The 57,671-nt window shown below is 70.4% G+C and carries 44 protein-coding genes and 1 pseudogene (2 of these 45 only partly in view); 18 read left to right on the top strand and 27 right to left on the bottom strand.

Annotated elements, in window-relative coordinates; genetic code table 11:
- The 8 genes from ASF23_RS14590 to ASF23_RS14555 form a co-directional block, all read right to left on the bottom strand.
- Window positions 1-534 carry the 5' portion of a GMC family oxidoreductase gene (locus ASF23_RS14590; protein WP_055955188.1) on the bottom strand. 1,551 nt of this gene lie to the left of the window's left edge, so the window shows 534 of its 2,085 coding nt (coding positions 1-534); its start codon is at window positions 532-534; its stop codon lies beyond the left edge, outside the window.
- Window positions 531-1,703, bottom strand: coding sequence for a hypothetical protein (locus ASF23_RS14585; protein ID WP_055955185.1), 1,173 nt, complete (start codon window positions 1,701-1,703; stop codon window positions 531-533). Before ASF23_RS14585 ends, ASF23_RS14590 begins: the two co-directional genes overlap by 4 nt.
- 42 nt (window positions 1,704-1,745) lie before the next feature.
- Complete coding sequence (locus ASF23_RS14580; RefSeq protein WP_082474196.1) at window positions 1,746-3,911, bottom strand: ATP-dependent Clp protease ATP-binding subunit; 2,166 nt, start codon at window positions 3,909-3,911, stop codon at window positions 1,746-1,748.
- Window positions 3,912-4,047: 136 nt separating this feature from the next.
- On the bottom strand, window positions 4,048-4,518 hold the full coding sequence (locus ASF23_RS14575; RefSeq protein WP_055955182.1) for a heme-binding protein: 471 nt from the start codon (window positions 4,516-4,518) through the stop codon (window positions 4,048-4,050).
- A 45-nt stretch (window positions 4,519-4,563) separates the two neighbouring features.
- Complete coding sequence (locus ASF23_RS14570) at window positions 4,564-6,018, bottom strand: MFS transporter (RefSeq protein ID WP_055955179.1); 1,455 nt, start codon at window positions 6,016-6,018, stop codon at window positions 4,564-4,566.
- A gap of 421 nt (window positions 6,019-6,439) precedes the next feature.
- The gene (gene tatA, locus ASF23_RS19020) at window positions 6,440-6,718 is read right to left on the bottom strand and encodes a twin-arginine translocase TatA/TatE family subunit (protein WP_055955541.1); all 279 of its coding nucleotides are present in this window, start codon (window positions 6,716-6,718) and stop codon (window positions 6,440-6,442) included.
- 171 nt (window positions 6,719-6,889) lie between these two features.
- Window positions 6,890-8,254, bottom strand: coding sequence for a sugar transferase (locus tag ASF23_RS14560; RefSeq protein WP_055955176.1), 1,365 nt, complete (start codon window positions 8,252-8,254; stop codon window positions 6,890-6,892).
- Between the two features lie 299 nt (window positions 8,255-8,553).
- Window positions 8,554-11,364: a glycoside hydrolase family 2 protein gene (locus ASF23_RS14555; protein WP_055955173.1), complete on the bottom strand. Its 2,811-nt coding sequence runs from the start codon at window positions 11,362-11,364 to the stop codon at window positions 8,554-8,556.
- 169 nt (window positions 11,365-11,533) lie between these two features.
- On the opposite strand from ASF23_RS14555, the gene ASF23_RS14550 reads away from it, so the two are divergent.
- The 3 genes from ASF23_RS14550 (at window position 11,534) to ASF23_RS14540 (ending at window position 13,940) form a co-directional block, all read left to right on the top strand.
- A complete protein-coding gene (locus ASF23_RS14550) occupies window positions 11,534-12,025 on the top strand; it encodes a pilus assembly protein CpaE (protein WP_326999003.1) in 492 nt (163 codons plus the stop codon).
- 167 nt (window positions 12,026-12,192) lie between these two features.
- Window positions 12,193-13,035, top strand: a complete 843-nt coding sequence (locus tag ASF23_RS14545) for an aldo/keto reductase (RefSeq protein ID WP_055955167.1) — start codon at window positions 12,193-12,195, stop codon at window positions 13,033-13,035.
- A gap of 164 nt (window positions 13,036-13,199) precedes the next feature.
- Complete coding sequence (locus ASF23_RS14540; RefSeq protein ID WP_156364543.1) at window positions 13,200-13,940, top strand: hypothetical protein; 741 nt, start codon at window positions 13,200-13,202, stop codon at window positions 13,938-13,940.
- Here the strand turns inward: ASF23_RS14540 and ASF23_RS14535 are convergent.
- Complete coding sequence (locus tag ASF23_RS14535) at window positions 13,918-15,066, bottom strand: class I SAM-dependent methyltransferase (protein ID WP_055955161.1); 1,149 nt, start codon at window positions 15,064-15,066, stop codon at window positions 13,918-13,920. The genes ASF23_RS14540 and ASF23_RS14535 overlap by 23 nt on opposite strands.
- A 123-nt stretch (window positions 15,067-15,189) precedes the next feature.
- Here ASF23_RS14535 and ASF23_RS14530 point away from each other — a divergent pair, with 123 nt between their 5' ends.
- Together ASF23_RS14530 and ASF23_RS14525 are read left to right on the top strand one after the other, a co-directional pair.
- Complete coding sequence (locus ASF23_RS14530; protein WP_055955158.1) at window positions 15,190-15,972, top strand: hypothetical protein; 783 nt, start codon at window positions 15,190-15,192, stop codon at window positions 15,970-15,972.
- Window positions 15,973-16,007: 35 nt separating this feature from the next.
- Window positions 16,008-16,814, top strand: a complete 807-nt coding sequence (locus tag ASF23_RS14525; protein ID WP_055955156.1) for a hypothetical protein — start codon at window positions 16,008-16,010, stop codon at window positions 16,812-16,814.
- Between the two features lie 120 nt (window positions 16,815-16,934).
- Here ASF23_RS14525 and ASF23_RS18430 read toward each other — a convergent pair whose 3' ends face one another.
- Window positions 16,935-18,044 (bottom strand): heparan-alpha-glucosaminide N-acetyltransferase domain-containing protein, encoded by a 1,110-nt coding sequence (locus ASF23_RS18430; RefSeq protein ID WP_055955154.1) that lies wholly within the window; start codon window positions 18,042-18,044, stop codon window positions 16,935-16,937.
- A 138-nt stretch (window positions 18,045-18,182) separates the two neighbouring features.
- On the opposite strand from ASF23_RS18430, the gene ASF23_RS18425 reads away from it, so the two are divergent.
- From ASF23_RS18425 to ASF23_RS14505, 3 genes and pseudogenes are all read left to right on the top strand, one after another.
- On the top strand, window positions 18,183-19,382 hold the full coding sequence (locus tag ASF23_RS18425; RefSeq protein ID WP_055955151.1) for a sensor histidine kinase: 1,200 nt from the start codon (window positions 18,183-18,185) through the stop codon (window positions 19,380-19,382).
- A complete protein-coding gene (locus ASF23_RS14510) occupies window positions 19,379-20,032 on the top strand; it encodes a response regulator transcription factor (RefSeq protein ID WP_055955148.1) in 654 nt (217 codons plus the stop codon). The genes ASF23_RS18425 and ASF23_RS14510 overlap by 4 nt, the downstream gene beginning before the upstream one ends.
- Window positions 20,033-20,151: 119 nt before the next feature.
- Window positions 20,152-21,714, top strand: a pseudogene (locus ASF23_RS14505) (hypothetical protein); the annotation flags it as partial.
- Window positions 21,715-22,497: 783 nt separating this feature from the next.
- Here the strand turns inward: ASF23_RS14505 and ASF23_RS14500 are convergent.
- From ASF23_RS14500 to dnaK, 4 genes are all read right to left on the bottom strand, one after another.
- Window positions 22,498-22,911, bottom strand: a complete 414-nt coding sequence (locus tag ASF23_RS14500) for a heat shock protein transcriptional repressor HspR (protein ID WP_055955142.1) — start codon at window positions 22,909-22,911, stop codon at window positions 22,498-22,500.
- A gap of 150 nt (window positions 22,912-23,061) precedes the next feature.
- Entirely contained in the window at window positions 23,062-24,084 is a 1,023-nt protein-coding gene (locus ASF23_RS14495) for a DnaJ C-terminal domain-containing protein (protein WP_055955139.1), read from the bottom strand.
- Between the two features lie 32 nt (window positions 24,085-24,116).
- Complete coding sequence (locus ASF23_RS14490; RefSeq protein ID WP_082474193.1) at window positions 24,117-24,782, bottom strand: nucleotide exchange factor GrpE; 666 nt, start codon at window positions 24,780-24,782, stop codon at window positions 24,117-24,119.
- A 3-nt stretch (window positions 24,783-24,785) separates the two neighbouring features.
- A complete protein-coding gene (gene dnaK, locus ASF23_RS14485; RefSeq protein ID WP_055955136.1) occupies window positions 24,786-26,660 on the bottom strand; it encodes a molecular chaperone DnaK in 1,875 nt (624 codons plus the stop codon).
- Window positions 26,661-26,889: 229 nt separating this feature from the next.
- Here dnaK and ASF23_RS14480 point away from each other — a divergent pair, with 229 nt between their 5' ends.
- The 4 genes from ASF23_RS14480 to ASF23_RS14465 all read left to right on the top strand — a co-directional run bounded on the left by ASF23_RS14480 (window position 26,890) and on the right by ASF23_RS14465 (window position 31,949).
- A complete protein-coding gene (locus ASF23_RS14480) occupies window positions 26,890-27,465 on the top strand; it encodes a hypothetical protein (protein WP_156364541.1) in 576 nt (191 codons plus the stop codon).
- A 275-nt stretch (window positions 27,466-27,740) separates the two neighbouring features.
- Window positions 27,741-31,091 (top strand): Ig-like domain-containing protein, encoded by a 3,351-nt coding sequence (locus ASF23_RS14475; protein ID WP_055955131.1) that lies wholly within the window; start codon window positions 27,741-27,743, stop codon window positions 31,089-31,091.
- A gap of 43 nt (window positions 31,092-31,134) precedes the next feature.
- On the top strand, window positions 31,135-31,365 hold the full coding sequence (locus tag ASF23_RS18590) for a hypothetical protein (RefSeq protein WP_162236774.1): 231 nt from the start codon (window positions 31,135-31,137) through the stop codon (window positions 31,363-31,365).
- A gap of 161 nt (window positions 31,366-31,526) precedes the next feature.
- Entirely contained in the window at window positions 31,527-31,949 is a 423-nt protein-coding gene (locus ASF23_RS14465) for a DUF3060 domain-containing protein (protein ID WP_055955127.1), read from the top strand.
- 1,387 nt (window positions 31,950-33,336) lie between these two features.
- Here ASF23_RS14465 and ASF23_RS14460 read toward each other — a convergent pair.
- The 3 genes from ASF23_RS14460 to ASF23_RS14450 all read right to left on the bottom strand — a co-directional run bounded on the left by ASF23_RS14460 (window position 33,337) and on the right by ASF23_RS14450 (window position 36,493).
- Window positions 33,337-34,626, bottom strand: coding sequence for an O-antigen ligase family protein (locus ASF23_RS14460; protein ID WP_055955123.1), 1,290 nt, complete (start codon window positions 34,624-34,626; stop codon window positions 33,337-33,339).
- Entirely contained in the window at window positions 34,623-35,657 is a 1,035-nt protein-coding gene (locus ASF23_RS14455; protein WP_162236773.1) for a glycosyltransferase family 4 protein, read from the bottom strand. The genes ASF23_RS14460 and ASF23_RS14455 overlap by 4 nt, the downstream gene beginning before the upstream one ends.
- A gap of 65 nt (window positions 35,658-35,722) precedes the next feature.
- On the bottom strand, window positions 35,723-36,493 hold the full coding sequence (locus tag ASF23_RS14450) for a WecB/TagA/CpsF family glycosyltransferase (RefSeq protein WP_055955118.1): 771 nt from the start codon (window positions 36,491-36,493) through the stop codon (window positions 35,723-35,725).
- Between the two features lie 101 nt (window positions 36,494-36,594).
- Between ASF23_RS14450 and ASF23_RS14445 the strand changes: the two genes are divergently transcribed.
- A complete protein-coding gene (locus tag ASF23_RS14445; RefSeq protein ID WP_055955115.1) occupies window positions 36,595-37,833 on the top strand; it encodes a hypothetical protein in 1,239 nt (412 codons plus the stop codon).
- A gap of 121 nt (window positions 37,834-37,954) precedes the next feature.
- On the opposite strand, the gene galE is transcribed toward ASF23_RS14445, so the two are convergent.
- From galE to ASF23_RS14415, 6 genes are all read right to left on the bottom strand, one after another.
- Window positions 37,955-38,926 carry a UDP-glucose 4-epimerase GalE gene (galE, locus tag ASF23_RS14440; RefSeq protein WP_055955112.1) on the bottom strand — a complete coding sequence of 324 codons (972 nt, stop codon included), beginning with the start codon at window positions 38,924-38,926 and terminating at the stop codon, window positions 37,955-37,957.
- A 23-nt stretch (window positions 38,927-38,949) separates the two neighbouring features.
- Window positions 38,950-39,549, bottom strand: coding sequence for an arsenate reductase/protein-tyrosine-phosphatase family protein (locus ASF23_RS14435; protein ID WP_055955109.1), 600 nt, complete (start codon window positions 39,547-39,549; stop codon window positions 38,950-38,952).
- The gene (locus tag ASF23_RS14430; RefSeq protein WP_055955107.1) at window positions 39,546-40,967 is read right to left on the bottom strand and encodes a polysaccharide biosynthesis tyrosine autokinase; all 1,422 of its coding nucleotides are present in this window, start codon (window positions 40,965-40,967) and stop codon (window positions 39,546-39,548) included. Before ASF23_RS14430 ends, ASF23_RS14435 begins: the two co-directional genes overlap by 4 nt.
- Before the next feature lie 80 nt (window positions 40,968-41,047).
- On the bottom strand, window positions 41,048-41,956 hold the full coding sequence (locus ASF23_RS14425; RefSeq protein WP_055955103.1) for an LCP family protein: 909 nt from the start codon (window positions 41,954-41,956) through the stop codon (window positions 41,048-41,050).
- 203 nt (window positions 41,957-42,159) lie between these two features.
- Window positions 42,160-43,368 carry an ABC transporter permease gene (locus ASF23_RS14420; protein ID WP_055955100.1) on the bottom strand — a complete coding sequence of 403 codons (1,209 nt, stop codon included), beginning with the start codon at window positions 43,366-43,368 and terminating at the stop codon, window positions 42,160-42,162.
- A 56-nt stretch (window positions 43,369-43,424) separates the two neighbouring features.
- Window positions 43,425-44,522 (bottom strand): ABC transporter ATP-binding protein, encoded by a 1,098-nt coding sequence (locus ASF23_RS14415; protein ID WP_326999002.1) that lies wholly within the window; start codon window positions 44,520-44,522, stop codon window positions 43,425-43,427.
- Between the two features lie 107 nt (window positions 44,523-44,629).
- Here ASF23_RS14415 and ASF23_RS14410 point away from each other — a divergent pair, with 107 nt between their 5' ends.
- A complete protein-coding gene (locus tag ASF23_RS14410; RefSeq protein ID WP_055955096.1) occupies window positions 44,630-45,622 on the top strand; it encodes a hypothetical protein in 993 nt (330 codons plus the stop codon).
- Between the two features lie 100 nt (window positions 45,623-45,722).
- The gene (locus ASF23_RS14405) at window positions 45,723-46,523 is read left to right on the top strand and encodes a hypothetical protein (RefSeq protein WP_055955092.1); all 801 of its coding nucleotides are present in this window, start codon (window positions 45,723-45,725) and stop codon (window positions 46,521-46,523) included.
- A gap of 120 nt (window positions 46,524-46,643) precedes the next feature.
- Here ASF23_RS14405 and ASF23_RS14400 read toward each other — a convergent pair whose 3' ends face one another.
- A complete protein-coding gene (locus tag ASF23_RS14400; protein ID WP_055955089.1) occupies window positions 46,644-47,348 on the bottom strand; it encodes a GntR family transcriptional regulator in 705 nt (234 codons plus the stop codon).
- A gap of 212 nt (window positions 47,349-47,560) precedes the next feature.
- Here ASF23_RS14400 and ASF23_RS14395 point away from each other — a divergent pair, with 212 nt between their 5' ends.
- Together ASF23_RS14395 and ASF23_RS14390 are read left to right on the top strand one after the other, a co-directional pair.
- Window positions 47,561-48,703 (top strand): MFS transporter, encoded by a 1,143-nt coding sequence (locus ASF23_RS14395; RefSeq protein WP_055955087.1) that lies wholly within the window; start codon window positions 47,561-47,563, stop codon window positions 48,701-48,703.
- Between the two features lie 81 nt (window positions 48,704-48,784).
- Entirely contained in the window at window positions 48,785-52,063 is a 3,279-nt protein-coding gene (locus ASF23_RS14390; RefSeq protein ID WP_055955083.1) for a glycoside hydrolase family 2 TIM barrel-domain containing protein, read from the top strand.
- A gap of 5 nt (window positions 52,064-52,068) precedes the next feature.
- On the opposite strand, the gene ASF23_RS14385 is transcribed toward ASF23_RS14390, so the two are convergent.
- Window positions 52,069-52,479: a DUF3151 domain-containing protein gene (locus tag ASF23_RS14385; RefSeq protein ID WP_055955080.1), complete on the bottom strand. Its 411-nt coding sequence runs from the start codon at window positions 52,477-52,479 to the stop codon at window positions 52,069-52,071.
- A gap of 322 nt (window positions 52,480-52,801) precedes the next feature.
- Between ASF23_RS14385 and ASF23_RS14380 the strand changes: the two genes are divergently transcribed.
- Window positions 52,802-54,379: an ABC-F family ATP-binding cassette domain-containing protein gene (locus tag ASF23_RS14380; protein WP_055955077.1), complete on the top strand. Its 1,578-nt coding sequence runs from the start codon at window positions 52,802-52,804 to the stop codon at window positions 54,377-54,379.
- A 228-nt stretch (window positions 54,380-54,607) separates the two neighbouring features.
- Here the strand turns inward: ASF23_RS14380 and ASF23_RS14375 are convergent, their stop codons facing one another.
- On the bottom strand, window positions 54,608-57,316 hold the full coding sequence (locus ASF23_RS14375; RefSeq protein WP_055955074.1) for an MMPL family transporter: 2,709 nt from the start codon (window positions 57,314-57,316) through the stop codon (window positions 54,608-54,610).
- 124 nt (window positions 57,317-57,440) lie between these two features.
- Window positions 57,441-57,671, bottom strand: the end of a protein-coding gene (locus ASF23_RS14370; RefSeq protein WP_055955071.1) for a TetR/AcrR family transcriptional regulator. Its footprint extends 423 nt past the window's final position; the window shows 231 of its 654 coding nt (coding positions 424-654); its start codon lies beyond the right edge, outside the window — the gene reads right to left on this strand; it ends in the stop codon at window positions 57,441-57,443.

Raw genomic sequence — 57,671 nt, 5'->3', positions numbered from 1 at the left:
CGCGTTCCAGCTCGGGTCGCCCGTGATCCGCCCCAGGCGGTCCCAGTCGTCGTTCTCCGGAGCGAGCATGAGCAGTGCGTGGTGGGCCGTGCAGCCCCCGAGCGTCGATGCGCGGGGGTAGAGGACCCCGTCGCGCTTCCGGACGAAGGCGCTGCCGTGCAGACGGTCGTCGGTGTAGTGCCGGACCCAGAAGTCCCAGCTCATCTCGGGGTCGCTCGACGCGAACAGGTGGAACGCGGGGACCTCGTAGACGTCGGGATCCGTCGTCGCGGGGCCGGCGTCGAGCACGAGCACGCTGTGCCCGGCCTCGGCGAGGCGCACCGCCATCGGCACTCCGCCGGCCCCGGCACCGACGACGACGTAGTCGTACTCGGTCGCGGTGTCGAGCGCGTCGGTGTCGATCACGGGGCGGCGGGGGCCGGCGTCGCCGTAGGTGCCGGGCACCGGTCGGGACACCGCGAACGCCGCTGCCGCCGCCATCGCCGCGGTCAGTGCGGCACTCCCGGTGATGAAGCTCCGCCTGCTGATGCTCATGACGCGCTCCGTCCGGTGGCGTTCGCCGCGACGACGACGACGCCCACCGCGAGCAGCACGATCGCTGCGACCAGGAGCGGCGCCCCGGTGACGAGGACACCGAAGGCGGCGAGGGCGATGACGCCGATCCACGCGCCGGCACGCGCGAGCGTGGACCTGGACCGGAGGAGCACCGGGACGAGGAACCCCGCGAGCACCGCGCACGACACGATCGACGCCGTGCGCTGCCCGGCGAGCACGTCCACCAGGATGACGAGCACGAGTCCACCGCAGGCCAGGAGCACGGAGAGTGCACCTGATCGAGTGGGACGTGCCCCGCGGACGGCCACGGCGGCGAGCACGGTCGCGATGCCGGCGAACACCCCCGGCCACGGATGGTCCGGCGTCAGGAGATCGCCGACGGCCGGAACGGCGCCCGCCGCGATCTGTGCGACCGTCACGACGAGCGCGGTCCGCCGGACGATCGGCCAGAGCTCCGCGGGTGCGGTGTTCCGCGTGACGACGCCCGGGATCAGGACGGCGAGCGCGGTCAGCCCGGCGACGAGCGTGATGTCGGCGCCGTCGATGGCGGCTCCGACGTGGGTCAGCGGGTGCAGCAGGAGCGCGATGGACAGCGGGATCGTGAGCGTGGTCACGACCGCGACCGAGCGGGTGACGCGGACGGCACCGAGCCACCAGAGCCCGGCGAGGGCGAGCACCACCGACGCCCACGGTGGGATGCCGTACACGTGGGCGAGCACGCCCCACCCGAACCCGAGGGCCTGGACGACCGCGAAGTGGACCCCGGACCGGAACCACAGCGCGATGGCGGCGTTCGCGGCGAGGACGACGAGGAGCGTCGCGGTGAGTGCGCCCCCGAACCCGAGCAGGTTGCCGCCGCCGAACACCGCGAACGCGACGGTCAGCCCGGCCCATCCGGCCCACGCCCTGGCCGCGAACGACGCCCCCCGGACGGCGGCGCGACGGCCGAGCACCAGGAACGCCACGGTGAGGACCAGGAGCACCGTCGGCAGCCCCCACGCCGGGATGACGGGCAGCGCGGAGCTGATCACGAGGACCACGCCGACCGCGATCCCGAGCGTCCCGATCGTCAGGACGGCGAGACGATGCCGATCCGGCGTGTCGAGTTCGGGGCTCGGCGCAGCGACCTCACGTGAGACATCGTTCATATCCCTAATCTAGAATATGAATATCGAAACGCCCTGGGAGTGCTACTCCGTGAACACGTCCGCATCCGCCCGGACGACGGTCAGCTCGTCGCCGTCGGTCGCGACGTCGACGAGCACCGTGTCGCCGTCGCGGACGTCACCGCCGAGCAGTGCCCGCGCGAGCTTGTCGTCGATCTGCCGCTGCATGAGCCGACGGAGCGGCCTGGCTCCGTACGCCGGGTCGTAGCCGCGCTCGGCGAGCCACGCCCGCGCCGACGGGGTCACCGCGAGCTCGAGCCGACGATCCGAGAGCCGACGGGCGAGCCGGTCGACGTAGAGCGAGACGATCTGGCCGAGGTCGTCCTCGGACAGGGCGTCGAACACCACGATGTCGTCGAGGCGGTTCACGAACTCGGGCTTGAACGCCTGCCGGACAAGGTCCAGCACGGCACCCTGACGCGCCTCGGCGGACAGCGACCGGTCGGTCAGGAACTGGGAGCCGAGGTTCGACGTCAGCACGAGGATGGTGTTCCGGAAGTCCACCGTCCGGCCCTGCCCGTCGGTGAGCCGACCGTCGTCGAGGACCTGCAGGAGGATGTCGAAGACCTCGGGGTGGGCCTTCTCGACCTCGTCCATGAGCACGACCGAGTACGGGCGACGGCGGACGGCCTCGGTCAGCTGACCGCCCTGCTCGTAGCCGATGTACCCGGGAGGAGCACCGACGAGCCGCGCGACGGAGTGCTTCTCGCCGTACTCGCTCATGTCGATGCGGACGAGCGCCCTGTCGTCGTCGAAGAGGAACTCGGCGAGCGCCTTGGCCAGCTCGGTCTTGCCGACGCCGGTCGGCCCGAGGAACAGGAACGACCCGGTCGGCTGCTCCGGCTCGGAGATCCCGGCACGCGAACGCCGGACGGCCTCGGACACCGCGCCGACCGCCGCGTGCTGGCCGATGATCCGACGGCCGAGCTCGGACTCCAGGTGCAGGAGCTTCTCCGTCTCGCCCTGGAGCAGCCGGCCCATCGGGATACCGGTCCAGGCGGCGATCACCGCGGCGATGTCCTCGTCCGTCACGCTGTCGTTGACCATGCGGTCGCCGGACTCCGCACGCTCCGCCGCGGCCAGTTCGGCCTCGATCTGCGGCTTCTGTCCGTACTCGATCCGCGAGACCGTCTCGAAGTCCCCCTCGCGCGCGGCCCGGTCCGACCGCATCTTCAGCTCGTCGAGCCGCGCTTTGAGGTCCCCGATCCGGTTCAGTGCGGTCCGCTCGGCCTGCCACCGCTCGTTCAGGGCGTCCAGCCGCTCCTGCCGACCGACGAGCTCGGACCGCAGGGTCTCCAGCCGGGCCTTCGAGGCGTCGTCCTTCTCCTTCTTGAGCGCGAGCTCCTCGATGCGGAGCCGGTCGACGGTGCGCTTCAGCTCGTCGATCTCGACGGGACTCGAGTCGATCTCCATCCGGAGGCGCGACGCAGCCTCGTCGATGAGGTCGATCGCCTTGTCGGGGAGCTGCCGCCCGGAGATGTACCGACTCGACATCGACGCGGCGGCGACCAGTGCGGAGTCGGCGATGGTCACCTTGTGGTGCGCCTCGTACCGCTCCTTGAGCCCGCGGAGGATCGCGATGGAGTCCTCGACGCTCGGCTCACCGACGTACACCTGCTGGAACCGGCGTTCCAGTGCGGCGTCCTTCTCGATGTGCTCCCGGTACTCGTCGAGCGTCGTCGCCCCGATGAGGCGGAGTTCGCCGCGCGCGAGCATCGGCTTCAGCATGTTCGCGGCCGCGACGGAGCCCTCGCCACCGCCGGCACCCATGAGCGTGTGCAGCTCGTCGATGAAGGTGATGACCTGGCCGTCGGAGTCGTCGATCTCCTTGAGCACGGCCTTCAACCGCTCCTCGAACTCGCCGCGGTACTTCGCCCCGGCGATGAGCGAGGAGATGTCGAGCGACACGAGGCGCTTGTCCTTGAGCGAATCGGCGACGTCGCCCGCGACGATGCGCTGAGCGAGGCCCTCGACCACCGCGGTCTTGCCGACCCCCGGCTCACCGATGAGCACCGGGTTGTTCTTGGTCCGGCGCGTCAGCACCTGCGAGATGCGCCGGATCTCGGAGTCGCGGCCGATGACCGGGTCGAGCTTGCCGCTCCTGGCGATCGCGGTGAGGTCGACGCCGTACTGCTCGAGGGCGCTCTTCTGGTCCTCCTGCGACCCGGGAGCGCCCTGCATGTTCGCCATTCCGTCCTGCCCTTCGTGAGTTGAGTCGGAAGGCCTCAAGTTTATCGGGTGGTCGGTTCGCACACAACAGCCTGGAGGGGCGGTGCGGGCCCGCACCGCGCCTCCCGTCCGTCGGTGGTCGCGACGCGACCCGCGGTCAGGCCAGGTGCGCCAGGATCGCCTCGACGACCAGGGCGTGGTCGTCGGAGTCCGGGAGCCCCGACACCGTCGCGGTCCCGACGAGCAGACCGTCTGCGAGCCGGATCGGCACCGACCCGCCGGAGATGGCGAACTCCACGGGATCGAGCCATGCGAACCCGCCGCCACCGCCCAGGTCGTCCTCGAAGCGGAGCGCCAGGCTCGCGCGGTCGTGCCGTCGGACCGCCGCAGCCTTCCGTCTGGCCCAGTCGTCGTTCTCGGCGCTCGAGCCCGCGAGTCCGGCGTGGAACACCACCTGGTCGCCCCGCCGGACCACGATCGCGACCGGGTGCTCGCGCTCCTCGGCGAGGTCGGTGATGCGCTGTCCGAGACGTCGACCGTCGGCGTGGGTGAAGGACGGGAACACGAGGGAGCGTTCCTCGGCGATGGTGGCGGCGAGCAGTTCGGGCGTGGCGACGGCGGCGGACATGGTTCCTCCCCGGCGACGCCAGCGTGACGCGCCTGGTGGCCGAGCCTAGCTGTCGCTCCCCTGGCGCTCGGGTGCGGTGCGCTCGGGTGCGGTGCGCTCGGGCGCGGTGCGCTCGGGGTTCCGGATGCCGATCGCCGACACGACACCGCCGACGACCAGGAGCACCGCCATCGTGATCACCGCCCGATGGAACCCGTCGACGCTCATCTCCCCGCCGAGGACGACCCCGGCGAGGGCCACGACGACGAGGCTCGCGATCCGGGCGATCGCGTTGTTGACCGCTGATCCGACGCCGGCCTGCTCCTCGGACACCGACCCGAGGATCGTGCTCGTCAGGGGCGTCACCATCAGCGTCAACCCGAACCCCAGGAGCAGCATCCCCGGCAGGATCCCCCACCAGTAGTCGGGACGCTCCCCCGCGACGAGCATGAGCAGCGCGCCGAGACCACCGAGCACCGGCCCGACCGACATGAAGATCCGCGGACCGAGCCGGCCGGACCACGTGCCGACGCTCGTCGACAGCGCGAGCAGCAGCAGTGTCGGCGGCAGGGTCGCGAAGCCCGCGAGCCATGCCGGGAACGCCCAGACCTCCTGCACGAAGAGCGTCACGGCGAATCCCATCATGCCGAGCGCGCCGTAGATCGAGAGTGTGGCGACGTTCCCGACGGCGAAGTTCCGGACCCGGAAGAGCGCCAGCGGGACGAGCGGCGCCGGCGCGCGGCGCTCCCACGGGACGAAGGCGACGAGGGACGCGGCACCGACCACGATCGCGGCGATCACGAGGGGGGACGACCACCCGACGCGGCCCTGCTCGATGAGCCCGAGCACGAGCGCACCGACCCCGACGACGGCGAGGGCGGCACCGACCACGTCGACCCTGGCGTGCGGTCCAGTCCGGACGTCAGCGCTGATGCGTCGGACCAGCACGATCGTCACGGCGATGGGCACGGCGGTCAGCACGAAGATCCATCGCCATCCGATGCTGTCCACGATGACGCCGCCGAGCACCGGACCGGCGATCACCGCGGCACTCGACCAGGCCGTCCACGTGCCGATCGCCCGGGTCTGAGCGACACCCCGGAAGGCAGCGACGATGAGCGCGAGGGAACTCGGGGTGATGAGCGCGCCACCGACGCCCTGGAACGCCCTCGCCACGACGAGGAACACACCGTCGGGAGCAGCGGCGCACGCGATCGAGGCGATCCCGAACACCACGAGACCCCACCGGACGATCCGCACCCGCCCGAAGAGGTCCGACATCGAGCCGGCCACGAGGATGAGGGCGCCGAGCGTGATCAGGTACGCGTCCACCGTCCACTGCTGCACGATGAGGCCGCCGCCGAGCTCGTGGCGGATCGCCGGGAGGGCGACCGTCACGACACTGCTGTCGAGGCTGACGACGAAGGACGCGAGGATCGCCACGACGAGGACGACCCGACGGTCGTCGCGGAGCGGCGCCCCCGCCCCGGTTCCGGCTCCTGGTGTCGCATGGTGGGTCATGGGTTCATCCTGGCCCCCGGCGGGACCGATGTGCGCGGCGCCGGGCTCCAGGACTGACGCTTCGCGGGGAAAGCGACCGATGCGCGGCCCTTCTCCGGGCGGCCTGTCGTCGTCCGGGCAGAGCGACCGATTCGCGACCCGCCTGCGCTCAGCCCGTCTGCGCCCGACGCGCCTCCTCGCGGCCTGTCGTCTTCCGGGCACAGCGACCAATTCGCGACCCGTCTCCGGGCAGGCAGTCTTTTTGTGGGGAAAGCGGCCGGCGCCGCCGCGAGCGCGCACCCCGGCGGGAACGACGAAGCCGCCGTGTCCGAAGGGACACGGCGGCTTCGGTGCGATGCGCGCGACTCGAGGTCCAGCGTGCATCACCTGGGGGCTGGGAAGCCTCAGGCCGGATCCGGGCCGACGGGGCCCGGAGGAGGGATCAGGACTTGCGGTCGCCGTTCGGCTGCACCGACGGACCCGGGTTGAGCAGCGGCTCCTGCGGGGCCACATATGTCTGCGTCGGGGCTGCCGTCGGCGGCGCTGGGGTCGTCGGGTCGGTTGGGTCCGATTTGGTGTCCTTGGTGTCCATCTCCTTCTTGAAGATGTTGATGGACTGACCGACGCCCTTGGCGAGGGCCGGGAGCTTCGTCGCACCGAACAGGAGCACGACGATGCCGAGGATGATCAGCAGGTGGATACCGGTGAGGCCCTGGAACATGGTGTTCACTCCTTGGTCTGGAGAACTGGTGCGGTGGTGGATCGTCATCGATGCGCACCACAGAAGTCCGTGATGCTTCCAATGGTAACCCGCCTCGCGCGGGAAGCACAGCGATGCGGGGTCCTCCCAGGCTGCGAGGGTCCTCCCAGCCTGCGAGGGTCTCGGATCGCGTCAGTAGGCTCCGCGCGATCGGAGCACCGAGGGGATCGTCCGGCCGAGGATCACGAGGTCGTGCACGAACGACCAGTTCTCGACGTAGTGCAGGTCGAGCCGAACCCCCTCTGCCCAGTCGAGGTCGGAGCGTCCGCTGACCTGCCAGAGACCGGTGATGCCCGGCGTCACGAGCAGACGGCGGTCCGCGAAGTCCGCGTACACGGCGACTTCGCGCGGGAGCGCCGGACGGGGTCCGACGAGGCTCATCGTGCCGGTCAGCACGTTCCAGAGCTGGGGCAGCTCGTCGAGGGAGGTCTTGCGCAGGAAAGCCCCCATGCGCGTCACCCGCGGGTCGTCCTTGATCTTGAACAGCGGACCGGCGCCGTCGTTGAGCCGCTCGAGTTCTGCAACCCTGGCCTCGGCGTCCGTGCCCATCGTCCGGAACTTGAGGATCGCGAACTCGACCCCGGCCCGGCCGACCCGGGTCTGCCGGAAGAACACCGGTCCGCGGTCGTCGATTCGGATCGCGAGCGCGATCATGGCGAACACCGGTGCGAGGAGCACGAGTCCCGCCGCCGCTCCGACCGCATCGAGGAGACGCTTGCCCACGTGCGTCCTTGAGTAGTCGGGGGTCTCGACGTGCATGAGCGGAAGCCCGTCGACGGGTCGGTGGTGGACCCGGGTCTGCGCGACGTCGACGAGTGGCGACGACACGACGAGCTCGATCCCGAGCGCCTCGAGCTCCCACCCGATGCGGCGGAGTCGCGCGTGCCCTCCGGGAACGCTCCCGGCGACGACCACAGCGGCGACGTCCGCGGCGCGGGCCAGCTCGACGACGTCGTCGATCGGGCCGGCGACGACCGACTCCGCCGCACCGTGCACGACGGGGACACCCGGGGCGGCACAGTCGGTGACGAGCGCGCTGACGCGGTACCCGGTGGTCGGGCTCGCCGCGATCTTGGCCCCGACGTACCGTACGTCGTCGAGGTCGCCGACCAGGAGCACGTCGGCGAGGTACTCCCCGGCCGCGCGGCGTCTGGCGAGGTGCGAGCGCCACGCCTTCCGCCCGATGCACACGAGCACGAGCCCCAGCGGGAAGGCGATGGCGATGTAGCCGCGAGCCACGTCGATGTCGAAGACGTAGGCGACGATCGCGACGAGTGCCGCGGCGGTGATGCTCGCGGCGATCAGGCTCCGGTACTCGTCCTGTCCGGCTCCGATCGCCCGCGGCCCTCGAGACCGCCCGAGCGCGAGGAACCAGACGGCGACGATCGCGATCCCGACGAGCGGATTCACCAGCGCAGCGAACGGCCCCGAGGGGACGAGGGTCTCGCTGGGGAACCGGAGCAGCTGCGCGACCACGAACGCCGTGAGGAGCGCCACCAGGTCCGTGGCGGCGACCCGACGGGACGCTCGGAGGAGCGTGGGACTCGGACGCCGCGCAGGTCGGAGCAGCGCCGGGTGGGCTGCCCGGGCGGCTCCCAGCGAGGAGGTTGTCGTGTGCGCTTGGCTCGGATGCGACCGGGGGACCGGGTTGGACAAGACTGACATGAAGCGCTCCCCGGGAAGAGATCTGCACCGCGGGCGATCGCACTCGCGGGACGTCAGCCAGGAATTTCTCGACGACGTCCGTTGAACATATCAGTCGACGATACTGTATATCAATACCGAACCGGGCTTTGTCAGCTGCCCAGGACGCGGTCGAGGGACCAGAGGACCGGTTCCCGCACCACGTCGTCGTGCTGGTCGTGGCCGATGCCGTCCAGGGCGAAGACCACGTGCTCGCCGGGGAGCAGCGTCATGAACCCGCGGTCCACACGCCCCGCGGGCGACACCCGGTCGGGCTGGACGAGCAGGTCCCGCACGATCGAGGACGCGACCACGGTCAGGGTCGCACCGTCGTCGGAGTCCTCGACGGTCGCGGTGTAGGACGCCGGCCGCCAGTGCATCTCCTGGTCGGGGAGCGGTGTCCAGACCGCGCGGCGCCAGTCCATGTCGGCGACGACGAGTTCCTCGGCGGGGTCCGTCACCATGCCGACGTGCCCCGGGACAGCGAGCACGACCACACCCGGCGACGGCAGCTCGACGGGGAGCACCGCCTCGGCGAGGATCGCGCCGCTGAGTGACACCCGACGCACCCGCACACTGGTCGACAGTCCCCGCCGCGACGACCGGACGGCGATCTCCATCGGGGAGGGACCGGGGACCGACGGATCCGCCTCGGTGTCGGCGCGGAGTCCGCGGACGGTCGACGGATCGAGCACGGCGGTGTCGGCGAGCTGGCCGAGCGCTTCCTCATCGCTCGAGGTCGACGCCGCGGATGCGTCCCTGGCCGTCTCGGTGACGGGGAGGGTGGCGGTGCGTGGATGCGCGCCTCCAGTCCGATCGTCCGCGTCGCCGGACGCGACGGACCCGTCGGACCGCGACCCGGCACCGTCGGCGGCCACCGGCCGGACGGCCAGGAGCACGTCGTCGTACAGCCGTCGGAGCTCGTGCGCGAGCGGCTTGAGTCGCCCGGCACCGTCGATCGCCGACCAGGACGACACGCTCCACAGGTCGTTGAGCTGCCAGACCACCACCCCGGTGTTCCGCGGCCAGTTCGTGCGCCAGTGCTCGACGGCCGTCGAGATCGCGCGCGTCTGCTGCAGCTGCGTCAGGTAGTGCCACCGGTCGAACGCCGCCTCGCCGTCGACCGCGACGGAGGCGTCGGTCTCGGCCGGGAACCGTGGTGCGAGCCCCCGCTCGAGCTTCCCCATGCCGTCGGCGGCCTTCTGGTGGTGCACGACGCCCGGGGACGTCGGGGTCATCGGAGCGTCGGTCACCGCGTCGCGCATCGTGCGCCACTGCGGGGGCGCCTGCCAGCCGAACTCGGACACGAACCGCGGCACCGAGTCGCGGTAGTGCTCGTCACCGACACGGTTCCAGACGTCCCACGAGTGGTGCGTCTCGTGGTCGACGTCGTTCGGGTGGAGCTCCTCGTCCCCCGACCACGGCGACGCGACCGTGTAGAACCGCGAGGGATCCACGGCGTCGACGATGGTCGGCAGGAGGTCCAGGTAGTAGTCGAGCCCCCAGCCACGCTCGCCGAGCTCGTCGGCCCACCCGTCCACGTCGTGCAGCCAGATGTTCTCGTTGTTGCCGTTCCAGATCACGAGCGAGGGATGGCGGGACAGTCGTGCGACGTTGTCCCGCGCCTCGGCGATGACCTCGGAGCGGAGCGGCTCGCCCTCGGGGTAGCTCGAGCAGGCGAACAGGAAGTCCTGCCAGACGAGCAGGCCCTGCTCGTCGCACTCCTCGTAGAAGTCCACGGACTCGTACACGCCGCCGCCCCACACCCGGACGAGGTTCGCGTGCATCGCGGACGCCTGCCCGAGGCGCTCGCGCAGGTCGTCGCGCGTGACCCGGGAGACGATGACGTCGTCCGGGATCCAGTTGACGCCCCTGACGTCGATCGGGGTGCCGTTGACGTGCACCACGAACGGTCGGCCGACCTCGTCGGGCTTCGTCTCCACCCGGACCGAGCGGAAGCCGGTGCGGAACGTGTTCCGGTCGAGGACGTCGCCGTCGACGGTCTGGACGAGCACCTCGACGTCGTAGAGCGCCTGCTCGCCGTAGCCGCGCGGCCACCACTGCTGCGCCTCGGGGATCCGCACCGTGACGACGGCCTCGTCGTCCTTCGGGGTGATCGTGACCCGGGAGCGCTGCTTGGTGTCGTGGCCGGACACCGTCACCACGAGCACCAGGTCGTCGTCCTCGCCGTCCTGGTCGAGGTCGGCGGTGTTCTCACCGAACCGGTTCGGGCCGGAGCGCTCGATGACGATGTGCGCGTCGAGAACGCCCTCTCCGGCCTCCACGTCGACGAGCGGGCGGACGTCGCGGAGCCGGGCCGTCGACCAGCGCTCGATCGCGACCGGGCGCCACGGCCCGCTCGTGACCGCGGTGAGGCCCCAGTCCCAGCCGAAGTCCGACGCCATCTTCCGGACGTACGCGAACGGCTCGTCGTACGGACCAGGCATGGTGCCGAACTTCGCCGCGAGACGACCGGCCTCGCGGTACGGCGACTCGAAGAGCACCTCGAGGTCGCGCTCGGTGCCGGCGGTCGAGCCGGTCAGGTCACGGAGGTCGAAGCGGTAGCGCCGGTGCATGTTGCGGGTCGAGCCGATCGGCACACCGTCGACGCTCAGGGACGCGATCGTGTCGAGTCCGTCGCACACGAGGTCGATGCGCTCGAAGCCCTGCGGATCGACGTCGATCCGGCGGTGGTACGCCCAGTCGGACTGCCCGACCCACTTCGCGAGGTCCTCGTTCCGGTCGAACGTGGGATCGGCGATGAACCCCTCGCGCTCCAGGTCGGTGTGCACCTGCCCCGGGACCGTGGCCGCGAAGACCGCACCCCGGATCGTGCTCGGAGCGTCCACCGGGATCCCCGAGGCACCGTCCTCCACGATCGTGGCGGTCCAGTCGGCGCGGAGTTCCTCGCGTTCGAGGGTCATGGAGGTCCTTTGCTCCGGGCCGCTCGCGTCGCGGCACCGTTGGTCGGGACGCCGTTCCTGCCGCCGCCGAGCTCCGTGGGAGCGCCGTCACCGGGGTCCGGTCGTCGTCACCACACGACAGCGCCGATGGGCCCGGCGCACGCGTGGGTGCGCCGCGATAGTAGTACGAGTGGGTCGGGAACCCGTGAAGGGCGGGGTCGCCGAGCGCGCGTCGATGGAGCCGGGGCATAGTGGAGCGATGATCAGCGTCGAGCTCGCCCGTGCCCTCCGTGATGCCGGGCTCCGGTGGAAGCCGGAGACCGGCGACCGCTTCGTGATCGACAAGCCGGAGGTCGACCAGGACGTCTACACGCTCGCGGAGATGACGGTCGAGAAGCACGACTTCCCGACGGGTGCCGTGCTCGGGTTCAACGGGACGACCGAGTGGGCGCTCGACTCCGTGGCGGAGGACGAGGCGCTCTGGATCCCGCGCGAGGACCAGCTCCGCGAGCTCCTCGGCCGTGCGTTCGTCGGGCTGACTCGCGTCGAGGGTCCCGCGGGCGCAATGCACACCGTCACGGCGCGCATCGAGGACGCGGACCGGACGTTCGCCGCGGCCGATCCGGCGGTCGCCTACGGCGAGGCGCTCCAGGCGTACATCCACGCGTCGCTGACGATCTGAGCGGCGGTCGTCCGACGTGACCGCGATGCGGACGGGAGGCACGGTGCCAGCCCGCACCGCGCCTCCCGTCCGGCAGACCTGAGCGTTCTCGGAACGCGAGCCGTGCGCCCGGGAGTTGACTTGTCGGGTGCCGATCGGCACCACCACGGACGAGCAGAAGGAGAACCGTGACCGACCAGAACACCGTTCCCACGATCACCCTGAACGACGGCAAGACGATCCCGCAGCTCGGCTTCGGTGTCTTCCAGATCCCCGCCGAGGAGACCAAGGCGGCGACGCTGGCAGCCCTCGAGGTCGGCTACCGCCACATCGACACGGCGGAGATGTACGGCAACGAGAAGGAGGTCGGCGAGGCCATCGAGGCGTCCGGCATCCCGCGCGACGAGATCTTCGTCACCTCGAAGCTCAACAACGGCTTCCACGACCATGACGCCGCGATCGAGAACGGCAAGAAGTCCGCCGAGCTCCTCGGTGGGTACATCGACCTCTTCCTCATCCACTGGCCGCTCCCCGGCGTCGGCGACTTCGTCGAGACGTGGAAGGCGATGGAGGAGCTCTACCGCGACGGCACCGCTCGCTCGATCGGCGTGTCGAACTTCCAGACGCATCACCTCAACCGCCTGCGCGACGAGACGACGGTCACGCCGTCCGTCAACCAGATCGAGGTGCACCCGTACCTGACGCAGGACCCGCTCCGTGCCTACGGTGCCGAGCACGGCATCGCGACCGAGGCCTGGTCGCCGATCGCGCAGGGCCTCGTGCTCGACAACCCGACGATCGAGCGCATCGCGTCCGCACTCGACAGGACGTCCGCCCAGGTCGTGCTCCGCTGGCACATCCAGCGCGGCGACATCGTGTTCCCGAAGTCCGTGACGCGGTCGCGCGTCGAGGAGAACTTCGCCCTGTTCGACTTCGAGCTCTCGGACGAGGACATGACGGACATCACGACGCTGAACAAGGACGAGCGGACCGGCCCGAACCCGGACGAGTTCAACTACATCCCGAGCTGATCCCCCGGGGTCCTGCCCGGGTTCCGCTCGGCTCTGCCCGGGTTCTGCTCGGCTGAACGACAAGCGCGCGTGTCCTGACACGCGCGCTTGTCGTTTCCGTGCGCAGTTCCGGCGCTGTGGACAACTCCCGACGACGTCGCGGGAAGTCGGGCACGCTCGTGACGGTGTTCGAGATCATCCGCGTGCACACGCGTACGCCCCCGGACGTCGCCCGCTCGATCCAGCGGGCTGCGGTCCCGCACGAGACCGTCCGGACTGGAGGGACGGTGCCAGCGGACGCGTTCGTCCGGTTGACCCCCGGGGCGGACGTCCGCGCGCGGGACTGGGCGGTCCTCCACCCCGACGACCGTCATCGCGCACGCATCGCGGCGATCGCTCCGATGCTCGAGGACGACCGCGCGGTGTCGTACGCGTCCGCCGTCCTCCTGCTGCGGTGGCCGCGGATCGGCGAGCTGCCGGATCGCGTCGACGTGTCCGAACGGGGTCGGACACGTCGCGACGCACGGGGGCGCTCCGTCGTGCTCCATCCGCTCTCCGACGAGGACTCCGCCGCGACCCGGCCATGGCGCGTCCTGGACGAACCGCTCCGGGTGACGTCCCCGATCACGACCGCCGTGGATGTCGCGCGCTCGTGGTCGTTCCGAGATGCGGTCATCACGCTCGACGGCGCACTCCGGCAGGGCCTCGACCGTGAGGCGGCTCTCGGATCGATCGCGCAGGGTCCTGCCCGTGGGAGTGCCCGAGCCACACGGGCGCCTGACGCGCTGATTCGCTCGATCGCTCGCTCCGGCCGCGCGGAGTGCTCGCCCCGACGACAGGAGCTCCGTCGGCCGACGGCGCAGTCGTCGTCCGGACGTGCAGAACGCTGCGCGGGGCTCGTGGTCAGCGTCGCGTGGACGCGGTGACGGTGAACTTCGGTGTCCGGACGACCTCGCGTGTCGGGCCGACCTCGCGCTCGAGCGAGGGACGGTAACGCAGGTGTGAGTTCCACACCACCCAGAGCTCGCCGCCCGGCCGGAGCACGGCTGCGGCATTCCGGAACATCGCCTCGGCGGTGTCGGTGCTCACGGTCGTGTCGGCGTGGAACGGCGGGTTGCAGACGATGAGGTCCGCGCTGCCGTCGGCCAGCTGGTCTCCCGCATCCGACCGGACGGTCTCGACGCGGTCCGCGACCCCGGCGAGCTGCGCCGTCGCCCGGGTCGATGCGATCGCCGTCGCCGCGACGTCCGTGGCCACGATCCGAGCCGACGGACGCGCGAGTGCCAGCGATGTCGCAACCACCCCGTTCCCGCACCCGAGATCGACGATGTCCCGCGCGTCCGGCACCGCGTCCGCGACGGCGTCGAGGAGCACCCGGGTGCCGAGGTCGAGACGCGTCCCTGCGAACACCCCGCCGTGGGCCGCGATCGTGAAGCCGAGTTCGTCGGAGTACACCTTGCGGGGCCAGGGGTCCGTGACGTCGGCGCGGGTCGCCTGCGCTCGGAGCGGGTCGGTCGCGATCAGCAACCGGGTCTTGCTCCGGCCACGGCTCGCGACGACGTCCCCGAAGTACTTCCGGAGCACGTCGTTCTGGGACAGCGTCATGTACTTCGTCCGGCCGCCGGCGACGAACACGACGTCCGGCGCGGCGAACCTCGCCACCGCGCGCGCGACCTCGTCGAGCCGGTCGAGGGACTTGGAGAGCCGGACGAGGACGAGCCGGCTGTCCCGGAACGACTCCTCCAGCGTCGGCGGGTGATGGAACCCGCGATGGCCGAAGGTCCCGGCGTTCGCGCTGAGGGCCCGCTCACCGACGAGGGAGTCCTGGACCACCCGGACGTCGGTCGACCCGTTCAGCGCGATGACGCCGATCGTGAGCGTGCCGTACTGGTCGTCGACGACGGTGACCGCGCCCGGGTGCCGCAGGGCATCGCCGTGCAGGTGCGGGGCCTCGTCGAGGATGAACCGGTCGGTGCCGTCGATCGCCATCAGGTCCGGGTCGTCGGATCCCTGCTCGCGCCGGAAGAGGTCGGCGAAGTCGAAGGCGGGCACTCGCTCAGGGTAGACGACCGGGTGGTTCGGTGCGCTCGGTATGTCTCATGCAATATGTTCAGCCGCTTCCGGCACCATCGGGATGTTGGCGACGCACCCGTCGTCTCGAGCAGAAGGAACTCCATGCGCACATCCATCAAGGCCGGCATCATCGGTGCCGTCGCCATCGGCGCGGTCATCGTCGCAGCCGCCCCCGCTTCCGCGGCGACCGCCCCCACGCCCGACCGACTCGGCGGGACCCTCGTCGTCGCGAGTGGCTCGGCGTACACGCCCCTGACCGGTGGCGCGATCGGCGTCGGCGTCGGTACCCCGACATCGCTGGCGGCGGCGACCGCCGCGGGCACGCACTTCACGATCCCCGCCGTCGGGACCACCGGGCCGGTCGTCGTCGCCGGCACGAGCTGCATCGTCAGCGGGCCGTTCCGGGTGAGCCTCGATGCGTGCGGCGTGAACGCCGCGGCGCAGTCCTTCACGACCGTGCGGAACGCCGACGGTTCGCTTGCCCTCCGCCCCTCGGGCAACGCCTCCACACTCGACATCACGCTCGGCGTCGACGGGCGGAAGCTCGTCCTCGCACCGGCGGGCTCCGTCGCCCAGTCGATCGTCGCGGCGAACCTCACGCCGTCGACGGAGCAGGTCCCCGGTTCCGGTGGATCGAGTGCCGGCGCGAGCCTCGAGAACGTCTTCGCCATCAACACCGGCGACGGCGCCATCATCGGCGGCAAGACCGAGGGCGGCGCGACGGTCACCGTCTCGGTCAACGGTGTCGTCGTCGGCTCCCAGACGCTCTCGGCCGGTCAGTCGAACATCGGGCTCGTCGTCCCCGTCGCAGAGGGCGACACGTCGGCTCTCGTCTCCGTGACGACGCGCGACGGCCGGACCGCCAGCACCACCGTCGCCCTGTAGCACCCATCCCCACCCACTCCAGGAAGAACCACACCATGCACGCATTCATCAAGGCCGGCATCATCGGCGCCGTCGCGATCGGAGCGGTCGCCGTCGGCACCGCGCCGGCCTCCGCAGCCACGACACCGGCACCTGCCCGACTCGCCGGTTCCTTCATCGCCACGAACGGTTCCGCCTTCGTGCCGATCGTCGGCGGGGACGCGAACGCACTCGCGGCCGGAGCTCCCACCTCCTACGCCGCCGCGAAGTCCGCTGCCACCCGGGTGTCGATCCCCGATGTCGGGACGTCCGGTCCCGTCGTCGTCGGCGATCGCTGTGTCACAGGGGTCCCGCTCCTGCTGACGCTCGGCGCCTGCGACGTCGATGCTCCCGCGCAGACGTTCCGGACGACGCAGAACGACGACGGTTCGTTCGCCCTGCACCAGCACCGCGTCACCACCGGTACCGACGCCCTGCTCAGCGTCCTCCAGTCGCGCGGGGTCCTCGCGCCGTCCGGGTACGCGGGTGCGCCGCAGGCGATCGTCCCCGCCACCTTCGCCCCGTCCACCACACCCGTCCCGGGTGGGGAGACTGTCCAGCCGCCCAAGCAGGCCGAGGCACAGCTCGTCAACCCGCGCGCGGTGCACTACGGGACCGACGTGGTCCTCAGCGGCAAGGCCAATGCCGGAGCGACCGTGACCGCGTCGATCGGCGGGAAGGTCGTCGCGGCGACGACGATCCCCGACGGCAAGGGCATCGTCGTGTTCGGCCTCCCCATCCCGGTCACGGCGGGTGACACGCAGGTGCTCGTCACCGTGACGACCGTCGACGGCGCCACGACCAGCGCCACGGTCGCGCTCTGATCCATCCCGCGTCGTCATGACGCACGAAGCCCCCGCCCGGTTGATCCGGGCGGGGGCTTCGTCGTGGCGCACGCTGTCCGCGCCGGCGGAGGTCGGCGCGGATAGCGTGCGGGTACCGCGTCAGCGTCGCGCGGACGACTGCGGTTCGCCGCCGACCCGTGCTTCGGTCGGACGGAGCGTCGGCGCCGGCCCCGGCACCGCCCGCACCACGACCGCGGCGATGACACCCTCGAGCGGCCCACGCCGGAACCGGGATCGCCAGAGCACCGCGACGACGACCGCCCCGAGCACGAACAGCCAGCCGGCGAGCGCGCCGTCCCACCCGCGTCCACCGACCACGGCGTTGACGATCGCGATGACGAGGATGTGCCCGGCGTACAGCGACAGGGGCATCGACCCGACGGCGACGAGTGGCCGGAGCCACCGCCCGCCGCGTCCTGCGACGAGCGATCCGAGACCGACCACGGCGAGCGCGACGCCGATCGTGCCGACGACGTCGACGAGCGAGGACGAGTGCGTCCGCGGGGTGAGCAGGATCTCGACGAGGCCGCCGTGTGAGGACCGGCCGCCGATGGGGGCGAGCAGGCCGCCGACGCTGTACGCCATCAGCGCGAGGACGACACCGAGACCGAGCAGGCCGCGCTGGACACGGACGCTCGACAAGTCGCTCCGTCCGACCGCGACCCCGACCAGCACGTACGCGAGGAAGGTCACCAGGGGGTAGGTCCCGATGACGGCCCCGATCATCGGCGGGACGCCGAGCAGTCCGACGGCGGTCAGGATGGACGCCGGGACGGCGAGCAGTGCCGCGACTCCCGCGACGATCAGGAGTGTCCGTCGTCGCCACCGGAGCGCCGGCAGGGCGATGAGGAATACCACGCCGTAGACGGGCAGGATCACGATCGCCTGGGTGCCGAGGAGGACGAGTCCGACGCCGATCACCGCGATGATGCCGGCGCGCAGTGCGATGCGCGCCCGGTCGGTCCGGAGCCGCGCCCCGACGTGCGGGGTCGACCCACCGGTCATCAGGGCGAGCGACACGCCAGCGAGCAGCGCGAAGACCGTCGAGGACCGGCCCTGCACGACAGCTCCCCAGGTCTCCGGTCGCAGGAGATGGAACGCCTCGGGCGGGTTGCCGACGTGCACGACGATCATGCCGAGCACGGCCAGTGCGCGTGCGAGGTCGATGCCGACGAGTCGTCCCGGGCGGCGGGTCGTTGTGGTGGTCATGGACAGGACGGTACGGTCCGACGGGACACCGCCACGAGAGCCCCCGGTACCGTTGACCGGTACCGGAGTACCACGCGGGACCACCCCGGACCGAGCGGCAACCGCCGGCACGATCGTCACCGGCAGGCGGAGGAGCAGATGGACCACCACCCCCCGACGCCGACGCCGACACCGAGCTGGTCGGAGCGTCACCCCGAGACCGTCGACGTCGGCGTCGCCCTGCTGGCGCTCGTCCTCGACCTCCTGCTCGGGAGCGCGACCGCAGCGTTCCTGAGGGGTGACCAACCGTGGATGACCGCCCTCGTGCCGGTCGCGTCGGCGGCGCTCCTCGTCCGTCGGCGCCTCCCGGTCACGACGCTCGCGCTCGTCGTCGTCTGCGCCGCGCTCGCGGTCACGTCCGCACACCCGCACCCCCTGGTCAGCGTCATGGTGGCGCTCGCCACGGTCGCGCAGGACCGCCGCGCACGCTGGGCGTGGACGTGCGCGGGCGCTGCCGTCACGGTGGTGACGCTGGTCGCGCTCGGCCTGGAGGCGCCGCTGCTGTACGCGGTCGAGGTCGCGGTGGGCGTGCTGCTCGCCCTGGTCACCGGCGTGTGGGTCGGCACGCGACGGCGGTACCTCCGCGCGCTGCTCGAGCTGGCCGACCGGCTCGCGGTCGAGCGCGACCAGCAGGCGGAACTCGCCGGAGCGGCCGAGCGTGCCCGGATCGCCCGCGAGATGCACGACATCGTCGCGCACGGTCTCAGCGTGATGATCCGGCTGGCGGACGGTGCCGCGGCGATGTCTGCCGCCGCTCCCGACCGGGCTGCGGAAGCGAGTCGACTCGTCGCCGAGACCGGTCGGACCTCGCTGGCGGATCTCCGGCGGACACTCGGTGTCCTCCGCGGGGACGAGTCCGTGGAACACGCGCCGCAGCCCGGCGTCGAGGACATCCCGGCCCTGGTCGAGCGGTACCGGCAGGCGGGGCTCCCCGTCGAGTTCCGTCGCCGAGGACCCGACACCGTCGTGGGTCCCGGCACCGCCCTCGTCGTGCACCGCGCGGTCCAGGAGTCCCTGACGAACGTGCTCCGGTACGCGATCGCACCGAGTCGCGTGCTCGTCGAGCTCGACCTGTCCGGGGTGGGCGTGGTCCTCACGGTGACCGACGACGGCGCCGCGGGTCCGTCCGGGACGCCCCGTACGGTCGACGTCGGTGCGGGACGTGGGATCCTCGGGATGCGGGAGCGGGCCGCGATGTACGGCGGGACGGTCGAGGTCGGGCGCCTGCCGTCCGTCGGATGGCGTACCCGCATCACCCTGCCCAGTGCCACGACGAGCCGAGAGGACCTCCCCGCATGAGCATCCGCGTCCTCGTCGTCGACGACCAGGACCTCGTCCGGATGGGCACGGTGATGGTGCTCGGGGTCGAGTCCGACATGACCGTCGTCGGCGAGGCGGCCGACGGCGACAGCGCGGTCGACCGGGTCCGGGAACTCCGTCCCGACGTCGTCCTGATGGACGTCCGGATGCCCGGCCGGGACGGCATCGACGCCACACGGGAGATCACCCGCACGATGCCCGAGGTCCGCGTCCTCGTGCTCACCACGTTCGACCTCGACGAGTACGCCTTCGCAGCGCTCAACGCGGGCGCGAGCGGGTTCCTGCTGAAGGACGCGCCGCCGTCCGAACTCGTGGCCGCGATCCGCGGGGTGGCGGCCGGCGACGCGATCGTGTCACCCCGGGCGACCCGAGCGGTCCTCGAGCAGGTCAGGGGGACGCTGCCCGAGGGTCGTCGGACCGTCGCGTCGTCGGCCCTCGACGTCCTGTCGGCCCGCGAGCGCGAGGTCCTCGAGGCGATCGGACGCGGCCGGACGAACACCGAGATCGCCGCGGAGCTGTTCCTGTCCGAGTCGACGGTCAAGACCCACGTCGGCCGGGTCCTCGCCAAGCTGCAGCTCCGGGACCGCGTGCACGCCGTGATCGTGGCCTACGAGCAGGGACTCGTCTGAGCCGTTCGCCCGTCCGGGGTCTGATCACGCTATAGATATCACATTGTGTATGTCCTCGGGTTGTTCCGACACCATGAGCGAGCCTGCGTCCCGCAGGTGCACTCATGACAAGGAACCACATGAACCGCATGTCACGCATGACCGCGTTCGGGCTCATCGGCCTGATGGCCGTCGGCGCCACCGCACTCGGAACCTCCAGCGCACAGGCCGCCGAGAACCCCGCACGCATCGGCGGACCGATCGTCTTCACCGACGGCACGAACCACACTCCCCTCGAACTCAGTCCGCGTGCCGTGCTCGCCGGCACACCCGTCTCGAACCTCGACGCCGCGATCCGCACCGGCGCGCAGGCCACCCTGCCGGCTGCCGGGACGACCGGACCCGTCGCCCTCGGCGGGACCGACTGCCTCACCGTCACGGGGTTCACCCTCGCGCGCGCCGCCTGCGACCCTGCGACCGGCACGCAGCTCTTCCGCACGGTGCGCACCGGTGCCGGCACGGTCCGACTCGACACCGAGGGCGGTGTGCCGCTCACGGTGAGCACGGGCGCTGACGCCCGCAGCAAGATCGTCCTCGCCCCGGTCGGAGCCAGCGGCTTCGTCTCGGACATCGCGACCAAGCCGCTGTCCACCAGTGACGCGGCCGTACCGGGTGGTGGTGAGCGTCCCGCGGCAGTGCTGAAGAACGTCGCGGCGCAGCAGGTCGGCGACGCCTGGATCATCGGAGGCACCGCCGAGCTGGGCTCGACCATCTCCGCGTCGATCGACGGTCGCGTGGTCCTCTCGCAGCGCGTCATCAGTGGCGGCGCCGAGACCGGCCTGTTCGCACTCGAGTTCGACGAGTCCGTCGCTGGCAGGACGGTCGTCGTGACGACCGAGACCACCGACGGACGCTCGGCCTCCCAGACGGTGAAGGTCCCGGGGACCGCGCCGGTCACCCCGCCGGTCACCCCGCCCGTCGACCCGATCACCCCGCCGGTCGTGCCGCCGGTCGTGCCCACGCCGGAGCCGTCGCAGTTCGACACCACGAAGACCCCGAGCACGACCATCGGCACGGTGGACCCGAACCGTCGCGAGGCGACGCTCGGCCTCACCGGGCAGGCCGTCGAGGGCTCGTCCTTCATCCTCTCCGCGAACGGCAGCACGCAGCGCATCCCCGCGGGATCCGGTTCGGCCACGGCCACGGTCTCCAGCCTCCACGACGGTGAGAACGTCATCACGCTCACCGAGACGCTGGACGGGGCCACCACCGCACGGGTCACCACGAAGGTGTACCTGCCCGGCACGACCCCGGTCGACCCCGGCGGCCCGACCGACCCGACCACCCCGCCGGTGCCCCCGGTCGATCCGGTGCCGTCCGACTTCGACATCACGCGAGCACCGAGCGCCTCCGTCGGCACCGTCGACGCCGCGAAGCACCAGGCGACGATCCGGATCTCGGGTCAGGTCGTGCGCGGCTCGGTCTTCACCGCGACCGTGAACGGCTCCGTGCAGCGGGTCGCCGCCGACACCGGGACCGCCGAGCTCACCGTCACCGGCCTCAAGGACGGCAAGAACGTCCTGGAACTCCGACAGGTGCGTGGCTTCGTCGCCACCACCGCCGGGTCGCTCACCGTCACCGTGACCCCCGCCGACCCGGTGGACCCGGTGGACCCGGTGGACCCGGTGGACCCGGTCGTCCCGGCACCGTCCTCGGCGGAGCCCTTCGTCGTCGGGAACGGTGGCACCTACGTGCCGACGAAGTTCTACTCGATCACCTTCGACGCTGCCGGCACCCCGATCGTGCACGACGAGCCGACCGCCGCGGCCGCACGCACGAACGGCACCCGCCTGCTGTTCCCGGCATACGGCGAGAACGGTCCGATCAAGGACGCCGCGACGAACAAGTGCCTCACCGTCTCGAAGACCGGGAACACCCTCCCGGTCGCGCTCACCACCTGCCGCGTCGGCAACGAGGTCTCGCAGACCTGGCTGCAGAACACCGACGGCACCCTCGCCAACGGTCTGACCGGAGCGAACCTCTCCCTCGCGGACGGCGCATCGGGGTCGAAGACCCTCGTCGGCGGCGGGTCCTCGAGCGTCCGCAACGTCGGCACGGGCTCGTTCTACACCGGCGTCTCGTCCTCGACCACGGCGTCGGTCGCTCGTGGAGCGAACGGCCAGGCCTGGATCTCCGGGACGACCCTGCCGAACGCGAACGTCAGCGTGACGACCGCTGAGACGGGCGAGAAGGCGGGCCGGCCGACGACGTCGGACGCCGCCGGCAACTACGCGATCCAGGTCGACGCGGAGAACCGCTTCGATGGGTACCGCGTGCATGTGAAGGGCGACGACAATGCCACGGCCGACGCGTACCTCGAGTTCAACCCCGTGTCCGTCATCACCGGCGGACGCTGACACCCGGTTCGTAGCACACGACACCCCCGGTCACATGGTGGCCGGGGGTGTCGTGTGTCCGGAGCGGGTTCACCGGAGGGGCGGGCGCCAGAGCACGACCTGCGTGTTGCGCTCCGGCCGGGCTCCGGCCCGGAGCGGCACGGCACTCCCGAGGGAGTTCGCCGCGAAGACCCTCGACCCCGGACGGTTGATCAGCTCGGTCGCCAGCGCGGACTCGAGTTCCCGGACCCGCTCGCGGAGCGCGGCGTTCTCGTTCTCGAGGTCGAGCACGCGTCGGATGCCCTCGAGCGAGACGCCCTCGCCGCCGAGCCGTGCGATCTCCCGGAGCTGCCCGACGTCGTGCATCGAGTACCGCCGTGAGCCGCCGCGGGTGCGCTGCGGCACCACGAGGCCGAGTCGGTCGTACTGCCGCAGCGTCTGCGGGTGCATCTCCGCGAGATCCGCGGCCATCGCGATGGCGAAGACGGGTGAGTACTCATCCATGACGGTCCCTTTCCGGCAGGCCAGTCGGGAACAGACTGGGCCCACACAGCCGGTTCCGAAGCGACGCGCCAGCGGGGTATCGGCCGTGCCTGTGGGGAGAGGGTCGGTGTGGCTCCGTTGCGGAGCCACACCGACCCTCCAGTCCGGTGCTCACTCGCGCGCCCTGCTCAGCAGGTCGTCGCGGGGGTTCTCGGCGGGCAGCGCAGCTGCCAGTGCCTCGACGGCGTCGTGCGCCTCGGCGCTCAGGTGACCGGGCACCGCGACCTGCACGGTGGCCAGCAGGTCCCCCGTGCCCTTCTTGGTCGTGACACCGCGCCCCTTGACGCGGAGGACTCGACCGGACGGTGTCCCCGGAGCGACCTTCAGCTTCACCGGTTGCCCGGCGAGCGTCGGCACCTCGATCGTCGCTCCGAGCGTCGCCTCGACGAACGTCACGGGGACGTCCACGCGGAGGTTCAGCCCGTCGCGCTCGAACACCGGGTGCTTGCGAACCGTCACCGTGACCGTCAGGTCCCCGGCCTCCCCTCCGTCCGGGCTGGGTTCGCCCCGGCCCTTGAGACGGATCTTCTGGCCGTCGGCGACGCCCGCGGGGATGCGGACGTTGACCGGTCGACCGGAGCCCTGGGTCAGCTTGACCGTCTCGCCCGCGATCGCGGTCCGGAAGTCGAGCGTCGTCGTCGCGCTGACGTCGCGACCGGGCGTGGGTCCGCCGAACCCGCGGTAGCCGCCGGAGGGCTGGCCGAAGCCACCCCCGCCGCCGAACATGCCGCCGAGGATGTCCTCGAACCCGCCGCCTCGGCCGGCCTGACCGCCTGGGCCGCCCTGTCCGAACCGGACGCGCTGTCCGCCCTGGCCACCGCCGAACATGCCGCCGAAGACGTCCTCGAACCCGCCCTGGCCACCGGGGCCGCCGGCTCCCGCCGTGAAGCGGGCACCGGAGCCCATCGCGCGGATCTGGTCGTACTCGGAGCGCTGCGACTTGTCCGAGAGCACCGAGTAGGCCTCGGATATCTCCTTGAAGCGGTTCTCGGCGGCGATGTCACCCGGGTTGGAGTCCGGGTGGAACTGCCGCGCGAGCTTTCGGTAGGTCTTCTTGAGATCGGCCTCGGACGCGTCCTTGGACACGCCGAGGACCGCGTAGAAGTCCTTGTCGAACCAGTCCTGACTTGCCACTGGTACCTCGTTCCTCTGCGAACCGCAGGCGATCAGGCCGGGACGGCGACGGCGACCTTGGCCGCCCGGAGGACGCGCTCACCGAGCTTGTAGCCCGGCTCCACGACGTCTGCGACCGTCTGCCCCGTCGCGCCGGGCGTCGGCAGCTGGACGAGCGCCTCGTGGATGTGCGGGTCGAACGCCTCGCCCTTCTCGCCGACCTGCGTCAGGCCGAACCTGTCGAACCCACCGCGGATCTTCTGCGCGATGACCGCCATCGGGCCGTCGGTCAGGTCGCCGTGCGCCTCGGCGCGGGTGAGGTCGTCGAGCGCGGGGATGAGCGCCCGGATGACCTCGGCGATGACGACGTCACGGTTCGCGTCGCGGTCGCGCTCGACGCGCTTCCGGAAGTTCACCAGCTCGGCCTGCGCCCGGAGCATGTCCTGGCGCATGTCGGCCACGAGGTCGCGGTCCGTGTCGGACAGTGCGTCCTCGGCGATGAGCCGGGCCGCGTCGTCCAGGAGCGCCTGGTCCTCGGGGCTGAGGTCCATGTCGGTCGCGGCGTCGGCGGCGCCCGCCGGGGCGGACTCGTCGGAGCCCACCTCGGTGTCGGGACCCTCAGCGTCGACGAGCTCCTCGGGCTCGGTGACGTCCGCGACGTCCCCGTCCTCGGAGCGAGCCTCGCGCTCTTCGTTCTCGTTGCGCTTGTCGTCCGTCATCGCTTACTTCTTGTCCTTGTCGTCCTCGTCGTCGACCACCTCGGCGTCGACGATGTCCTCGTCGTCGTTCGGGGTCGCACCGCCGTCGGCCGCACCGTCGGTCGGCGCGCCTGCGGCGGCGTCGGCCTGGCCCTGCGAGTAGATCGCCTCGCCGAGCTTGCCCTGCGACTCGGACAGCTTGTCGAACGCGGTCTTGACGGCCGCGTCGTCCTCGCCGTTCAGCGCGGACTTCAGGGCGTCGACGTCGGCCTGCACGGAGGTCTTGACGTCCTCCGGGAGCTTGTCGTCGTTGTCCTTGATCAGCTTGTCGATCGAGTAGGCGAGCTGCTCCGCGGAGTTCCGGGTCTCGTTCGCCTCACGACGCGCCTTGTCCTCGGAGGCGTGCTCCTCGGCCTCGCGCACCATGCGGTCGATGTCGTCCTTGGACAGCGACGAGCCACCCGAGATGACCATCGACTGCTCCTTGCCGGTGCCCTTGTCCTTGGCGGACACGTGGACGATGCCGTTGGCGTCGATGTCGAAGGTGACCTCGACCTGCGGGACGCCACGGGGTGCCGGCGCAATGCCGGTCAGCTCGAAGGTGCCGAGGGCCTTGTTGTCGCGGGTGAACTCGCGCTCGCCCTGGAACACCTGGATCGCGACGGACGGCTGGTTGTCGTCGGCCGTCGTGAAGGTCTCGCTCCGCTTGGTCGGGATCGCGGTGTTGCGGTCGATGAGCTTGGTCATCGCGCCGCCCTTGGTCTCGATGCCGAGCGACAGCGGGGTGACGTCGATGAGCAGGACGTCCTTGCGCTCGCCCTTCAGCACGCCGGCCTGGAGTGCCGCGCCGACGGCGACGACCTCGTCCGGGTTGACGCCCTTGTTCGGCTCCTGGCCACCGGTCAGCGACCGGACGACCTCGGCCACGGCGGGCATGCGGGTCGATCCACCGACGAGCACGACGTGCGCGATGTCCTTGACGGACACGCCGGCCTCGCGGATGACGTCGTTGAACGGCTTCTTGGTCCGGTCGAGGAGGTCCGAGGTGAGCTGCTCGAACTGCGCGCGCGAGATCGTCTCGTCGAGGTTCAGCGGGCCCTCGGCCGTGAGCGTCAGGTACGGGAGCTGGATGTTGGCGCTCGTCTGGCTCGACAGCTCCTTCTTCGCCTGCTCCGCGGCCTCCTTGAGGCGCTGCTTGGCGATCTTGTCCGTGGACAGGTCGACACCGTGCGCGTCCTTGAACTTCTTGATCAGGTGGTCGACGATCCGGGCGTCCCAGTCGTCGCCGCCGAGGCGGTTGTCACCCGAGGTCGAGCGGACCTGGATCGTGGAGAAGTCCTCGTCCTTGCCCACCTCGAGCAGGGAGACGTCGAACGTGCCGCCACCGAGGTCGAAGACCAGGATGAGCTCGTCCTCCTTGCCCTTGTCGAGCCCGTACGCGAGTGCCGCTGCGGTCGGCTCGTTGATGATGCGGAGGACGTTGAGGCCGGAGATCTCGCCGGCTTCCTTGGTGGCCTGGCGCTCGGCGTCGTTGAAGTACGCCGGCACCGTGATGACCGCGTCGGTGACGTCCTCGCCCAGGTACTGCTCGGCGTCGCGCTTCAGCTTGCCGAGGATGCGGGCCGAGATCTCCTGCGGCGTGTACTTCTTGTCGTCCACGTCGATCTTGTAGTCGGTGCCCATGTGGCGCTTGACGCTCGCGATGGTGCGGTCGACGTTCGTGACGGCCTGGCGCTTGGCCGTCTCGCCGACGAGGACCTCGCCGTCCTTGGTGAAGGCGACGATCGAGGGGGTGGTGCGAAGCCCTTCGGCGTTCGCGATGACGGTGGGCTCGCCACCTTCCAATACGGAGACGACGGAGTTGGTGGTTCCGAGGTCGATGCCGACTGCACGTCCCATGTGTGGGTACTCCTTCTTGTTGCCGGTTCCGGCTCCCGTGCCGGGAGCGGAGGTCTGCCGCGCCTTGAGTGGCGCTGGCTCAACTTTACTACGGACGGGAGGCACGTCAAGCGCTGGACCTGAAAGTTGCGTCAGCGGAGCGCAAGTTTGCCGATGCTCTGAGAATTTTGGATATGTGTATGGTGTGAGACTCGATGTGCACGAGCCATCGTCGACCGAGAAGGAAACCATGCACCGCATCATCAGCAAGACCATCGTCGCCGGGACCATCGCAGCCGCAGCCCTCGCCACCGGAGCGTTCGGGGCGGGCGTGGCGAACGCCGCGCCGAACCCGGAGCTGCCCACCACGTTCCAGTCCGCCGTCGTCTGGACGGGCGGGGTCAGCTCGGTCGGACTCCTCGGCTCCCCCGACACCTCCACGGGCATCGCAGGGTCCTTCACCAGCTTCGCGCCGTCCGACCCTCTCAGCAGTGCTTCGACCCTGACGCTGCCGTTCCCCGGCCGGACCGGCGCGATCACGAACGCCAAGGGTCAGTGCCTGGTCCTCGGCACCTACCAGTACGGGAACATGGTCCGCCCCGGACAGTTCCCCGCCTGGAAGGACGCGGCGAACTGCAAGGTGTTCGGCCAGTCCGCCAAGTGGAAGGTCGCCAAGAAGGACGGCAACATCACCACCCCGGCCGCGACGGGAACAGCCACGCAGCTCTTCAGCAGCGGCGTGCGGGCACAGCTGTCGGCCAACAGCCTCCGACCGACGGTCGACCCGCGCTTCCAGGCGGCGCTTGCAGCAGCCAAGGGAAACTGACCCCTCGGCGCATCGACGGTGTCGGCCGGTCAGGGACCGGTCGGCACCGTCTGCCATCGGAGCATCGATGCCCGTTCTCCGCGGCGTGTCTGCCAGCCGCTCAGCCAGTCAGCCACACGCCCCACGCTGCGCGGCACGCCGGCCGGGCACTGTGCACTTGTAATCATATCTGCAATCTGAAATACTGTATGGATAGACGGCGCTCAGCGTCGACTTGCAGCCGCCTCCGCGGCGCTCGAGAGCCGGACCACACGGCCTGACCCCGAAGGACATCCATGCCCACCCCACTGAAGTCCGTCGCAGCGGCTGGTCTCGCCGCCGCGACGATCGTCTCAGGCCTGAGTTTCGGCTCCGCTGCGGTCGCCGCGCCGGCCGACTCCACTCCCCCGAAGCAGACCCGAGCGCTCCAGGAGATGCCCCTCGTCCTGAAGAACGCCCAGGGCCAGTACCTGGGCTTCACGACCTACCGCGATCCAAGCATCCCCGACAACTACCGGGCCGAGAACTACCCTGTGTTCCTCGGCGAAAACTACAGGGACGCCGCCGCCGGAACGGTCCGCGCGTACGTGCAGACGCCCGGATCGGGCGGCACCTACACGCTCTGGAAGAACGATCTCGATCACTGCTTCAAGGCGCCCGATCCGGCAAAGGTCGCCCAGCCGAAGCTCGTTGGCGACAGCGTCACGTACTACGGCGCGCAGACGTGCTCGAGGAACGACTCGAAGTGGCGAACCCTCTCCGACGGTCGTGTGGAGAGCATCGCCTATCCCGGTTACTACCTGTCGTACGTCCCGTTCAGAACGGGCAGCACCGAGTACAACCTCGGCATCAGCAAGACCGGGATCCCGGTCATCGGTCCCGGGTTCCCGGATGACGGCTCCGTCAAGCAGGACTTCACGGCGAACGTCCGGTTCGAGACCGACGTCGCCAAGAAGGCCGTCGTCTCGGGCACGGCGACGAACGGTCGGACCATCAAGGTCTACGACAAGAACGACAAGGAGCTCGGCATGGGCTCCGCGACGGCGGCTGGCTACTCGATCGACATCGACCCCGCCGGCGCCGGGAGCCAGACCCTGACCGTCAAGTCCTTCAACGGCACGACGCTCGAGGACACCAAGACGGTCGAGGCCGCCTACGGCAACGCCGTCAAGATCACCTCGCCCGCCGACGGCGCGACCGTCGGCGACGACAGTACAGTGGACGTCACCGTCCGGACGCAGGTCGGCGCCGAGCTCGCCCTGACCGTGCCCGGCCAGGACGCTGTGACCCGCACCGCGTCGAGCACCTCCGAGACGTTCAAGGTCTCCGCACTCCAGGCGGGCTCCCGCGGGATCACCGTGCGGCAGCTGTCGAAGGGTGCGCTGCAGACCTCGGACAGCATCACGCTCGACGTCGGGGCTTCGGTGTCCCCGTCGCCGACGGACCTGAAGGCTGAGTTCACCTCCGGGATCAACATGCGGGCTCTCGTGTCCGGCAAGGGCGTGGCCGACGCGACGATCACCCTCTCCGACGGCGACAGGACCTACAGCCCGACCGTCGGCACGGACGGCACGTGGGAGCAGCGCGTCACGGCCCCCGGCGCCGACGCGCAGACGTTCACCGCGACCCAGACCGTCGCCACCAAGCCGGTCTCCGGCCCCGCATCGGTCGGCCTCGACTACGGCAACGCCGTCACGATCACCTCCCCCACCGCGGACGCCGTCGTCGATCCCGACTTCGCGCTCCGGCTCGGCACCCAGGACCGCGCAGCTCTCTCGGTCACCGAGGGCACGACCGAACTGGCGACCGACACCGCCACGGGCGACACCGCCACCATCAACCTCTCCGGCCTCGCCACCGGCGACCACACCCTCACGGTGACCCAGCACTCCAAGGGCAACCTGACCACGAAGGCGACGGTCAAGGTCACGGTGGACAACGCGCAGTCCGCCGCGCCGACGGACCTGAAGGCCGAGTTCACCGGGATGGCGAACGCCACCCGCGCGCTGGTCTCCGGCAAGGGCATCGCGGACGCGAAGATCACCGTCGACGACGGCAACCGCTCGTACACCACCACGGTCAAGGCGGACGGGACCTGGCAGCAGCGCGTCATGGCACCCGGCGCCGATGCGCAGACGTTCACCGCAACCCAGACGGTCGGCACCAAGCCGGTCTCCGCTGCCGCATCGGTCGGCCTCGACTACGGCAACGCCGTCACGATCACCTCGCCGTCCGCCGATGCGACCGTCACCCCCGACGTCGCTCTCCAGCTCGGCACCCAGGACCGCGCCGAGCTGAGCGTGACCGAGGGCGGTACCGAACTCGCGACCGACACCGCCACCGGCGCCACGGCCACGATCAACCTCACCGGCCTCGCCGCCGGCGCCCACACCCTGACGGTGACCCAGCACTCCAAGGGCAACCTGACCACGACGGCGACGGTCACGATCACCGTCCAGCCCGTCTCCAACTACGCGCCGATCTCGTTGACGGCCCCGGCCACGGGTGCGACGCTGCCCGACCTCTACCCGACGTTCTCGGGTACAGGCACGCCGAACGCCGCGTTCTCCGTGGTGACCGACTCCGGCGTCACCCTGACGTCCGCGTTCTCGGGTACAGGCACGCCGAACGCCGCGTTCTCCGTGGTGACCGACTCCGGCGTCACCCTGACGTCCGGGACCATCGGCGCCGACGGCACCTGGTCCGCGACCTCGGTCGTGGAACTGATGCCGGGCACCTACATCGGCCAGGCGAACCAGTGGGCTGAGAACAAGGCGAGCTCCGCACCGTTCAACTTCACCGTCGGGCCCGCCGGGTACGCACCGATCAGCCTGACCGCTCCCGCGATCGGCTCCACCACGAACGACACCACCCCGACGTTCTCCGGAACGGGCGCCGTCGGCGGCGACTACGCCGTCGTCACCAGGCGACTCCTTCGTGGAACTGGCACCGGGCCACTACACCGGCACCGTCGGGCAGTACGCCAGCGGCATCGGGACCGAGACCCCGTTCGACTTCACCGTCGGCATCGCCGGGTACGCACCGATCAGCCTGACCGCTCCCGCGATCGGCTCCACCACGAACGACACCACTCCGACGTTCTCCGGAACGGGYGCCGTCGGCGGCGACTWCGCYGTCGTCACCAGCACCGGGATGACGMTYGCCWCGGGCAAGGTCGACGCSGCCGGCARCTGGACCAAGGACTCGATCGTCGAGCTCGTTCCGGGCCACTACACCGGCACGATCCAGCAGTACGCCAGCGGCATCGGGACCGAGACSCCGTTCGACTTCACCGTYTCGGACTACGCGCCGATCTCGTTGACGGCCCCGGCCACGGGTGCGACGCTGCCCGACCTCTACCCGACGTTCTCGGGTACAGGCACGCCGAACGCCGCGTTCTCCGTGGTGACCGACTCCGGCGTCACCCTGACGTCCGCGTTCTCGGGTACAGGCACGCCGAACGCCGCGTTCTCCGTGGTGACCGACTCCGGCGTCACCCTGACGTCCGGGACCATCGGCGCCGACGGCACCTGGTCCGCGACCTCGGTCGTGGAACTGATGCCGGGGACCTACACCGGCCAGGCGAACCAGTGGGCAGAGGACAAGGCGACCTCCGCCCCGTTCAGCTTCACCATCGGCGGCGCTGAGTTCACACCGGTGTCCCTGACCGCCCCGGCCATCGGAGCGACGGTGACGGAGACCTACCCGGTCTTCTCTGGCGCAGGTGCTCCCAACGCCGACTTCGCAGTCGTGACGACGGACGGTGTCACGCTCATCTCCGGCAAGGTCGACCCGCAGGGCATGTGGACCGGCACGTCGGTGGAGGCGCTCGCGCCGGGCGTGTACACCGGCAAGGTCCTCCAGTCGTCCACCACCGGACCGACCGAGACCGACTTCTCGTTCACGGTCGCAACCCGGTAGTTCACAGCACGACGCCGTGCAGGCGGACAGCACGGAAGGGGCCGGGTCCACGAGGATCCGGCCCCTTCTGCGCCCCGCATCTTGACCGGCGACCAACTGACATGTAAAATACTTGTATGCGCAATGACATGCGCGCTCGTCTCCCGAAAGAACGGTCTCTCATGAACAAGATGCACTTCCTCTCCGCCGCTGCAGTCGGCATCGTCCTCGTGTCACTGGCCGGCTGCAGCGCCTCGCAGGACTCGACGACGCAGAAGCCCTCCGGCGCTCCGAGCGCGACCCTCGCCCCGCTCCCAAAGAAGGCTGTCGCCTGCGACAGCGGGGTCGCCAAGGTGGATGTCGACAGCAAGCACGTGACGATCGATGGCGACTGCGCGACCGTCAAGGTGACGGCGTCGAACACGATCGTGACGATCACGGGGACCGTCAAGTCGCTGTCCGTCACTGGTGCGGTCAACGCCATCACCGCGGACGACATCGCGTCGGTCTCGATCTCCTCGGGGTCGAACGCCAACCAGGTCCACGCCGGGAACGCCCCGAAGGTGGACGACAAGGGTGACATGAACAAGATCAACGACAAGTGAAGTCGCGCTCGTGAAGCGAACGCAGTGTGGCGAGTCCGAGTGTGACCTGCCCCCTGCCTGACTCGCGCTCGACCTGACTCGCGCTCGACCTGACTCACGCTCGACCCGATCGGGGCCTGTGCGAGTCCGAGATCCCAGACGGCCCGGCACTCCTCACGGAGTGACGGGCCGTTCGGCGTCCTTGGCTCCGATGACGATCATCGGGCCGCGATGAGCCAGAGCACGACGCGGCCCGGGTTCGGACTCACTGTCTCGCCTCGAAGTGTGCTCCGCTTGAGCTCGATCGACGACCAGCGCCGCTCACGACGAACCACGTTCCCGGAGGCCGGACCTGGACCGGCAGCGTCGTCCCGGGGAGCATCACGGCAACCTGTGGGGCAGTGATGCGGTCCTTGCACTTTCCTCGGTCTGGCCACCCGGTGGGGCGCCCCGGACGCGGGACATGCACATGGTGGGCCCCCACCTCGATGCAGAACCTGCGGCCTCACGAACGGTAAGGGCCTTGAGCGCCGCTGTCACGCGGTGTCGACTGAGCACGGCGTTGCCGTCCGATTGCGTGGGATCCGCGGCGAGGCTCCCCGGCCGGAAATGATCGATCACTCCACCACCAGGCCGGGCCTGCGGACGTCGGCGTGCCGCCGCATGCGGCGAATCGATGGTCACCGTCGTGGAACGCTCTGATGCCGTGGGATGGGGGTTCGCTGCACAACTCGGTGATTAGTGCGGCGAGCTCCGCGCAGACCGTCGCGACACCTGGCCCGATCCGTCGCGACGAATGAGCCGATCCGTCGCGACGAATGAGCCGACCCGTCGCGACGAATGAGCCGACCCGTCGCGACGAATGAGCAGACCCGTCGCGACACCGAGCTGCGGTGGTGTGCACCCCGACACGTCGTTCTGCGTCCGCCCCGGCCGTGAACGCGCTGATAGGTCCTGCCCATGCACGACGCGGCGCGCAAGTTGTCCGTGCTCGGGGAGCGCGACGCTCCGGCCGTCGCGCGCGAGCCGGGAGAGCGGCGCGACGATGCCGGTGTCACGAGTCCTGGTGGCTGACCCAACCCCTGAACATCGGGGAGGCGAAGGACCCTGAAGTCGGTGTCTCGCGCTCCCGCTCACGCTGCGGTGATCCGAGCTCGAATGAGGTCGGTCGCTCCAGAGGGATCGGCCGGCGCGGGTGCCACGACCGACGTGCGGGAGAATGTCGTTCCGAACCGAAGGAGTCCTCTCGTCGGCGAGCAGCGGTGCACGTTCGACAGCTCGGCTACCAGCTGATCCCGGTGTCGGGGCAGGATCCATCGGCGGTCGCCGTCCACCACACGACCCGCGCGACGAGTGACGCCCACGCACCGGTGACGGTCGTGATCTCGAGCTCCGCCTCCCGGAGCGCCTACGTCCTGGGCATCGAGGACAGCGCAACGGTCGCCGCACCGTCGCCGCGTCCGCGCTCCGGGTGCAGCAGGGTCCTCCGACCCGGAGTCTCGTCGGGCAGCCCGATCGAGGTGCCGATGAGGAGCGCGAGCGGCAGCATGACGTATGCGTACACGATGACGTTGTCCGTGGAGGCTGCGAGCAGGATCGCGGTGAACGCGAACAGCGCGGCCCAGTGCACCGGGGCGTCGGTCTCCTTGGCCCTGCGGATGATCCGGGCGATCAGCGTGGTCACACCGAGGCCGAACAGGAGGAGCCCGACGACACCGAGATCGTGGTAGATCCGGAAGTAGTCGTTGTGCGGTTGCTCCACCTCTGCGTGGAACGCCGTCGTGATGAACTCGACGGAACTCCCGACGCCCTTGCCGAAGATCGGCGCCTCGTTCGCATCGGTGAGGAGCCGGTCCCAGATCGCGCTCCGGCCCGAGGTGTTGAGCACGAGTCCGCCGACCGCAGCGCCACCGTCGCCACCGAGGAAGCGGTCGCGGAAGGGCGGGTACACGATCAGGAGGGCGACGAGCGATCCCACGGCACCGAAGATGCCTGCGAATGCCAGCGGCAGGCGCTGACCGTGCCGGAGCCGGACCGCGAGCCCCACGAGGACGAGGAGCGCGATCACGGATGCGGTCCTCGACAACGATGCCACGATCACGGCGACGATGAGGAACGGGGCGAGACCTCCGAACAACCCCTGCTTCGGGAGAGTCACCGCAGCTGCGAGGAGCACGAGCGCGGTCAGGGCGAACGACCTGGCCTGGAACGTCTCGACCCCGATTGCGATCCCGGCGACGTACACGAGGCTCGTGACGACACCGACGGTCGTGAAGACGCGGAGGATCTTGCCGGCGCGCTCGATCGACGACACGCGCGCTGCGAACCCGATGCCCAGGACGAACATCGCGTAGATCGAGAGGTTCTGGAAGCCGTCGATGGTCGGCAGGAGCAGTGCGCGGAGCGTGGTGTACAGGAGGAAGAGGAGCATCGGGAGCGGAATGCCGGACAGCCTCGGTTGTGCGACGACGACCGGTGCCAGCGCGAACAGCGCGGCCGCGATCCCGACGCAGATGAGAGCCGAGAGGCTGACGGGACCGACAGAGATCCGGCTCGCGACGTCGATCGTGAGGCCGAAGAACACTGCTGCGTACCCGATGAGCGGCAGCGAGGTGCGGACTTGGCGAGAGCCCCCTCGGACCCGTGCACGACGAACGACGGTGTTCGCGCGGAGGCGGGTGTCGAGGTTCGCGGTCATGCGGTGACCTCGCCGATGAGTCGACCCCAGTGGGAGGCGAACTCCGTGGCCGAGTGCTGCCCCTCGAACCGCGCGCGAGCGGCGTGCGACATCCCGGCGCGGAGATCGTCGTCGGTGAGGAGCATCGCGACGCGATCTGCGAACCCGGCCTCGTCACCGGGCTCGACGAGGAACCCGTTGACACCGTCCTGGACGATGTCGGGTATCCCGCCGAGGCGGAACGCGACGACCGGGGTCCCGCTCGCCAGCGCCTCGATGATGGTCAGCGGTTGCGCCTCGGTCAGCTCGGACGTGAATGCCAGGCACCGCGCTCCGCGGAGCGCCGCCCACTTGGCCGCGCCGCCGAGGGCACCGGGGCGGTCGAGCGCGCCCGCGACACCGCTCGATGCGACCGCGTCGTCGATGACCGCGGCGGTCGCGTCGTCGCCCGCGTGTCCCGCCATCACGAAGCGCCACGCATCGTCACGAGCCGCGAGGAGTCCCGCGATCCGTGCGAAGACGTCAGCACCCTTGCCCGCGATGAAGTTCGACATGAAGAGGACTGTCGCGGTGTCCGAGGCCGCTGACGCAGGTCCGGGGACGGACCCGGGGGTGTTCGGGATGCACTGCACTCGATCCGTCCGCACGAACGGCAGGACGTCGGACGTGAGCGAGGGACCGAGACAGACGACCTGCGAGGCGGAACCGAGGAACCGTCGGACGAGTGACCGCCACACGGCGTTCCGGCGCGCGAGTGCGACGAACCCGACGGAGTGCACGTAGAACACCCGGCGACCGCGCCCGAGGCGGAGCACCTCGCTCAGGGCCCAGTCGACGATGAACGAGATCGGTCGCGTCGTGACGAAGAACACGGTCACCGTCGGGCGCCATGTCAGAACGGTTCGGAACGTACGGAGGAGCAGGCCCGCGGCCGCCGCGGCCTTGCGGATCGAGGGGGCACCGACCTCGTCCACCGTCCGGCTGAAGCGACGGTCGACGAAACGAACCGGGTGTCCGAGCTCCTCGACTGCCTCCAGGAACCGCACGGTCATGACCGCCTGCCCGTGGACGGGCGGGGGAACCTGGCTGATCACAGCGAGGCGGGGAGGCCGGCCGGTCATCGTGACCCGACCCTGGAGGTGCGTCGCGGCAGGAGTGACGCGCGGAGGAACACCGCGTTGCCGACGAGGTAGCGCTTCCAGAGGCGTCGAGGCTCGAGCGCGAGGCGGAAGCACCACTCGACACCGAGCCGGGTCATCCACTCCGGGGCGGCTGGAATGGTCCCGGCGACGAAGTCGAACGCCGCCCCGACGCAGATGGCGACCTTGCCGAGTTCGTCCGAGATCCGTCGCGCTTCCAGGTTCTGGAGCGGAGTCCCGAGTCCGACCCAGACGATGTCCGGTTCGGTCCTGCGGATGTCCGCGTCGAGCGTCGTCTGCTCGGCGGCAGTCAGCGGCCGGAAGTGCGATCTCTGCCGACCCACGATCTCGACGCCGGGGTAGCGCCGTTCGAGCTCGGCGGTGAGCTCGTCGAGCACCACGTCGGTGTTGCCGAAGAGGTAGTGCCGGACACCCGATGACCGACCGACGTCCATCAGATCCGGGAACAGCGACGGACCACGGACCTGGTGCAGATTCGCTCCGGGGAGCACCCGGGACACCCAGGTGAGTGGCTTGCCATCGGGGTAGATCGCGGCACCGGTGCGGAGCAGGTCGTGGTAGCCGGATCGTCGGTGCGCCAGGGAAACCACGTACGAGTTCGCGAGATGGACGTCGCCGGCCCCCCCGGACTTCGCGACGGCGACGATCTGAGCGATCGCGGTCGGGCGGTCCGCGACGATGATCGGGAGTCCCGCGACGGTCGTCCGGTCCAGTGTGTCGAAGCCCATGAGTCATCCATCCGTCGAGTAACAATTTCGAATGCTAGAATATCACATGTGCAGAAGCCGACACCAAGTCGTGCTGCGATCTGAGAACGACTGGAGGCGAAGTGCGCCGTCACACCGCAGCCGCAGCCACGCTCCCGCTCGTGGCCCAGGGGCTCCTCAGCCTCGGCCAGATGACCGTCACCCTCGCGGGGACCCTGGCGCTCGCACCGACGGCCTGGGGCAAACTCGCCACGATCCTGGCGGTCTTCTTCGTTGCTGCGGCGTTCGTCCGCGGCTTCGGCAACCTCCCGCTGCTCGTCTACTTGTCGGGTGATCGCCAGGGCTCCCGAGATGCTCGGCGCGCGGCGATGACGGTCTCGTGCGCGGTCGCGCTCCCGGCTTCGCTCGCTCCCTGCATTGCTGGATCGGCACTCGGCATGCCGCTGCCGGGGATGCTCCTCGGCTTGGCACTGTTCCCGTTCGTGTCGTACGACACCGCACGAGCCGTGGAGATCGCGGGAGGGCGGTGGGGGCGCGTCGTCCTCGCGGACGGCAGCTTGATGATCGCTCTCGTGGTGGGGTGCGTCATCGCGTCCTTCGGTCGAACGGATGCTGCTGCCGTCCTCGCGTCGACGATGCTGGTGGCGTACAGCCTCGGGACCGCCGCCCTCCTGCGCTCCGGGCGCGCGGGCACCCCGTGGACGGTCTCGCAGTACCTCGCTGCACACCGTCGCGAAATGCCCTTCCTCGCCCTCGACCAAGTGCTGCTCGCGCTCGCCACGACGCTCACGATGGTCGTCATCGGCGTGGCGTCCGGGATCGCGGACGCCGGCGCGTTCCGCACGTGTCTCACGTTGTTCGCCGGGCCGTTGCAGGTGCTGCAGGCGGGGCTGTCGCCGGTGATCATCCGGCGCCTGCGGCGCGATGCGATCCTCACCGAGGGATCCGAACTCGACCGGCGAGCGCGCTCCCTCCGACTGCCGTTCGCCACCGTCATCGGCTCCCTCGTCGCGAGTGCGGCGGTGGGTGTCGTCGCCACGGCCGCAGCGACGGTCGTGCTCCCGCAGCTCGGGATCGGGAAGCTCGATGCGGCCGCACCGTTCATCACCGGTGCATGCGTGCTGACGTCAGCGCTCTGGGGCGCGTCGGTCATCACCTCGTTCATGCGGTACCGGCGATCGAACATGGAGCTCATGATCGTGCGGATGGTGGTCCTCGTCGTCTCGAACGCGGCGATGTTCGTCCTGATCGACGGCGTCGGCCTCGCGACGGCCGCAGCGGTGTTCGTGGTCTCCGGCATCTGGGCCGGATCCGCCGCGGTCCACGCCCTCACTCGGTGGACGAAGGTCGCACGCGTCTGAGGCGCCCGGTGCGTTCCGGATGGCCGACCAGGCGTCGCGGGCCGGGGACGACGAAGACCCCCGGTGATCCGTGGTTCATGGATGACCGGGGGTCTTCGTCGATGGCCCGACCGGGCCGACATCAGGCCGTGGCGGTGGCCAGCGTCCCTGCCACGGCGGACTCGACGATACGGTCGAGTCCGAGCAGCGGGTGCCACCCGAGGACGTCCGCAGCGCGGGACACATCGGCGACGAGGGCCGCGGGATCGCCCGCCCGTGCCTCGACGACGATGGGCGAGACGGTGGTCCCGAGCTCGGCACCGACCGCTCGGACCACCTCGAGCACCGTCGCTCCGGTGCCGGATCCGATGTTGACGGCGCCCCCGGTGAACCGGCCCGAGCAGATCGCGTCGAGGGCGTCGAGGTGTGCGTTCGCGAGGTCCAGCACGTGCACGTAGTCACGCACGCAGGACCCGTCGCGGGTTCCGTGGCCGGTGCCGAACACCTGCGGGGAGCGACCGTTCCGGATCTCGTCGATGATGATCGGGATCAGGTTCTTCCGACCGCGATCGGCCAGCTCGGGCGACCCGGACCCCGCGACGTTGAAGTACCGGAGGGCGGCGTACCGGAGCCCCCATGCCCGCGCCGCTGCTGCGAGCATCCACTCGCCGACGAGCTTCGACTCTCCGTAGGGGTTCATGGGGGCGCACGGTCCGTCCTCGGAGACGGCTGCGCCGTCTGCGTCGCCGTACACGGCCGCGGATGACGAGAAGACGAGGTCCCGCACGCCGACGGTACGCATCGCGGAGAGGAGGGTGCCGAGGCCGTGCACGTTGACCCGCCAGTAGGATTCGGGGTCGGCCATCGACTCTCCGACGTCCTTGAGCGCGGCGAGGTGCACGACCCCGGTCACGTGGTGCGCCCGCATCATCGCCGCCACCTCGAAGCCGGCGTGGGGTGCGGCGAGATCGCACCTGTTGAGTGGTGCGCGCAGCCGATCGGCCACGCCTGAGGACAGGTCGTCGAGGACGACGACCCGTTCACCCCGCTGTTCGAGGAGATCGACGACGTGGGAGCCGATGTACCCGGCACCCCCGGTGATGAGGAGCGACATGAAGCCTCCGGATGTGATCGTGGTCAGGGCTGGATGAATACCGAGCGGAGGCTCGCGACGATGGGCGGCAGAGCGTCCGTGATCTCGCGGGCGGACTGCTCGTAGACGTGCGTGGCCTGCCGGAACGGATCGAGGAGGTCGTCGTCGTGCCGCACGTTCTGACGCACGGACGCACGACTCGCCGCAACGGCTCGGACCGCGTTCGCGAACCGCTCTCGTGCCGTCGTCCCGCCGCGTCGAGGACCGGGAGCGGAGGTGTCGACGAGTCGGCTGAACTCGCGGATCGTGAAGGTGTAGCGAACGGCGCGCGGTTCGGTCTCTGCGACGAACCGACGGTGCGACCGGGTTGCCGTGAGGACGAGGTCCGCTGCGGCGATGGACTGCCGGGCGAGCTGAGCCCCCCGGTGCCAGGGCGCATCGTCGAGGTCCAGGTCGGCGGCGATCCGCAGCGACTCGGGCGGCATCGGCTCGCCGACGAGCGCTCCGGTTCCGGCCGAGTCGACGACGACAGGCAGGTCACGCACCGCTTGACGGAGCAGCTGTGCGGTCAGGGGTGACCGGCACACGTTGCCAGTGCAGACGACGAGCACACGAAGGGAGGCGTCGAGATCGCTCGTCGTCATGCGCGGACCCCGCGCCTGGCGCGGCCGCGCGTCACCGGGGCGGCTGCGATCTCGGCGTCCTCGCCGTAGTAGAGGTGCTCCGCGTAGGCGTCCGCATCGGGTCCGCGCGAGGGGAGCATGGTGGCGACGGCGCCGTGCACCGTCGCGCTCACCCCCTCGAGGACACGGAGTGCTGCGACGAGCTCTGGCTTCCGGACCTTGTTCGCTGCAGCCACGAGCAGGACGCCAGCGAGTCGGCTGAGCACGGTGGCATCGGTCACGACGAGCACGGGTGGCGCGTCGATCACGACGTAGTCGAACGCGGCTTCGAGCGCGCGGACGGTCTCTTCCATCGCGACGGATCCGAGCAACTCGCTCGGATTCGGCGGAACGCGTCCGGACGCGAGGAGGCTGAGACCGCCCGTTCCCCAGGGCTGGATCACGTCCTCGAACTCGGCACGGCCGATCAGCAGGTCGGTGAGGCCGGCACCCCCCTCGACGCCGAACCGCTGGGCGACACGTGGTCGTCGGAGGTCGGCGTCGACGAGGACCACGCTGGCACCGGTCTCGGCGAGGGCGAGCGCGATGTTCGCCGACATGTAGGTCTTGCCCTCGCTCGGTGTCGAGCTGGTGACGAGGAACGTGTTCGGTGAATCCCCGACGTTCAGGAACTGCAGGCTCGTGCGGAGCCGCCGGAACGCCTCGGCCTTCGGGCTGCGAGGTTCCTCGTGCACGACCAGGGGTCGGACCGCGGCGTCCGGGTCGAAGCCGATCGTGCCGAGGATCGGCAGTCTGGTCGCCTCCTCGAGATCGCTGGCCCTGCGGATGCGGGTGTCGAGCACGGTTCGCAGCATCGCTGCCGTGACACCGAGCGCGAGTCCCAGCGCAGCCCCGATGGCGATCATGAGTTCGACCTCCGGAGCACTCGGGATCGAGGGGACGGGAGCGGGTTGGATCGTCTTCACGTTGATCCGCGACGGACCACCCCCGGCAGGGGCCTCCAGGTCCTCCTGGATCGTCTCCGCGAGGGCCTTGCCCACCGCGTTCGCGATCGCGGCGGCATGTGCAGGATCCGCGTCGTCCGCCGCGATCTCGACGACGACCGTGTTCGCGGGTGAACTCGCTCGGACGACCTTCGCCAAGTCAGCCGTGCTCGCGGGGAAGTCGAGGTTCTTCTCGGCCCGGCCGAGCACGACTTCGCTGTCCACCACGTCGATGAACGACAGGACCGCCTGCCGTGCGAAGGCGGAACCGTCGGCGAGCTCCACGCTCGCGACCTCGCTCCCGAACCGCACCGAGACGTACAGCTCGGTCGTGGCGGTGAACGTCGGCGTCTGCGCGGCGGCGATGCCACCCGCGGCGCCCATGCCGACGAGGGTCGTCGCGATCAGGAGCAACAGGTTCTTGCGGAGGACGTGAGCGTAGTCGATGAGATCCAAGGGGTGACCTTCCGGGAGCGCGAGCGGGTTGTGCTGCTGTAGTCAGAATATCACATGCAATATCAATGTGACAGTCATGATCAGGAGCGAGCAGCGAGCCACGCACCGAGACCGTCGGAGCGGAGCGCGGCCCGGAGCGAGTCCTGTGCGCCCTCGTCCACCGAGACGTACGACTGGCCGTCCGCCGACGTGCCGCCACCCGCCACGGGCATCGTGAAGGTCGTCAGGTCGTCCGCCGTCAGGTGTCGGAGGCTCCACCCGATGTCCGCCAGGGTGCGGAACGTGAGCCCCGAGTCGATCGTCAGCGACGAACTCGTCGCCGTGACGAAGTCCGCGATGCGGCCCGGGTTCGTCAGTGTCCCTCGGCTGATCACACCGGCGACGAGCCCGCGGATGAACGCCTGCTGGTTCCGGACGCGCTGGTGGTCCGCGTCCGGGAAGGCGTACCGCTCTCGGACGAACGCCAGAGCTGCGTCACCGTCGAGCTCATTCGCCCCGGGGACGATGCGGTGCCCTCGGGCATCGAACCCGTAGGTGGAGTCGACCGTCACCCCGCCGAGCGCGTTCGTCATGTCCCGGAACCCCTGGAAGTCGATCTCGGCGACGTGGTCGATGGGGACGTCCACGAGTCGCTCGACCGTCTGCACGGTGAGCGGGATCCCACCCAGGCTGTACGCAGCGTTGATCTTGGCCATTCCGTACCCCGGGATGTCGACCCACGAGTCGCGCATGATCGACATCACGAACACCGCCTTGCGGTCGGCATCCAGATGGACGAGCATCAGCGCGTCGGCACGACTCCCCGCAGGGTGGTCGCCGTCCGGGCTGAGGCGGGCGCGCGAGTCCGATCCGATGAGCAGGATGTTCATCGCTGTCGAGTCGAGCGGGGCGGGACGATTCGTCGTCGGGATCGCGTGGTGCACCTTGGTCGACCGTGAGTCGTAGGCGCTCACGAGGTTCCCGACGAACAGCGACGAGACGATGCTCAAGACCAGAGCCACCCCGAGGAGCGATCCCAGAGCGATGATTGCACCGATGAGCGTCCTACGTCGACGACTGGGACGTTCGAGCCTACGGCGTCCGTGTGACATGTCTGCTCCTGGGATCCGGAAGAGCAGCGTCCGGATCGGAGAAGGCTGCAGGCCGGGAGGGCCTGCTACAAATATATCAAATCATAGATGAAATACAAGTATCACACCGAGCCGCCGGCAGAGCGACGCCACGCCCGCACCTGCCGCCACGACACCTTCGAGCCGTACTGCGCCACCGAGTGCCGGAACAGGAACGTCGCGAACTGCAGCACGAGGAACGCCACGACGAAGAGCTCCACGATGCAGACCACGGACTCGAGCGGGGACAGGGTCCCGACGGCGTTCCGGAGCATCGCGGTGACGGGTGTGAACGTCGGGAAGTACGTGAAGACCGCGGTGATCGGCGAGTGCGGGTTGGTGAGCACGAAGAACGCGGCGTAGAGCGGGATCAGCACGGAGAACAGCGCCACGGACTGCAGGGCGCTGGCGTCCTTGATCGTCGGGACGGCGGCCCCGACGGTGACGAACAGCGACGATGCCAGGAGCACACCGCCCACGAGCAGGAGCGCACCGACCACCATCCGCCACGGGTCGACCGGGATCGGACCGACCGAGCGGGAGAGCAGCGGCAGGACGAGACCGACCGTGCCGAGCGCGGGGATCATGAAGACCGCGGACTGCACGAGCCCGACGAGCAGCATCGCGATGACCTTGCCTCGGACGAGCACGGTGGCGTCGAGCGTCGTCAGGATCATCTCGGAGATGCGGTTCTCCTTCTCCTCGACCACCACCGTCACCATGCGTGCGGCAAGCAGCAGGACAAGCCCGAAGAACGCCGCGGCGAACAGCAGCGGCGGGATGATCGACGCCCACCCGGACGCCGTCTTGCCGCCGGAGTACGCGGTGATGGTGGTGTCCGGGGTGACCTGCAGCAGCTTCACGGCCTGCGGATCGCCGACCTTGGCGGCCACGCTCGCCTCGAGGACCTTCGTCGCGAGGTTGCCGTACTTGGCGTTCGCGAACAGGCCGTCGTCCTTCGCGGCGACCTCGATGGACTGCGAGGACGGCGACTCCGGGTAGTCCACGAACGCGTCGAGTTCACCCGCCCGGACCTTCGCGATCGCGGCCGTGGCGTCCTCGACCGGTGTCCCACCCCACCGTGCGGCGACGCGGGGCGAGACGAGACCCGAGTGGTCGACGTACTCGAACGGCACCTTCGCCGCGCTCGAGCTCGTGGTGACGGAGTCCGCACCGGCGGCGTTCCCGACCCCGACGAGCACCCCCACGACGACGATGAGCAGTGGCAGGGCGAGGGTCCCGATCCAGAACGAGGGCTTCTTGATCGCCCGGACGAACTCGAACCGGACCACCGTCCCCAGCCGGCCCGAGCCAGCGCGCCGTCCCGAACCACCCCGACGACCGCGGCTCATCGGGACACCTCGGTCTCGGACGGCGCGGTCGCGTCCGCCGACGTCGCGGAACCGGACGGGAGGCCCGACCCGGCCCCGTCGTTGACGCTCGCGTCCCCGGGATGGCGAGTCGCGCCTCCCGGCTGTTCGTCGTCACCGCGTGCCGGCGGCGAGCCGCCTGGCGGACGCGCGCCCTCTGCCCGCAGCGCGTCGACCTCGGCGTCGTGGCCGTACACCTGCACGAAGATCTCGTCGAGGGGGATCCGCCGCATCTCGAAGCCGGTGACGCCGACGCCTGCGGCCACCAGGCTGGCGAGGATGTCCGCGCCGTCGGTCGGTGCCGTCGGCACGAGGTCGGCGACACGGCCCTCCTGCCGGGTGATCGTGTAGAGCGGGCTCGGCGGGACCTCACCGCTGCAGTGCACCCGTGCGACGGCACCGCCGAAGGCGTCCTGCACCTCGGGGATGGTTCCGTAGGCGGCGGCGTTGCCGTCCTTGAGGAGGAGGATCCGGTCGCAGAGCCGCTCGACCTCGTCCATGTGGTGCGTGACGAGCACCACCGTCGCGCCGTCGGCCTTGCGCTCGTCGACGAGGTCGAGGAGCAGCCGCCGGTTGACCGGGTCGAGGCCCTTCGTCGGCTCGTCGAGGATCATCAGACGCGGTCGGTCCATGATCGTGATGCCGAGCTGTACCTTCTGCTGCTGTCCGCCGGAGAGCTTGTCGACGCGGAGCCGGCCCTTGTCCGCGAGCCCGACCCGCTCGAGGTACGCCTGCGACCACGTGACGGCGTGCCGCGAGGACATGCCCTTGAGCCGCGCGAAGTACGCCATGACGTCGAGCACGGTCTCCTTGCGGTAGAGCCCGCGCTCCTCGGGCAGGTAGCCGATGCCACCACCGGCGCTCGCCCGGTAGCGCTCGCCGTCGATCGTCAGCGTGCCGGACGTCGGCTCGGTGATGCCGAGCAGCGCGCGGATCGTCGTCGTCTTGCCGGAGCCGTTGCTGCCGAGGAGCCCGAAGGTCTCGCCCGCGGCGACGTCGAAGGACAGATGGTCGACGACGTCACGGTCGCCGAAGCGCATCACGAAGTCGCGCACGGCGATGACGGCTCCGGACACGGGGGCTCCTTTCGGGAGACGGTGGGGGCCGATCCTACCGACAGCACCCGACATCGCAGTGACATCACATGCACAAGAACAATATTTCACTCAGGGATCATGGGTGCATGAACTCATACCTCCGCGGTGCGCTGCTCGTCGGCCTCGGGATCGCGATCATCACCCCTGCCGTCGCGTTCGCCGCGTCGCAGCCGTCCGTCCCGACCTCGCATTCCGACTCGACCAGTGGTTCGACCAGGAGCGTCTCGACGAGCGAGACACGGCCGGAGGCGGGCGAGTCGATCACGGCGCGACTCGACAGCGTCGACCAGACTGCGATGACCGCCACGATCTCGGGCACGGCCACGTTCACCGGGCCCGGCGCATGGGCGATCATCAACGACACACAGATCGTCGATGTGAGCGGGTCGGGATCGTGGACTGCGACGACCCCGGCACTCCGACCCGGTATGAACACCATCTCCGTCGAGCTGTACAACAACGACCAGTTCAACCTCGTCGAACTCGCCACCGCCCCGACCTTGACCGCGACGGTCGGAACCGGATCAGGCTTCACCGCGTACGGCGTCCGCGCGGCCGACGGATCGGTCCGCGTCCACGGGAGTGCGCCGCAGGGGGCCACGGTGCACGTCAGCCGCGCCCTGCAGTTCACCGAGTACGGCACCAGCCAGGTCCGCCCGGACGGTACATGGGAACTGGGCATCGCAGCCGGAGCCCTCGGGACCGATTCCCTCCGCGTCGATCTCGGACGAACGGAGTTCGACGTCCGCGGTGTCCCGCTCTCGCAGATCACCTCTGAGGAGCCACCGAACGACCCTGCGCTGTCCGGCACCGTGTCCTTCTCCGCGGACGTCACGGAGAACGCCGTCGTGAGCGGGACGGGAGTCACCGGGTCCACCATCGATCTGCTCGTGGGGGACGCCGTGATCGCCGGTCCTCTCGTCGTCCGCGACGGGGCATGGCGGACCGAGATCACGGCCATCGGCGCTGGCGCCCACACGATCACGATCCGGCAGACGGCACCCGACGGCACGGTGCAGAGCACGACCACCGTCGCCGACTACGGGCCGGCGGTGGCGATCATCCCGCCCGCCCCGTGATGCGGGCCGGGACTTCGCGGCATCGCACTCGGCAGCATCGCAAGTCGGTATCCAATACTTCAGAGATCAGCGCGATCTTGCTGCAGACAAAGGAACCATCATGAACACCCCCCTCAAGCTCACCGTCATCGCAGGTCTCGCATTCGGCCTCGTCGCCGTGCCTGCCGCCGGCGCGTTCGCCGCCACCCCGAACACCGCGTCGCAGTCCACCGACGTCCGTTCCGCACGTCAGAACGCCGTTGCCTCGAACGTCGCACAGGCCAGCGCTCTCGACCCGAGCAAGGCCCCGACCGTCGCCCTCATCGAGTCCTGGCCGCTCCGTGGGGAAGCGTCCTTCAGCCTCTCCGGTCAGCGCGTCAGCGGGGCCGAGTTCGTCGTCGAGGTGAACGGCCGAACGCAGCGCATCCAGTCCAACACCGGCGGCTCCTTCGTGTTCATCAAGAACTTCAAGCAAGGCCAGAACACCGTCACGGTCACGCAGCAGCTCGATGGCGTGTCGACCATCGCCGGCACCACGACGTACGACTCGGCCTTCAACGGCTCCGAGTACACCGACCTGACCAACCCGGCCATCGGCGTCGACCCCTCGCGGCCGATCGACCCCGGCTTCACCGCCGGGCCGATCCTCGCCGACGGGTTCGACAAGACCAAGGCGCCGTCCGTCTCGCTCATCGAACGGCAGGGTCTCACCGGCGCGTCCATCCTCGTCAATGGCCAGGACGTCAAGGGCACCTGGTTCGTCGTGACCGCCAACGGCACCACCTCGAAGATCCCCGTCAGCAACGGCATGAACTTCCAGTTCCTCCGAGGCTTGAAGTTCGGCGACAACGTCGTGACGGTGACGCAGGAGAGCAACGGCGTCCAGTCCCCTGCCGGGACGCTCACCATCCGCGTCGGCTGAGTCCAGCCAGGCGGAGGGAGAACCTGTCCGCGATCACGACACCCCCGGAGAGCACCACCCCGGGGGCGTCGTGGTGTCTGGCGACCCGACGGGCGCGCCGGCCGACCCAGTACTCAGGGCTCAGGGCTGCCTGGACTCTCCGACGATCGCCATGCCCGCGCCCCGGAGACGACGACGCTCCTGCGCGATGAACGCCATGAGCCGGTCGTTCGTCCCCGAGACGTGCGCCGCGAGGAGCTCGGCCGCGCGGTCGGCGTCCCGCGCCACGACGGCGTCGAGGATCGCGGAGTGCTCCTGCCACGCGGCGTCCCTGGCCTCGGCGGTGCGGACCTCGAGCCACCGACTCCGTTCCAACCGGGTGAGCGCGTCCGCGACGGTCTCGGTGAGGAACCGGTTGCCGCCGAGCGCCGCCATGTCGAGGTGGAACGTGCTCCCCATCCGGAGACCGGACTCCTGGTCGGGGGTCGGGCGCAGCTCGTCGAGATGCGCCCGGACCGCATCGAGCTCAGCGGCCGGAGCCCGGGAGACGGCGAGCCGTGCAGCAGCGGGCTCGAGGACCACGCGGAGTTCGGCGAGCGCGGCGATCTCGCCGAGGTCGATCGGCGTGACGGTCCAGGAGCGTCCCTGGTGGAGGATGAGCCCCTCGCGTTCGAGCCGCGACAGCGCTGCGCGGACGGGGGTCCTCGAAGCGTGGAACCGGGCCTCGAGGCCGCGCTCGGAGATCCGCTCCCCCGGTGCGAGCTCGAGCGTCAGGATCGCCGCACGCAGGTTGTCGTAGAGCTGCACGGTCTGCGACACGGGTGCGGCGTCGGTCGGTGCGGTCACGGTCGATCAGCGTAGCCGAGCGACCCGCGAGATGGTATACCGTTTTGGTATACCAATCACGTGCCCCGCGCGCGCGCCAGCGTGACCCCCGAGGAACCGGCGTGACCCACCGAGGCGTGACCCACCGAGGCGTGACCCACCCAGGAAGGCGACCCGTGACGTCGACCGCAGCCGCGCCTCCAGACCGTGTCTCGAGCGCTCGCGCGTGGGCGATGCTCGCCCTCGGGGTGGCGGCGCAGGCCGCCGGGACCCTCGTCGTGTCCGCACCCGCCTTCCTGATCCCGCTCCTCCGCTCCGAGGGCGTGCCGCTGGCGACCGCGGGGCTGCTCGCCGGCGCACCGACGTTCGGCATGGTGCTGACGCTCATCGCCTGGGGCGCGATCACCGACCGGATCGGGGAGCGGATCGTGATCGCCGGGGGCCTGGTGCTCACCGCCCTCGCCACCCTGGCCGCGTTCGCGAGCGCCGGGGACCCGGTGCTGCTCGGCCTGTCGTTCCTGCTCGCGGGGATGACGAGTGCCTCGACGAACGCGGCATCCGGCAGGGTCGTCGTCGGCTGGTTCCCGAAGCACCGCCGGGGGCTCGCGATGGGCATCCGGCAGATGTCGCAGCCGCTCGGGGTGTCCATCGCCGCGCTGACGGTGCCGACCATCGCCGAGGCGCACGGCATCCGCGCCGCCCTCGTGCTGCCGATCGCACTCACCGTCGTCCTCGCGGTGCTCTGCGCGATCGGCATCGCGAACCCGCCGAGACCGACGCGACCGACCGGCGACGCGGCGACCAGTCCGTACCGGTCGTCGTCGTTCCTCTGGCGCATCCACGCGGTGTCGATCCTGCTCGTGGTGCCGCAGTTCACACTCTCGACGTACGGACTCGTCTGGCTGACCGGCGACCTCGGGTGGTCGGCGCTCGGTGCGGGGGTCCTCGTCGGGGCGTCGCAGTTCGTCGGGGCACTCGGACGGATCGGCGTCGGAGTGTGGAGTGACCGGGCCGGGTCCCGTGTCGGGCCGCTCCGCTGGGTCGCCGTGTCCGCCGCCGTCGTGATGGGGTTGCTCGCCCTGGTCGACGCCACCCATCTCGCCGCTGCCGCCGTGTTCCTCGTCATCGCGACGACCGTCACCGTGGCGGACAACGGCCTGGCCTACACGAGCGTCGCCGAGGCCGCCGGGCCGTTCTGGTCCGGTCGGGCACTCGGGGCCCAGAACACCGGGCAGTTCATCGCGGCGAGCGCCGTCGGCCCGGGGGTCGGAGCCCTCGTCGGTGTGCTCGGGTTCGCCGGGAGCTTCCTCGTGGTCGCCGCGCTGCCGCTGCTCGCGTTGCCGATCGTGCCACCGACGGACGAAGAGTCTCGTTAGGCTTGGGAGCACCCCGGCAGGGGCCCACTCGTCGCGGAGCACATGGCCCGCGGCGCACTCGATCAAGGACGACCGACGCCCATGGCACTGACCTCTCCCGCACGTGCAGACCTCCACTCGACGGCCCCTGGATCGGCGTCACGGCTCGCCCCGCGGGCCTGGTTGCACACCGATGCTCCGTCGCTCTCACTGAACGGGGAGTGGCGGTTCCGCTGGTCCCCGGTGGCCGACGCCCCGGACGACATGGACGCTCCCGACGCGGACGCCGACGGCGAGGACTGGGGCACGCTCCCCGTCCCCGCGCACTGGGTCCTGCACGGTCACGGGTCGCCGATCTACACGAACGTGCAGTTCCCGTTCCCGATCGACGCGCCGCACCCGCCGGACGAGAACCCGACGGGCGACTACCGCCGGACCTTCGAGCTGCCGTCGGGGTTCGACGCCGCGGCATCGGGTGCCGGGCGTGTGCTCCTGCGGTTCGACGGGGTCGAGTCGCACTTCCGGGTGTGGGTGAACGGCGCGCTCGTCGGCTGGTCGACGGGGTCGCGGCTCGCCACGGAGTTCGACGTGACGTCGCTCCTCCGGCCCGGGTCGAACGACATCGCGGTCCGCGTGCACCAGTGGTCGGCGGCGAGCTACATCGAGGACCAGGACCAGTGGTGGCTGCCCGGCATCTTCCGCGACGTCACGCTCCTCGCCCGGCCCGAGGCGCCGGTCGAGGACGTGTTCGTGCGCGCGTCCTGGGCGCCCGTGCTCGGGTCCGCGGCCGACGCGGGGACCGCTGCGTCCGGACGTCCGTCGACCGGGAGCGGTGTGATCACCGCCGCCGTCGAGGGTGTCTTCCCGATCCGCTTCCAGGTGCCGGCGCTCGGGGTCGACGTCACGTGGGCGTCGGCGGATGAGGTCGAGCCGATCGAGGTCGAGGCGGTCGAGGCCTGGACCGCCGAGCAGCCGCGGCTGTACGACGCGACGGTCGCGTCCGGCGCGTCGGCAGCGTCGGCAGCGTCGGGTGCGACGGTCGCGTCCGGTGCGTCGGCAGCGTCGGTCGCGTCCGGTGCGTCGGGCGCGTCCGGTGCGTCGGCCGGGAGGCCCGGGGGCGCGTCCGCCCCGTCCGGTCCCGTCGGCGAGACGGTCGCGCTCCGCATCGGGTTCCGCACCGTCGAGATCCGTGGGGACCGGTTCCTCGTCAACGGCGAGCGCGTCGTGTTCCACGGGGTGAACCGCCACGAGACGCACCCCGTCCGCGGCCGGGTCTTCGACGAGGCGCACGCGCGGGCCGACATGGCGCTCATGAAGCGGCACAACGTCAACGCCATCCGGACGTCGCACTACCCGCCGCACCCCCGGGTCCTCGACCTGGCGGACGAGCTCGGCTTCTGGGTGATCCTGGAGTGCGACCTCGAGACGCACGGGTTCGACGCGGTCGACTGGATCGGGAACCCGTCGGACGATCCCGCGTGGGAGGACGCCTACCTCGACCGGATCGCCCGCACCGTCGAGCGCGACAAGAACCACGCCTCGATCGTCATGTGGTCGCTCGGCAACGAGTCGCACACCGGCCGGAACCTCGCCGCGATGAGCCAGTGGGTGCACCGTCGGGACCCCGAGCGCCCGGTGCACTACGAGGGCGACTACACGGGCGAGTACACCGACGTCTACTCGCGGATGTACCCGTCGCTCCAGGAGACCGAGTCGATCGGGGGCGGACCGCTCACGCCGCTGCTCGCCTGCGGGCCGGCCGAGTCCGCCCGGCAGCGCTCGAAGCCGTTCATCCACTGCGAGTACGTGCACGCGATGGGGAACGGACCCGGCCAGATCAAGGAGTACGAGGACCTCGTCGACCGGTACCCGCGACTGCACGGCGGCTTCGTGTGGGAGTGGCGCGACCACGGGCTCCTCACCCACACCGAGGACGGCACCCCCTTCTACGGCTACGGCGGCGACTTCGACGAGGTCGTGCACGACGGCAACTTCGTGATGGACGGGCTCGTGCTGCCCGACGACACCCCGACCCCCGGACTCCTGGAGTTCGCGGCCGTCGTGGCACCGATCCGGATCGGCGTGACCGCGGTCGTCGCCGGCGGGACGATCCTCGTCGAGAACCGCTTCCACTCCGCGTCGACCTCGGGCCTGCGGTTCTGCTGGTCGCTCGCCCGGGACGGCATCGAGGTGGCTTCCGGACGGCTCTCCCCCGGGATCGTCCCCGCGCACGGATCGGCCACCGTGCCGGTCCCGGACGAGGTCGTCGCGCTCACGGCCGACGGCGGACCTGAGGGCGAGGTGTTCCTCACCGTGACGGCCGAGCTCGCCGGACCGACGGCGTGGGCGGACACCGGGCACGTGGTCGCACGGCGGCAGGTGGCGGTGTCGGCGGTCCTGCCGGACGCGCCCCGTGCCTCCAGGCCGTCCTCCGGTGGGTCCCTGTGGGACGGCGACGCACTCGGCGTCGCGACGTTCACCGAACTCGGGTCGCTCGCCTCGTGGAACGGACTGCCCGTCGACGGGCCGCGGCTCGAGCTCTGGCGTGCACCGACCGACAACGACCGCGGCGCGTCGCAGGGCTCCTACGAACTCGCCGACCCGGTGCTGACCGGCGGTCTCGGGGTGCCGGCTCCGTCGTCGGCGGAGCGCTGGGAGGCAGCGGGACTCGACCGGCTCTCGCACCGCGTGGTGTCCGTGTCACGGACGGACGACGGACTCGTGCAGCGCGTCCGGGTCAGCGCCGCGAACAGCGGGTCCGGGGTCGACGTCGTGCACCGGTGGACGCTGACCGACCGGGGGCTCCTCCTCCGGACCGAGGCGACACCCTACGGGGTGCCGGACCAGACCTGGCCGAGGATCGACGACCGCGACCGCTCGTGGCCGCCGATGCAGGTGCGGAACTGGACGTGGCCGAGGATCGGGGTGCGGATCGACCTGCCGGGATCGCTCGACGCCGAGACGGTGACGTGGTTCGGGACAGGGCCCGCGGAGTCGTACGTGGACTCCGCCGACGCGGCCCGGGTCGACCGGTTCTCCGCGACCGTCGACGAGTTGAGCGTGCCGTACTCGAAGCCGCAGGAGACCGGGCATCGTCCGTCGCTCCGGACGCTGTCGGTCGGACCCCTGACGGTGACGACAGTGCCCACGACCGCACCGGGTACCGAGTCCGGACATCGTGTCGGGTTCACGCTCTCGCGGTGGACGGCGCAGGAGATCACGCGGGCGGCGCACCCGCACGAGCTCCCGCCGTCGGACCAGCTGCACCTGTACCTGGACGACGCGCAGCACGGGCTCGGCTCGCGGGCGTGCGGGCTCGACGTGCTGCCGGAGCACCAGCTCTGGCCGTCGGGGCGGTCGTGGGAGGTGCTGCTCGGCTAGTCCGGCTACTCGGCCTCGATGGCGGCGATCGCGGTGCGGTCGGCGTCGTCGAGGAAGGCGCTGAGCCGTTCGACCTCGGGCTCCTCGCCGATCGCGCCGGCGGCCCGGCGGAGGGCGTAGAGCGCACGGAGCACCCCGCGGTTCGGCTCGTGCGACCACGGGACCGGGCCCTGGCCACGCCAGCCGCCCTTGCGGAGCGCATCGAGTCCGCGGTGGTAGCCGACCCGGGCGTAGGCGTAGGACTCGAGGGTCGCGCCGCGGGCCCAGGCCTCGTCCGCGAGCAGGGCCCAGGCGATGCTCGACGACGGGTTCGCGGTGACGACGTCGACGAGAGGTGTCCCGCCGTCGATCGCATCGGTGACGGCGGGTTCGGCGGGGAGTCGGGTCTCGGGGACGCCGAGGAGGTTGTCGGTCATGCGGACCAGCCTCCCACGGGCTGGGCGCGACGGCCTCGCCCTGCGTCGGGGTCGTCCTCCTCGGAGGCCGCGGCTCGGTCCGGGTCGCTGCCTCTTGCGCTCCGGAGACGGGACCGCGTACGGTCGGAGCGAACCCATTCGGAAGGACGGGCCGTTGATACTCTCCGTCGGAACTGCGCACCTGGACACGATCGTGTCTGCGCAGACGCTGCCCACGCACTGACGCCCGCCGCGTCGCTCGCCTCACCGAGCGCCCGGGTCGTCGTGCACCCAGCACCGACACCGCTGCGCTGCTGCACCGCCGCGCGGCACAGGGAGCACCATGCCCGCAAGCACCCCGTCCGTCGTCCTCACCGACTGCTCGTTCGCCTGGCCCGACGGCTCGACCGTCCTCGACCACGTCTCCGCGGCGTTCGGTCGCGGCCGCACCGGGCTCGTCGGCGCGAACGGCGCCGGCAAGTCCACCCTCGTCCGACTCGTCACCGGCGAGCTGACACCGACCGGCGGCAGGGTCGTGACGTCCGGCGACGTCGACGTCCTGCCGCAGCGCCTCGACACTGGCCCCGACGACACCGTCGCCGACCTGCTCGGGATCCGCACGACACTCGAGGCGCTCCGCGCGGTCCTCGGCGGCGACGTCGATCCGGGGCACTTCGACCGCATCGGCGACGACTGGGACGTCGAGTCGCGCGCCGAGGCCGCGATCGACGCACTCGGACTCGGGCTCGGCCCGGACGGCCTGGACCGTCGGGTCGGCACCCTCTCCGGTGGCGAGGCGGTCCTCGTGGCCGTCGCCGGGATCCGCCTCCGGGGACGGCCGATCGCACTCCTCGACGAGCCGACGAACAACCTGGATCGCCGCGCCCGCGCAGCACTCCTCGACATGGTGGACTCCTGGCGGGGGACGCTGCTCCTCGTCAGCCACGACCGGGAGCTGCTCGAGCACGTCGACGAGACCGTCGAGCTGCGGGACGGCTCCCTGACGGTGTTCGGCGGGACGTTCGCCGCGTTCGAGGAACGGCTCGCCGTCGAACAGGCCGCCGCGGAGCGCGACGTCCGTGCGGCCGAGCACACCGTGCGCGTCGAGCGGCGCCAGCGGATCGAGGCCGAGACGAAGATCGCGCGGCGGGCCCGCGCCGGCGCGAAGGCTGCCCTCAGCATGCCGAAGATCCTCGCGAACGAGCAGCGGAAGAAGGCGCAGGAGACCGCCGGTCGCCTCCGCGGGACCCACGCGTCGTCCGAAGCCGATGCCAGGGACGCCGTGACGACGGCCGAGGAACGGCTCCGGACCGACGACCGGATCACCGTCGACCTGCCGGATCCTCGGCTGCCCGCGACCAGGCGGATCGCCACGCTGACGATCGCTGGTCGGACGACCGTCGTGCAGGGACCGGAGCGGATCGCGATCGTCGGGGACAACGGCGTCGGCAAGACCACGCTGCTGGAGCGGCTCGTCGGAACGGACCACGCCCGCGAGCACCCCGGCGCCGAGGCCGTCGCGCACACGACGAGGATCGCGTACCTGGCGCAGCGACGGGACGGCCTCGAGGACGAGCTCAGTGTCCTCGAGAACGTCCGCCGTGCGGCACCGGACGTGCCGCCCGCGCTGCTCCGGAACCGGCTTGCACGGTTCCTCGTCCGGGGTGACGCGGTCGATCGTCCCGCCGTGTCGCTGTCCGGCGGGGAGCGGTTCCGGGTGGCGCTCGCGAGCCTGCTCCTCGCGGACCCGCCGCCGGAGTTGCTGGTGCTCGACGAGCCGACGAACGACCTCGACATCGACAGTGCCGACGAGCTCGTCGATGCGCTCCGTGCCTACCGCGGGGCGCTCGTGGTGGTCAGCCACGACGAGGCGTTCCTCGACCGGCTGGACCTGACCGCGCGGCTGACGCTGGTGCGGTGACGCGCTGCCCGGTGGTCGAAGTCCTGACCGGTTCTGCGCCAGGGAGCGTCACGTGCGCCAGGGAGGCCCTCGGCGCGTTGACGCTCCCTGCGGCAGAATCGGTGGGGCTGCAGGACCGGTGGGGCTGCAGGACCGGTGGGGCTGCAGGACCGGTCGGGGGCGACAGGGCGACGGACGGGAGGGACGGTGTCAGCTGGCACCGTCCCTCCCGTCCGTCAGCCGGTCGGCTCAGGCGCGGTGCGCCGGTCCGTGTCCCGTGTGGTGCGCCGACGCGTCCTCCGCGATCGGGGCCGCGTGCGACCCGTGCGAGGTGTGCTCCGTCGCGTGCGCGGGGGCGTCGACGGCGGTCGGCGCCGCGTGCGACCCGTGGTGCTCGGGCTCGACCCCGTCCCGCGCGGTGCCACGCTCGGTGCCATGCCCGGTGCCGGGCCCGGGCCCGCGCTCGGTTCCGGGGTGCGAGCGCTCGAGCTTCGCGCCCTCCACGTCGACGTCCGGCACGATCCGGTCGAGCCACTTCGGGAACCACCACGCCGACGTGCCGAGCAGGTGCATCGCGGCGGGGATGAGGAGCATCCGCACGACGAACGCGTCCACCATCACGCCGAACGCCAGCCCGAACCCGATCGGCTTGATCGTCGACGAGTCCGAGAAGATGAACCCGGCGAACACCGACATCATGATGATCGCCGCCGCCGTGACCACCGCGCGACCCGCGTGCACACCCCGCTGCACCGCGATCTTCGCCGGTGCCCCGTGTGCGAACGACTCCCGCATGCCCGACACCAGGAACAGCTGGTAGTCCATCGCGAGCCCGAACAGGATCCCGATCTCGATGATCGGCAGGAAGCTCAGGATGGGGCCCGGGTCGTGGGTGCCGAACACGGCGCTCAGCCAGCCGAACTGGTAGATCGCGGTCAACCCGCCGAACGACGCCAGGAGCGACAGGATGAACCCGACGGTGGCGGTGATCGGGACGAGGATCGACCGGAACACGATGATCAGGATGATGAGCGACAGTCCGACGACCACCACGAGGTAGAGCGGCAGGACGTTCGCGAGCTTCTCCGAGACGTCGATGTTCGCACTCGCGTTGCCGGCGACACCGAGCGTCGTCGTGCCGCCGTCGACCTGCACCGAGAGGTCGCGGAGGTCCTTGACGAGGTTCTCCGTCGAGACGCTCGACGGACCGCCCTTCGGGATGACCTGGAAGGCGATCACCGAGTTGTCCGACGAGGCACCGATCGGGGCGACCGCCGAGACGTCGTCCGACTTCGCGATGGCCTTGCCGATCGTCACCTCGGTCGCGGTCACGTCGGCGTCCGAGATCCTCGACGGCAGGGTCGCCACCGCCACCAGCGGGCCGTTCTGACCGGCACCGAACTTGTCCTCGACGGTCTTGAAGGCGTTGTACTGGCTCGATCCGACGGCCTCCGACGACCCGTCCGGGAGGCCGAGGCGCATCTGCATCGCCGGCAGGGCGATCGTGCCGAGCACCGCGATGCCGAGGACGAGCGTCACGATCGCGCGCACCGTGTTCATCGGCGCGTTCGGCACCCGCGTCGCGCCGGTCGTCCCGATGGCGGCGCGCTCCTTCTTGCGGAGGAGCCGCATCCCGAGCAGGGACATGACCGCCGGGGTGAACGTCGTCGCGACGAGGATCGCGACCGCGACCGCGACTGCACCGACCGTGCCCATGAGTCCGAGGAACGGGACGCCGGTGATGTTCAGGGCGAGCAGGGCGACCACGACGGTGGCACCGGCGAAGACGACCGCGTTGCCGGAGGTGCCGTTCGCGAGGCCGATGGACTCGTGCACGCCCATCCCCTGCTTCAGCTGTGCCCGGTGCCGGTTCAGGATGAAGAGCGAGTAGTCGATGCCGACCGCCAGACCGAGCATCACCCCGAGCACTGGTGTCACCGACGTGAACTCGACGAGGCTCGAGAAGGACAGGGCCGCGAGCGACGCGACACCGACCCCGAGGATCGCGCTGACGAGCGGGAGCGCCGCACCGATGATCGTGCCGAGCATGATCACGAGCACGATCGCGGCGATGACGACACCGATGATCTCGCCCGGCCCGAGGACCGAGGGGACGCCCTGGGCGATGTCGTTCGACACCTGGACGTCGACGCCGGCGATGCGTGCGTCGTCGGCCATCGCGCCGATCTTGGTCTTCGACGCCTGCGGCACGTCGTACGTGGACTTCGAGAACTGCACCGTCGCGACCGCGGCGCTGTCGTCCTTCGAGACGAACCGGACGTTCTTCGAGAGGTCGAGGAGGTCCGCGCCCTGCTCGAGCTCGGTCGCCTGCTGCTGCAGCTTCGTCGTGTTGGCGTCGATCGTCGCCTGGCCGGACGTGATCTGCTGCTGCTGCGCGTCGAGCTGCGCCTGGCCGGCGTCGAGTTGCGCCTGCACCGCGGGGAGCTGCCCCGCGGCCTCGGCCTGCGCCTTCTGCGTGTCGAGCTGCTGCTGCGCGGCCTCGAGCTGCTGCTTGCCCGCGTCGAGCTGCGTCTGCGCGTCCGCGATCTGCTGCTTGCCGTCGGCGATCTGGGACCGGCCGTCGGTGATCTTCTGCCGCTGGGCCTCGAGGTCGGATTCGGTCGTGAACGGGTTCACGGTGCTCTTCACCGCGGTGACGTCGTCGATGTCGCCGAGGAAGGACTTGATGTCGGCCTTCTGTGCGTCCGTGAACGCGGAGTCGTCCTTCGTCGCGAACACGATCGTGCCGCTGCCCCCGGAGGCCTTCGGGAACTTGTCCGCCAGCTCGTCCTGGACCTTCGCGGTCGCGGTGCCGGGGATGGTGATGTTCGACGACGTCGTGCCCGCGAAGAGGCTGTACCCGACACCGCCGAGCGCGAGGAGGAGGACCCACGCGACGATGACGTACCAGTGACGCCGTGCGGCGAAGCGTCCGAGGCGATACAGGAGACCGGCCATGTGCGGTGACCCCGTTCCTTTCTGTGGCCCGTGCGGGCGCTGTCCCCGTTCGGGCTCGTGGCCGTCGGGGAGTTCGGTGTGGTGTCGGGGTGCGCCGGTGGACCCCTCGTGGTGATGGGTGTGGTCAGGTGGGCATGTAGCCGGAACGGACGCCGTCGAACAGCCGGGTGAGCAGGCGCTTCCACTCGGCGCGGGACGCCTCGTCGAGCACGGCGTCCGTGCGCACGGCGTCGGTGCGGACGATCCAGTGCTTCGCGATCACCGCGACACCGTTCATCAGCGATCCGACGAGGAGCTCGGCGTCCAGGGGGTCGACGCCGGGGTTCCGGCGTGCGACCTCCTCGAGGAGTCGTCC

Origin of the sequence: Curtobacterium sp. Leaf261, assembly GCF_001422205.1 — a bacterium.
Taxonomy (GTDB): Bacteria; Actinomycetota; Actinomycetes; order Actinomycetales; family Microbacteriaceae; genus Curtobacterium.
Note: the sequence above shows the minus strand (reverse complement) of the source record. Positions and strands in the feature narration are given on the sequence as shown.

Coding starts and splice junctions, on each gene's coding strand:
- ASF23_RS14585 (WP_055955185.1), bottom strand. CDS start 1,703: ATGAACGATGTCTCACGTGAGGTCGCTGCGCCGAGCCCCGAACTCGAC.
- ASF23_RS14580 (WP_082474196.1), bottom strand. CDS start 3,911: ATGGCGAACATGCAGGGCGCTCCCGGGTCGCAGGAGGACCAGAAGAGC.
- ASF23_RS14575 (WP_055955182.1), bottom strand. CDS start 4,518: ATGTCCGCCGCCGTCGCCACGCCCGAACTGCTCGCCGCCACCATCGCC.
- ASF23_RS14570 (WP_055955179.1), bottom strand. CDS start 6,018: ATGACCCACCATGCGACACCAGGAGCCGGAACCGGGGCGGGGGCGCCG.
- tatA (WP_055955541.1), bottom strand. CDS start 6,718: ATGTTCCAGGGCCTCACCGGTATCCACCTGCTGATCATCCTCGGCATC.
- ASF23_RS14555 (WP_055955173.1), bottom strand. CDS start 11,364: ATGACCCTCGAACGCGAGGAACTCCGCGCCGACTGGACCGCCACGATC.
- ASF23_RS14530 (WP_055955158.1), top strand. CDS start 15,190: ATGCGCACATCCATCAAGGCCGGCATCATCGGTGCCGTCGCCATCGGC.
- ASF23_RS14525 (WP_055955156.1), top strand. CDS start 16,008: ATGCACGCATTCATCAAGGCCGGCATCATCGGCGCCGTCGCGATCGGA.
- ASF23_RS18430 (WP_055955154.1), bottom strand. CDS start 18,044: ATGACCACCACAACGACCCGCCGCCCGGGACGACTCGTCGGCATCGAC.
- ASF23_RS18425 (WP_055955151.1), top strand. CDS start 18,183: ATGGACCACCACCCCCCGACGCCGACGCCGACACCGAGCTGGTCGGAG.
- ASF23_RS14510 (WP_055955148.1), top strand. CDS start 19,379: ATGAGCATCCGCGTCCTCGTCGTCGACGACCAGGACCTCGTCCGGATG.
- ASF23_RS14500 (WP_055955142.1), bottom strand. CDS start 22,911: ATGGATGAGTACTCACCCGTCTTCGCCATCGCGATGGCCGCGGATCTC.
- ASF23_RS14490 (WP_082474193.1), bottom strand. CDS start 24,782: ATGACGGACGACAAGCGCAACGAGAACGAAGAGCGCGAGGCTCGCTCC.
- dnaK (WP_055955136.1), bottom strand. CDS start 26,660: ATGGGACGTGCAGTCGGCATCGACCTCGGAACCACCAACTCCGTCGTC.
- ASF23_RS14480 (WP_156364541.1), top strand. CDS start 26,890: ATGCACCGCATCATCAGCAAGACCATCGTCGCCGGGACCATCGCAGCC.
- ASF23_RS14465 (WP_055955127.1), top strand. CDS start 31,527: ATGAACAAGATGCACTTCCTCTCCGCCGCTGCAGTCGGCATCGTCCTC.
- ASF23_RS14460 (WP_055955123.1), bottom strand. CDS start 34,626: ATGACCGCGAACCTCGACACCCGCCTCCGCGCGAACACCGTCGTTCGT.
- ASF23_RS14455 (WP_162236773.1), bottom strand. CDS start 35,657: ATGACCGTGCGGTTCCTGGAGGCAGTCGAGGAGCTCGGACACCCGGTT.
- ASF23_RS14450 (WP_055955118.1), bottom strand. CDS start 36,493: ATGGGCTTCGACACACTGGACCGGACGACCGTCGCGGGACTCCCGATC.
- galE (WP_055955112.1), bottom strand. CDS start 38,926: ATGTCGCTCCTCATCACCGGGGGTGCCGGGTACATCGGCTCCCACGTC.
- ASF23_RS14435 (WP_055955109.1), bottom strand. CDS start 39,549: ATGACGACGAGCGATCTCGACGCCTCCCTTCGTGTGCTCGTCGTCTGC.
- ASF23_RS14410 (WP_055955096.1), top strand. CDS start 44,630: ATGAACTCATACCTCCGCGGTGCGCTGCTCGTCGGCCTCGGGATCGCG.
- ASF23_RS14405 (WP_055955092.1), top strand. CDS start 45,723: ATGAACACCCCCCTCAAGCTCACCGTCATCGCAGGTCTCGCATTCGGC.
- ASF23_RS14395 (WP_055955087.1), top strand. CDS start 47,561: ATGCTCGCCCTCGGGGTGGCGGCGCAGGCCGCCGGGACCCTCGTCGTG.
- ASF23_RS14390 (WP_055955083.1), top strand. CDS start 48,785: ATGGCACTGACCTCTCCCGCACGTGCAGACCTCCACTCGACGGCCCCT.
- ASF23_RS14385 (WP_055955080.1), bottom strand. CDS start 52,479: ATGACCGACAACCTCCTCGGCGTCCCCGAGACCCGACTCCCCGCCGAA.
- ASF23_RS14380 (WP_055955077.1), top strand. CDS start 52,802: ATGCCCGCAAGCACCCCGTCCGTCGTCCTCACCGACTGCTCGTTCGCC.
- ASF23_RS14375 (WP_055955074.1), bottom strand. CDS start 57,316: ATGGCCGGTCTCCTGTATCGCCTCGGACGCTTCGCCGCACGGCGTCAC.